The sequence below is a fragment of the Erwinia sp. V90_4 genome (genome assembly GCF_029967685.1).
Lineage (GTDB): Bacteria > Pseudomonadota > Gammaproteobacteria > Enterobacterales > Enterobacteriaceae > Erwinia > Erwinia aphidicola.
On record NZ_JASCAQ010000055.1, the window covers coordinates 1 to 57,266 of the forward strand.

Annotated in this window: 52 protein-coding genes and 1 tRNA gene; 43 read left to right on the plus strand and 10 right to left on the minus strand. The window is 57.9% G+C overall.

Annotated elements, in window-relative coordinates; translation table 11 throughout:
* Nucleotides 1–133: 133 nt before the first annotated feature.
* Entirely contained in the window at nucleotides 134–1,012 is an 879-nt protein-coding gene (gene cynR, locus QLG07_RS15780; RefSeq protein WP_133624873.1) for a transcriptional regulator CynR, read from the minus strand.
* Between the two features lie 110 nt (nucleotides 1,013–1,122).
* Here cynR and QLG07_RS15785 point away from each other — a divergent pair, with 110 nt between their 5' ends.
* On the plus strand, nucleotides 1,123–1,590 hold the full coding sequence (locus QLG07_RS15785; RefSeq protein WP_048917409.1) for a nucleoside deaminase: 468 nt from the start codon (nucleotides 1,123–1,125) through the stop codon (nucleotides 1,588–1,590).
* Between the two features lie 188 nt (nucleotides 1,591–1,778).
* A tRNA-Gly gene (locus tag QLG07_RS15790) sits at nucleotides 1,779–1,854 on the plus strand.
* 314 nt (nucleotides 1,855–2,168) lie between these two features.
* On the opposite strand, the gene queG is transcribed toward QLG07_RS15790, so the two are convergent.
* A complete protein-coding gene (gene queG / locus QLG07_RS15795) occupies nucleotides 2,169–3,308 on the minus strand; it encodes a tRNA epoxyqueuosine(34) reductase QueG (RefSeq protein ID WP_048917408.1) in 1,140 nt (379 codons plus the stop codon).
* Here queG and nnr point away from each other — a divergent pair.
* The 15 genes from nnr to QLG07_RS15870 all read left to right on the plus strand — a co-directional run bounded on the left by nnr (nucleotide 3,307) and on the right by QLG07_RS15870 (nucleotide 21,449).
* Nucleotides 3,307–4,830, plus strand: coding sequence for a bifunctional ADP-dependent NAD(P)H-hydrate dehydratase/NAD(P)H-hydrate epimerase (gene nnr, locus QLG07_RS15800; RefSeq protein ID WP_282469633.1), 1,524 nt, complete (start codon nucleotides 3,307–3,309; stop codon nucleotides 4,828–4,830). The two genes, queG and nnr, sit on opposite strands and share 2 nt — an antisense overlap.
* Nucleotides 4,827–5,303 carry a tRNA (adenosine(37)-N6)-threonylcarbamoyltransferase complex ATPase subunit type 1 TsaE gene (gene tsaE / locus QLG07_RS15805; RefSeq protein WP_282469634.1) on the plus strand — a complete coding sequence of 159 codons (477 nt, stop codon included), beginning with the start codon at nucleotides 4,827–4,829 and terminating at the stop codon, nucleotides 5,301–5,303. Before nnr ends, tsaE begins: the two co-directional genes overlap by 4 nt.
* Nucleotides 5,303–6,976: an N-acetylmuramoyl-L-alanine amidase AmiB gene (amiB, locus tag QLG07_RS15810; RefSeq protein ID WP_282469663.1), complete on the plus strand. Its 1,674-nt coding sequence runs from the start codon at nucleotides 5,303–5,305 to the stop codon at nucleotides 6,974–6,976. Before tsaE ends, amiB begins: the two co-directional genes overlap by 1 nt.
* Before the next feature lie 80 nt (nucleotides 6,977–7,056).
* Nucleotides 7,057–8,901 (plus strand): DNA mismatch repair endonuclease MutL, encoded by a 1,845-nt coding sequence (gene mutL, locus QLG07_RS15815; RefSeq protein WP_282469635.1) that lies wholly within the window; start codon nucleotides 7,057–7,059, stop codon nucleotides 8,899–8,901.
* Nucleotides 8,894–9,844 (plus strand): tRNA (adenosine(37)-N6)-dimethylallyltransferase MiaA, encoded by a 951-nt coding sequence (gene miaA, locus QLG07_RS15820; RefSeq protein WP_048917403.1) that lies wholly within the window; start codon nucleotides 8,894–8,896, stop codon nucleotides 9,842–9,844. The genes mutL and miaA overlap by 8 nt, the downstream gene beginning before the upstream one ends.
* Nucleotides 9,845–9,945: 101 nt before the next feature.
* Entirely contained in the window at nucleotides 9,946–10,257 is a 312-nt protein-coding gene (gene hfq, locus QLG07_RS15825; RefSeq protein WP_048917402.1) for an RNA chaperone Hfq, read from the plus strand.
* Between the two features lie 244 nt (nucleotides 10,258–10,501).
* Nucleotides 10,502–11,782, plus strand: a complete 1,281-nt coding sequence (gene hflX / locus QLG07_RS15830) for a ribosome rescue GTPase HflX (protein ID WP_099753547.1) — start codon at nucleotides 10,502–10,504, stop codon at nucleotides 11,780–11,782.
* 68 nt (nucleotides 11,783–11,850) lie between these two features.
* Nucleotides 11,851–13,113: an FtsH protease activity modulator HflK gene (gene hflK, locus QLG07_RS15835; protein ID WP_048917400.1), complete on the plus strand. Its 1,263-nt coding sequence runs from the start codon at nucleotides 11,851–11,853 to the stop codon at nucleotides 13,111–13,113.
* A 3-nt stretch (nucleotides 13,114–13,116) separates the two neighbouring features.
* Nucleotides 13,117–14,121, plus strand: coding sequence for a protease modulator HflC (gene hflC, locus QLG07_RS15840; protein ID WP_048917399.1), 1,005 nt, complete (start codon nucleotides 13,117–13,119; stop codon nucleotides 14,119–14,121).
* A gap of 81 nt (nucleotides 14,122–14,202) precedes the next feature.
* Nucleotides 14,203–14,403 (plus strand): DUF2065 domain-containing protein, encoded by a 201-nt coding sequence (locus QLG07_RS15845; RefSeq protein WP_048917398.1) that lies wholly within the window; start codon nucleotides 14,203–14,205, stop codon nucleotides 14,401–14,403.
* Nucleotides 14,404–14,525: 122 nt separating this feature from the next.
* Nucleotides 14,526–15,824 (plus strand): adenylosuccinate synthase, encoded by a 1,299-nt coding sequence (locus QLG07_RS15850; RefSeq protein WP_048917431.1) that lies wholly within the window; start codon nucleotides 14,526–14,528, stop codon nucleotides 15,822–15,824.
* A 177-nt stretch (nucleotides 15,825–16,001) separates the two neighbouring features.
* On the plus strand, nucleotides 16,002–16,445 hold the full coding sequence (gene nsrR / locus QLG07_RS15855; RefSeq protein ID WP_048917397.1) for a nitric oxide-sensing transcriptional repressor NsrR: 444 nt from the start codon (nucleotides 16,002–16,004) through the stop codon (nucleotides 16,443–16,445).
* 16 nt (nucleotides 16,446–16,461) lie between these two features.
* Nucleotides 16,462–18,900, plus strand: coding sequence for a ribonuclease R (gene rnr / locus QLG07_RS15860; protein WP_048917396.1), 2,439 nt, complete (start codon nucleotides 16,462–16,464; stop codon nucleotides 18,898–18,900).
* A gap of 95 nt (nucleotides 18,901–18,995) precedes the next feature.
* Complete coding sequence (gene rlmB, locus QLG07_RS15865) at nucleotides 18,996–19,733, plus strand: 23S rRNA (guanosine(2251)-2'-O)-methyltransferase RlmB (protein ID WP_048917395.1); 738 nt, start codon at nucleotides 18,996–18,998, stop codon at nucleotides 19,731–19,733.
* An 84-nt stretch (nucleotides 19,734–19,817) separates the two neighbouring features.
* Nucleotides 19,818–21,449, plus strand: a complete 1,632-nt coding sequence (locus QLG07_RS15870) for an isovaleryl-CoA dehydrogenase (protein WP_282469636.1) — start codon at nucleotides 19,818–19,820, stop codon at nucleotides 21,447–21,449.
* Here the strand turns inward: QLG07_RS15870 and bsmA are convergent.
* Both bsmA and QLG07_RS15880 read right to left on the minus strand, forming a co-directional pair.
* Nucleotides 21,423–21,749 carry a biofilm peroxide resistance protein BsmA gene (gene bsmA, locus QLG07_RS15875; protein ID WP_191149579.1) on the minus strand — a complete coding sequence of 109 codons (327 nt, stop codon included), beginning with the start codon at nucleotides 21,747–21,749 and terminating at the stop codon, nucleotides 21,423–21,425. The genes QLG07_RS15870 and bsmA overlap by 27 nt on opposite strands.
* 46 nt (nucleotides 21,750–21,795) lie before the next feature.
* Nucleotides 21,796–23,730, minus strand: coding sequence for a methyl-accepting chemotaxis protein (locus QLG07_RS15880; protein WP_282469637.1), 1,935 nt, complete (start codon nucleotides 23,728–23,730; stop codon nucleotides 21,796–21,798).
* Nucleotides 23,731–23,804: 74 nt separating this feature from the next.
* Here QLG07_RS15880 and yjfP point away from each other — a divergent pair, with 74 nt between their 5' ends.
* The 5 genes from yjfP (at nucleotide 23,805) to rplI (ending at nucleotide 26,227) form a co-directional block, all read left to right on the plus strand.
* Nucleotides 23,805–24,554 (plus strand): esterase, encoded by a 750-nt coding sequence (gene yjfP, locus QLG07_RS15885; protein ID WP_282469638.1) that lies wholly within the window; start codon nucleotides 23,805–23,807, stop codon nucleotides 24,552–24,554.
* 229 nt (nucleotides 24,555–24,783) lie between these two features.
* On the plus strand, nucleotides 24,784–25,179 hold the full coding sequence (gene rpsF, locus QLG07_RS15890; protein ID WP_034891402.1) for a 30S ribosomal protein S6: 396 nt from the start codon (nucleotides 24,784–24,786) through the stop codon (nucleotides 25,177–25,179).
* Nucleotides 25,180–25,185: 6 nt separating this feature from the next.
* Entirely contained in the window at nucleotides 25,186–25,503 is a 318-nt protein-coding gene (gene priB, locus QLG07_RS15895) for a primosomal replication protein N (protein ID WP_048917429.1), read from the plus strand.
* A gap of 4 nt (nucleotides 25,504–25,507) precedes the next feature.
* Nucleotides 25,508–25,735 carry a 30S ribosomal protein S18 gene (rpsR, locus tag QLG07_RS15900; protein ID WP_002210155.1) on the plus strand — a complete coding sequence of 76 codons (228 nt, stop codon included), beginning with the start codon at nucleotides 25,508–25,510 and terminating at the stop codon, nucleotides 25,733–25,735.
* Between the two features lie 39 nt (nucleotides 25,736–25,774).
* A complete protein-coding gene (gene rplI / locus QLG07_RS15905; protein ID WP_048917391.1) occupies nucleotides 25,775–26,227 on the plus strand; it encodes a 50S ribosomal protein L9 in 453 nt (150 codons plus the stop codon).
* Between the two features lie 54 nt (nucleotides 26,228–26,281).
* On the opposite strand, the gene QLG07_RS15910 is transcribed toward rplI, so the two are convergent.
* Complete coding sequence (locus QLG07_RS15910) at nucleotides 26,282–26,860, minus strand: LysM-like peptidoglycan-binding domain-containing protein (RefSeq protein WP_282469664.1); 579 nt, start codon at nucleotides 26,858–26,860, stop codon at nucleotides 26,282–26,284.
* A gap of 325 nt (nucleotides 26,861–27,185) precedes the next feature.
* Here QLG07_RS15910 and fklB point away from each other — a divergent pair, with 325 nt between their 5' ends.
* Together fklB and cysQ are read left to right on the plus strand one after the other, a co-directional pair.
* On the plus strand, nucleotides 27,186–27,806 hold the full coding sequence (fklB, locus tag QLG07_RS15915; protein WP_048917390.1) for an FKBP-type peptidyl-prolyl cis-trans isomerase: 621 nt from the start codon (nucleotides 27,186–27,188) through the stop codon (nucleotides 27,804–27,806).
* A gap of 179 nt (nucleotides 27,807–27,985) precedes the next feature.
* The gene (cysQ, locus tag QLG07_RS15920) at nucleotides 27,986–28,726 is read left to right on the plus strand and encodes a 3'(2'),5'-bisphosphate nucleotidase CysQ (protein WP_282469639.1); all 741 of its coding nucleotides are present in this window, start codon (nucleotides 27,986–27,988) and stop codon (nucleotides 28,724–28,726) included.
* A 76-nt stretch (nucleotides 28,727–28,802) separates the two neighbouring features.
* On the opposite strand, the gene QLG07_RS15925 is transcribed toward cysQ, so the two are convergent.
* Complete coding sequence (locus tag QLG07_RS15925) at nucleotides 28,803–29,360, minus strand: YtfJ family protein (protein WP_282469640.1); 558 nt, start codon at nucleotides 29,358–29,360, stop codon at nucleotides 28,803–28,805.
* A 319-nt stretch (nucleotides 29,361–29,679) separates the two neighbouring features.
* Between QLG07_RS15925 and QLG07_RS15930 the strand changes: the two genes are divergently transcribed.
* Nucleotides 29,680–29,886, plus strand: a complete 207-nt coding sequence (locus QLG07_RS15930) for a DUF1107 domain-containing protein (protein ID WP_048917387.1) — start codon at nucleotides 29,680–29,682, stop codon at nucleotides 29,884–29,886.
* 95 nt (nucleotides 29,887–29,981) lie between these two features.
* Here the strand turns inward: QLG07_RS15930 and QLG07_RS15935 are convergent, their stop codons facing one another.
* The gene (locus QLG07_RS15935) at nucleotides 29,982–31,316 is read right to left on the minus strand and encodes a hemolysin family protein (protein ID WP_048917386.1); all 1,335 of its coding nucleotides are present in this window, start codon (nucleotides 31,314–31,316) and stop codon (nucleotides 29,982–29,984) included.
* A 521-nt stretch (nucleotides 31,317–31,837) separates the two neighbouring features.
* Between QLG07_RS15935 and QLG07_RS15940 the strand changes: the two genes are divergently transcribed.
* The 9 genes from QLG07_RS15940 (at nucleotide 31,838) to QLG07_RS15980 (ending at nucleotide 44,188) form a co-directional block, all read left to right on the plus strand.
* Entirely contained in the window at nucleotides 31,838–33,577 is a 1,740-nt protein-coding gene (locus QLG07_RS15940) for an autotransporter assembly complex family protein (RefSeq protein WP_048917385.1), read from the plus strand.
* Nucleotides 33,574–37,347, plus strand: coding sequence for a translocation/assembly module TamB domain-containing protein (locus tag QLG07_RS15945; protein ID WP_282469641.1), 3,774 nt, complete (start codon nucleotides 33,574–33,576; stop codon nucleotides 37,345–37,347). The genes QLG07_RS15940 and QLG07_RS15945 overlap by 4 nt, the downstream gene beginning before the upstream one ends.
* A 2-nt stretch (nucleotides 37,348–37,349) precedes the next feature.
* Entirely contained in the window at nucleotides 37,350–37,697 is a 348-nt protein-coding gene (locus QLG07_RS15950; protein ID WP_282469642.1) for a gamma-glutamylcyclotransferase, read from the plus strand.
* Between the two features lie 584 nt (nucleotides 37,698–38,281).
* Complete coding sequence (locus QLG07_RS15955; protein WP_282469643.1) at nucleotides 38,282–38,935, plus strand: DUF1120 domain-containing protein; 654 nt, start codon at nucleotides 38,282–38,284, stop codon at nucleotides 38,933–38,935.
* Between the two features lie 92 nt (nucleotides 38,936–39,027).
* A complete protein-coding gene (locus QLG07_RS15960) occupies nucleotides 39,028–39,732 on the plus strand; it encodes a fimbria/pilus chaperone family protein (protein ID WP_282469644.1) in 705 nt (234 codons plus the stop codon).
* Between the two features lie 5 nt (nucleotides 39,733–39,737).
* The gene (locus QLG07_RS15965) at nucleotides 39,738–42,215 is read left to right on the plus strand and encodes a fimbria/pilus outer membrane usher protein (protein WP_282469645.1); all 2,478 of its coding nucleotides are present in this window, start codon (nucleotides 39,738–39,740) and stop codon (nucleotides 42,213–42,215) included.
* 34 nt (nucleotides 42,216–42,249) lie between these two features.
* Nucleotides 42,250–42,891, plus strand: coding sequence for a DUF1120 domain-containing protein (locus QLG07_RS15970; RefSeq protein ID WP_282469646.1), 642 nt, complete (start codon nucleotides 42,250–42,252; stop codon nucleotides 42,889–42,891).
* Between the two features lie 24 nt (nucleotides 42,892–42,915).
* Nucleotides 42,916–43,644, plus strand: a complete 729-nt coding sequence (locus tag QLG07_RS15975) for a fimbria/pilus chaperone family protein (protein ID WP_282469647.1) — start codon at nucleotides 42,916–42,918, stop codon at nucleotides 43,642–43,644.
* The gene (locus QLG07_RS15980) at nucleotides 43,637–44,188 is read left to right on the plus strand and encodes a hypothetical protein (RefSeq protein WP_282469648.1); all 552 of its coding nucleotides are present in this window, start codon (nucleotides 43,637–43,639) and stop codon (nucleotides 44,186–44,188) included. The genes QLG07_RS15975 and QLG07_RS15980 overlap by 8 nt, the downstream gene beginning before the upstream one ends.
* Nucleotides 44,189–44,294: 106 nt before the next feature.
* Here QLG07_RS15980 and ppa read toward each other — a convergent pair whose 3' ends face one another.
* On the minus strand, nucleotides 44,295–44,822 hold the full coding sequence (gene ppa, locus QLG07_RS15985) for an inorganic diphosphatase (protein WP_048917376.1): 528 nt from the start codon (nucleotides 44,820–44,822) through the stop codon (nucleotides 44,295–44,297).
* Between the two features lie 467 nt (nucleotides 44,823–45,289).
* On the opposite strand from ppa, the gene QLG07_RS15990 reads away from it, so the two are divergent.
* From QLG07_RS15990 to QLG07_RS16015, 6 genes are all read left to right on the plus strand, one after another.
* Nucleotides 45,290–45,958 carry a DUF1120 domain-containing protein gene (locus QLG07_RS15990; RefSeq protein ID WP_282469649.1) on the plus strand — a complete coding sequence of 223 codons (669 nt, stop codon included), beginning with the start codon at nucleotides 45,290–45,292 and terminating at the stop codon, nucleotides 45,956–45,958.
* Between the two features lie 29 nt (nucleotides 45,959–45,987).
* Entirely contained in the window at nucleotides 45,988–46,656 is a 669-nt protein-coding gene (locus tag QLG07_RS15995) for a DUF1120 domain-containing protein (protein ID WP_282469650.1), read from the plus strand.
* Nucleotides 46,657–46,810: 154 nt separating this feature from the next.
* Nucleotides 46,811–47,506: a fimbria/pilus chaperone family protein gene (locus tag QLG07_RS16000; RefSeq protein WP_282469651.1), complete on the plus strand. Its 696-nt coding sequence runs from the start codon at nucleotides 46,811–46,813 to the stop codon at nucleotides 47,504–47,506.
* The gene (locus QLG07_RS16005; protein WP_282469652.1) at nucleotides 47,506–49,920 is read left to right on the plus strand and encodes a fimbria/pilus outer membrane usher protein; all 2,415 of its coding nucleotides are present in this window, start codon (nucleotides 47,506–47,508) and stop codon (nucleotides 49,918–49,920) included. The genes QLG07_RS16000 and QLG07_RS16005 overlap by 1 nt, the downstream gene beginning before the upstream one ends.
* Nucleotides 49,892–50,437 carry a hypothetical protein gene (locus tag QLG07_RS16010; protein ID WP_187498747.1) on the plus strand — a complete coding sequence of 182 codons (546 nt, stop codon included), beginning with the start codon at nucleotides 49,892–49,894 and terminating at the stop codon, nucleotides 50,435–50,437. Before QLG07_RS16005 ends, QLG07_RS16010 begins: the two co-directional genes overlap by 29 nt.
* Before the next feature lie 96 nt (nucleotides 50,438–50,533).
* Nucleotides 50,534–52,099 carry a methyl-accepting chemotaxis protein gene (locus QLG07_RS16015; RefSeq protein ID WP_282469653.1) on the plus strand — a complete coding sequence of 522 codons (1,566 nt, stop codon included), beginning with the start codon at nucleotides 50,534–50,536 and terminating at the stop codon, nucleotides 52,097–52,099.
* A 64-nt stretch (nucleotides 52,100–52,163) separates the two neighbouring features.
* Here QLG07_RS16015 and fbp read toward each other — a convergent pair whose 3' ends face one another.
* A complete protein-coding gene (gene fbp / locus QLG07_RS16020) occupies nucleotides 52,164–53,168 on the minus strand; it encodes a class 1 fructose-bisphosphatase (protein WP_048917370.1) in 1,005 nt (334 codons plus the stop codon).
* 167 nt (nucleotides 53,169–53,335) lie between these two features.
* Between fbp and mpl the strand changes: the two genes are divergently transcribed.
* Complete coding sequence (mpl, locus tag QLG07_RS16025; RefSeq protein WP_282469654.1) at nucleotides 53,336–54,688, plus strand: UDP-N-acetylmuramate:L-alanyl-gamma-D-glutamyl-meso-diaminopimelate ligase; 1,353 nt, start codon at nucleotides 53,336–53,338, stop codon at nucleotides 54,686–54,688.
* A 77-nt stretch (nucleotides 54,689–54,765) separates the two neighbouring features.
* On the opposite strand, the gene yjgA is transcribed toward mpl, so the two are convergent.
* Nucleotides 54,766–55,311, minus strand: coding sequence for a ribosome biogenesis factor YjgA (yjgA, locus tag QLG07_RS16030; RefSeq protein ID WP_282469655.1), 546 nt, complete (start codon nucleotides 55,309–55,311; stop codon nucleotides 54,766–54,768).
* 150 nt (nucleotides 55,312–55,461) lie between these two features.
* On the opposite strand from yjgA, the gene pmbA reads away from it, so the two are divergent.
* Both pmbA and cybC read left to right on the plus strand, forming a co-directional pair.
* Complete coding sequence (pmbA, locus tag QLG07_RS16035) at nucleotides 55,462–56,802, plus strand: metalloprotease PmbA (protein ID WP_048917367.1); 1,341 nt, start codon at nucleotides 55,462–55,464, stop codon at nucleotides 56,800–56,802.
* A 77-nt stretch (nucleotides 56,803–56,879) separates the two neighbouring features.
* Nucleotides 56,880–57,266 (plus strand): cytochrome b562, encoded by a 387-nt coding sequence (gene cybC / locus QLG07_RS16040; RefSeq protein ID WP_048917366.1) that lies wholly within the window; start codon nucleotides 56,880–56,882, stop codon nucleotides 57,264–57,266.

Consider the following 57,266-nt stretch of genomic DNA (forward strand, 5'->3'; position numbering starts at 1 on the left):
ACGACCTTGCCAAGGTCGGGGTCGCGAGTTCGAGTCTCGTTTCCCGCTCCAAATTCAGTTTGCAGATCCCGGTCTGTAAGCAATTAAAGAAAGAGCCGCAAGGCTCTTTTTTTATGCCTGTTTTTCGCGCGGCTTAGCTGGCAAAGCTCAGTCTGGCGAGGTCGATAAACGCCCGTGCCGCCGCCGTCTGGTAGCCCCCTTTTCTTTGCAGCAGCACCGCCGTTCTCTCCAGCAGAGAAGGGGAGAGTGCAACCGCCTTCAGCTCCCCGTTTTCCCGTGCAATCTTCGCCGGTAACAGCGTGGCCAGCTGCGTGCGCCGCACGATCTCCACCACCGCACTGACCGAACTGGCTTCCATCTGCACCTTTGGCCGCAGCTGGTGCTGGCGGCAGTAATAGTCAATCTGTTCGCGGGTGGCATATTCGGGCGTCAGCAGCACCAGATGCAGGTCGTTAAGCGCGCTCAGCCCGATTTGGCTCTCAATGGCCAGCGGATGATGGCGGGCAACGACCAGCGCCAGCGTCTCGCTCAGCAGCGGCTGGGCGTCGATATCCGCCTGCACGCCGTCGGCAAACCCCAGCGCCAGGTCCAGCCGGTCAGCCAGTAGATCCTGCTGCATCTGCTCCTGCGGCATCTCGCGGATCGCCAGCGTAATCGACGGATACTGCTGATGAAAGCGTGCCACCAGCGGACCAAGCAGGTAGCCGGTAAACGTCGGGTTGATGGCGATGCGTAACGCGCCTCGGCTGAGGTTGTCGACGTCGTGGATAGCCCGTTCGCCTGCCGACAGCTCGCGCAGCGCCTGCTGCGCATAGCGGGCATACACTTCACCGGCATCGGTCAGGCGTACTGTGCGGCCGGAGCGGTCAAACAGTATCGCCCCGAGCGTCTCCTCCAGCTGTTTAATCTGCTGGGACAGGGCGGGCTGGGAGACGTAGAGCGCGCTGGCAGCACGGGTAAAACTGCCGTGCTCGGCCACGGCCAAAAAATAGTGAATATGGCGCAACAGCATACCGCTTCCTATAACTTCAGCTTATAGCGTTGATTATAAATGCGACTTTTACATTATACCAATGCCCGCTTAACCTCAGTGCTGTCACTACTGCTAATGAGGAGAAGATCATGGATTTTGTACAACGCACCGTTGACCTGGCGCTGAAAAACGTTGAAGAGGGCGGGCGCCCGTTTGCCACGGTGATTGTGCGCAATGGCGAAGTGATTGCGGAAAGCGCCAATCAAGTTGCGCAGACCAGCGATCCGACCGCGCATGCGGAGATCCTCGCAATTCGTGAAGCCTGCACTAAGCTGGGCACGGAAAACCTGACCGACTGCGAAATTTATATTCTCGCCAGCCCGTGCCCGATGTGCCTGGGTTCGCTCTACTACTGCAGCCCGAAAAAAGTGGTCTATCTCACCACGCGCGAAGACTACGCGCCATTCTACCAGGATGACCGCAAGTACTTTGAGCTGGATACCTTCTATGCTGAGTACAGCAAGCCGATTGCCCAGCGCCGCCTGCCGATGGTTCAGCAGAAGAGTGGCGAGGCAATTAAGGTTTATCAGCGCTGGCAACAGCTGAACTCTCAGTAACCAGTCAGCTGGCAGGCGCAGTGCGTGCTGTTGCATTTGTGAGCAACATGAATTTTTTTTGACGCAACGCTTGCCAGCACCATTAAACAGGTACATAATGGCGACCTCTCCTCAGAAAGAGAGGGTTAAAAATCAGTATAATCAATAACTTACAGGTTTTTAGCGCAGTAAAGCAGCACCACTCCTAAGCGGGAATAGCTCAGTTGGTAGAGCACGACCTTGCCAAGGTCGGGGTCGCGAGTTCGAGTCTCGTTTCCCGCTCCAAATAAAATTTTTTCTCATTTAGCCCCATACTTATCCACAGCGCCAGACGCCGTGCGCTCGCTCATTTACCCTCTCTGAAATAATTTTCTAAACAGACTTATCCACAGCTTCTGTTGCCGCACGCTTATCAGCTGAAATGAGCAAAATCTTACATGACTTGTGTAACTCATTGATTTTAAGTTTATTGTGATTATTTCAAAATGTTATCTGGATCGCTTGTGCTTTCTGTGACGCTTGAATGACAACGAGTTTTTATTTTTATTCACAGCATGTGGAAAAGATTTCGCGTCGGTAATATTCAGCGTGTTGTGCATTTAAGCATCACGGGGTAAGCCTTTCTCCACCACCCGCACCAGGCGTTTTTGCTGGCTGCTCTGCACTTCAATCGTATTTTCATCTCTGCGCGCCAGCTGGCAGGCTATCGCCCAGTGAATATGCTCATCCAGCATGCTGTTTTCACCCAGCCGCGCTTGCAGCGCTGACAGGTGGGCTTGGTCCCACGGGGCATTCCCCAGCGCCACCGCAATATTGCGCAGCCAGCGCAGATGACCAATGCGGCGGATAGCCGACCCTTCCGTCACGCGCAGGAATTTTGCTTCATCCCAGGCAAACAGATCGGTCAGCGGCGGAGCGTGCAGTACCGCACGTGGGCTAAAATCATCCTCATCGGTAAGCTGGCCGTAGCGGTTCCACGGGCAGATCAGCTGGCAGTCGTCACAGCCGTAAATACGGTTACCAATCAGCGGTCGAAACTCTTCCGGGATTGCGCCTTCTAACTCAATGGTGAGATAGGAGATGCAGCGGCGGGCATCGACGGTGTAGGGTTCAACAATGGCGCCGGTTGGGCAGGTAGTGATACAGGCGACGCAGCGCCCGCAGTTCTCCTCAACCGGCTGATCCACCGGCAGCGGCAGATTGATCAGCAGCTCGCCGAGGAAAAACCAGGAGCCGGCTTCACGATTGAGGATCAGCGAATGTTTGCCGGTCCAGCCCAGCCCGGCTTTCGCCGCCAGCGGGCGCTCCAGCAGCGGGGCGGAGTCAACAAAGGGGCGGAACTCAGCCTGTTCGCAGTGCTCACGGATCATATCGCCAAGCTTTTTCAGGCGGTTGCGTAATACTTTGTGATAGTCACGCCCCAGCGCATAGCGACTAACATATCCGAGACGCGGATTTTTTAGCGTGCTGGCAAAGGCTGCTTTGGCAGGCAGGTAGTTCATCCGCACGCTGATCACCCGCAGCGTGCCGGGCAGCAGTTCATGGGGACGGGCGCGCATCATACCGTGACGCGCCATCCAGTCCATCTCACCGTGATATTGCTTATCCAGCCAGGCCTGCAGCCGCGGCTCTTCGAGCGTCAGGTCGGTATCACAAATACCCACCTGCTGAAAGCCGAGCGCCAGCCCCCACTGTTTAATATCCAGGGCGAGTTGATTGAAATCGAGAGGATGCGACATGAATAACCTGAACCAGCAGAAAGACTCTGACAGTTTACCCTATTCTGTCTGGCCTGTAGAGGCGTTAGCCCGGCTGGAGCGCGAAGGGGCCGATGCACTCGGCCTCACGCTGTTCGAACTGATGCAGCGCGCCGGCGAAGCGGCATTTGCGCAGCTGCGCCAGCGCTACCCTGCGGCTCAGCACTGGCTGGTGCTGTGCGGGCATGGCAATAACGGCGGCGATGGCTATATCGTGGCGCGGCTGGCGCAGTCCGCCGGGCTGACGGTGACGGTGATCGCCGTCGAGGGCAGCAAGGCGCTGCCGGAAGAGGCGCAGCAGGCGCGCGATGGCTGGCTGGCGGCGGGCGGCGCGATCCACGATGCGGCGATCGCCTGGCCGGAAAAGGTGGAGGTGATTGTCGATGCGCTGCTGGGTACCGGCCTAAACCGGGCTGTGCAAGCGCCGTATGACCAGCTGATTGAGCAGGCTAATCGCCATTCAGCGCCGATTTTTGCCGTTGATGTGCCCTCGGGGTTAGTGGCTGCTAACGGCACAGCGCCCGGCAGCGTGATAAATGCCGACCATACCTTAACGTTTATTGCCCTTAAGCCGGGATTACTGACCGGCAAGGCGCGTGACCATGTCGGGCAGCTGCACTGTCATGCGCTGAGTCTGGATAGCTGGCTGGACACCCAGCCCGCGCCGCTGGCCCGTTATGATGCCACCAGCCTGACGCAGTGGCTGCAGCCGCGTCGGCCCACCTCGCACAAGGGCGATCACGGCAAGCTGCTGGTGATTGGCGGTGACCACGGCACGGCGGGAGCCATCCGCATGACCGCCGAGGCCGCGCTGCGAAGTGGAGCTGGCTTAGTGCGAGTACTTACTCACAAAGATAACCTTGGCCCGCTGCTGACCGCCCGGCCAGAACTGATGGTGCAGGAACTGAGCGCGGCCGCAATGGATGACGGTCTGGAGTGGGCCGATGTCATCGTGATTGGCCCCGGTCTGGGACAGAATGCCTGGGGCAAAAAAGCCCTGAACAAAGTAGAAAACTGCCAGAAACCGATGCTTTGGGACGCTGACGCGCTTAACCTGCTGGCAATCAGCCCCGATAAACGTCAAAATCGAATCATTACGCCGCACCCCGGTGAAGCGGCCCGCTTACTTAACTGTAAAGTCAGTGAAATTGAGAGTGACCGCTTACTTGCTGCAAGGCGCCTGGCGAAGCGTTATGGCGGTGTCGTGGTGTTAAAAGGTGCCGGAACGTTAATCGCCGACGCCGGCGGCAGCATGGCGATAGCGGATGTGGGTAATGCCGGTATGGCCAGCGGGGGCATGGGAGATGTGTTATCTGGTATCATCGGCAGTCTGGCAGGGCAAAAGCTCTCACTGTACGATGCCGCCTGCGCAGGATGCGTAGCGCACGGAGCGGCGGCCGAAGCGGTGGCAAAACGTCAGGGTACACGCGGGATGTTAGCCACCGATCTGTTTTCCGAGCTGTATCTGTTTGTCAATCCTGAGATGTCGAATACAAAAGAATGATGACCTGTGAAATTGCGTTGCCCGATGAGGCAGCAACCCTCGCACTGGGTGCCCGCCTGGCCCGCGCCTGTGAAGGCGCGGCGACCCTCTATCTTTATGGCGACCTGGGTGCGGGTAAAACCACCTTTAGCCGCGGATTTTTGCAGGCGCTGGGGCATCAGGGCAATGTTAAAAGCCCGACCTATACGCTGGTGGAGCCTTATGAACTGCCCGATCGCCGCGTCTATCATTTTGACCTTTATCGCCTCTCCGACCCGGAAGAGCTGGAGTTTATGGGCATTCGTGATTACTTCGGCGCGGACAGCTTGTGCCTGGTCGAATGGCCGCAGCAGGGCGCGGGCGTCTTACCCGAGCCCGACCTGGAGCTGCACCTCAGCTATGTCGGCCACGCACGCCAGGCCCAACTGCGCGCCTGCTCGCCCGCGGGCGAAACCATGCTGCAGCGCGTTGCTGCTGAGCAGGGTGAGGCATGATGCTGCGTTTTAAATCCTGGTGCCTGCTGGCCCTGTTCTGCTGCTCGTTTAGCGCGCTCTCCGCCAATCTTTCCGATATCAAAGTCTCGAACGGCAGTAATCAGGCGGAGGTGACGCTCAGCTTTAGCTCACAGCCGATCTACGCTTTCTTCCCGCTGCATAATCCGGAGCGCGTGGTGCTCGACATCCGCCAGAGTGCGGTGGTGCAGGGATTACCGCTGACCTTCAGCGGTGAGAATATCGTGAAGCGCATCCGCTCCAGCAACGCGCAGGACAGCCAGAGCATCCGCCTGGTGTTTGAACTGACCCAGCGCGGCAAAACGCGGGCGGTCACCAAGCGCAGCGGCAGCAATTACAACGTGGTGTTCACCATTTCCGGCACGCAGCCGGCGCAAACGGCCAGCCGCAGTGCGCCGGTCAGCAGCGCTACCGCCTCACGCCCGGTCAGCAGCACTCCGCCTAAAAGCCCATTCGATGCCAACCCGGTGACGGCAGTGAGCAGCGGTAATCAGGTGGCACGGCCGCGCAGCGCTGCCAGCAGTAATGACACGGTGATTGTGGCGATCGATGCCGGGCACGGTGGTCAGGATCCGGGCGCGATTGGCGGCGGCGGGCTGAAAGAGAAGAATGTGACCATCGCCATTGCCCGCAAGCTGAAGGCATTGCTGAATGCCGACCCGATGTTTAAAGGGGTGATGACGCGCGATGGCGACTACTTTATCTCGGTGATGGGCCGTTCGGACGTGGCGCGTAAGCAGAACGCCAACCTGCTGGTCTCGATTCACGCCGATGCCGCGCCAAACCGCAGCGCCTCCGGTGCATCGGTATGGGTGCTGTCGAACCGCCGCGCCAATAGTGAAATGGCAGGCTGGTTAGAGCAGCATGAGAAACAGTCTGAACTGCTTGGCGGGGCCGGAGATCTGCTGGCAAATAGCCAGGCGGATCCCTACCTCAGCCAGGCGGTGCTCGACCTGCAGTTCGGCCACTCGCAGCGGGTGGGATATGATGTCGCGGTAAAAGTGATTGCTCAGCTGCAGCGCGTGGGCGCACTGCACAAGCGCCGACCGGAACATGCCAGCCTGGGCGTTCTGCGCTCGCCGGATATTCCTTCCCTGCTGGTGGAAACCGGCTTTATCAGTAATCCTTCGGAGGAGCGACTGCTAGGCAGTAGCGCATACCAGCAGAAGATTGCCGAGTCGATTTATAAAGGCTTACGCAACTACTTCCTGGCGCACCCGCTGCAATCAATCCCAAAGGAGGAAAACCGTCCGTTGCAGTCCGCAGCGGCGGTTGAGGTAGAAGCTAACCCGGCCCCGGCAGGCACAGAGTACAGCGGCCCGACGCAGCGCCACGTGGTGAAACGCGGTGAGACGCTGTCCGGTATCGCCGCGAACTACGGCGTCAGCATGGCGACGCTGCGTGCGATGAACACCCTGAAAAGAGACGTGGTGTGGGTCGGACAGCGGCTGAAAGTGCCGGCAGGCAGCAGCACTGCGGCGACGGCCAGCGTGGCCAGAAGTAAAAAACCGCTGCGCCATAAAGTGGTGCGCGGTGACTCGCTCACGGCGATTGCGGCCAAATACGGCGTCAGCCCGCAGGCGATCCAGCAGGCGAACAAAATGAAGTCGCAGAATGTGATGCTGGGCCAGACGCTGAAGATCCCGACGTCATAATCACGGGCGGGTAACGTAGGGGTCAGGCATGCCTGACCCGATTTCTGACCCGATTTCTGGCCCCTTTCGAAGGATACATCATGCCCATCCAGGTATTACCGCCACAGCTTGCTAACCAGATTGCCGCCGGAGAGGTGGTTGAACGCCCGGCTTCGGTAGTCAAAGAGCTGGTGGAAAATAGCCTGGATGCCGGTGCCACGCGCATCGACATTGATATCGAGAAGGGCGGCGCCAGGCTGATCCGCATTCGCGATAACGGTTGTGGCATAGGTAAAGACGAGCTGGCAATGGCCTTAGCGCGCCACGCCACCAGTAAAATTACCACGCTGGATGACCTTGAAGCGATTATCAGCCTCGGATTTCGTGGTGAAGCGCTGGCCAGTATCAGTTCGGTTTCACGCCTGACGCTGACCTCGCGCACCGAGGCGCAAAGTGAAGCCTGGCAGGCCTATGCTGAAGGGCGCGATCAGAGCGTCACGGTGAAACCGGCCGCGCACCCGGTCGGCACTACCCTGGAAGTGCTGGACCTGTTCTATAACACCCCGGCGCGGCGTAAATTTATGCGCACCGAGAAAACCGAATTTACCCATATTGATGAAGTGATCCGCCGTATTGCGCTGGCACGCTTTGATGTGGCGATCTCCCTCAGCCACAATGGCAAACTGATGCGCCAGTACCGCGGCGTCAGCGATAACAGCCAGCGCGAGCGCCGTTTAGGGGCGATCTGCGGCACCGCTTTCCTGACCCATGCACTCAAAATTGCGTGGCAGCACGGCGAGCTGAGCCTGCACGGCTGGGTCGCCGACCCGGTCGGGTCGAAAGCGCTGCCTGAGCTGCAATATTGCTACGTCAACGGGCGTATGATGCGTGACCGCCTGATCAATCATGCCATCCGCCAGGCCTATCAGGATAAGCTCGGCGATCGGCATCAGCCCGCTTATGTACTCTATCTCGAGATCGATCCGCACCAGGTGGATGTCAACGTGCATCCGGCGAAACACGAAGTGCGCTTCCATCAGTCGCGGCTGGTGCACGACTTTATCTATCAGGGCGTGGTCAGCGCGCTACAGGAAACCGGTGCGGAAAGCCTGCCCGACGTGACCGATTCCGCGCCCGCTGAACGCTGGCAGCCGGAAAACCGCCAGGCGGCTGGCGGCAATCACTTCGCCACGCCGGCAGCGGCAGCGGCGCCGCGCCCGGCGGCAACGTCGGGTGGCGGAGGGGGAGGCAGCAGCAGGCAGCCGCCGCTGCCTCCGACCTATCAGCAACGGGAAGGCGCGGTGTATCAGCAGCTGCTGAAAACCCCAGCGCCCGCCCGCAGCGAAGAGCCTGCTGCGCAGTCGGTAAAAGAGCCACCGCTCGGCGCCCACGTTCACAGCTTTGGCCGCGTGCTGACGGTGGTAGAGCAGCAGTATGCGCTGGTCGAAGGGAAGAGAGGGCTGGCGCTGGTGGCGTTAGCGGTGGCGGAGCGCTGGTTAAAGCAGGCGCAGCTCGACCCTGGCAACGAGGCGTTAAAACCGCAGCCGCTGCTGATTCCGGTCCGGCTGAAGCTGGAGAAGGCGGAACGAGAGGCGGGTAGCAGCAGCGCGGCTTTATTAAACCAGATGGGTATCGACCTGCAGTTTGACGGCCATCATGTGATGCTGCGCGCCGTGCCTTTACCATTACGCCAACAAAATTTACAAAACTTGATTCCAGAAATGTTAGGGTATTTGGCCCGGCAGCAGGATGTTTCAGTCAGCCAGACGGCGCAGTGGTTAGCGCGCCAGGCGGTCTCTGAACATCAGCACTGGAATCACTCGCAGGCGATCTCCCTGCTGGCTGAAGTCGAACGACTCTGCCCGCAACTGGTGAAATCGCCACCTTCTGGATTACTGCAAGATGTCGATCTTGCGACGGCGATGAATGCCCTGAAGCATGAGTGAACAATCCACGGCTGGCCTGCCTAAGGCAATATTTTTGATGGGGCCGACGGCCTCCGGTAAAACCGCACTGGCGATTGCATTACGTCAGGCGTTACCGGTTGAGCTAATCAGTGTTGATTCGGCGCTGATCTACCGCGGAATGGATATTGGCACCGCCAAGCCTTCTGCCGAAGAACTGGCGCTTGCGCCCCATCGTTTGCTGGACATCCGCGACCCGGCTGAAACCTATTCAGCCGCTGAGTTTCGTCGCGATGCGCTGGCTGAAATGGCGGAAATTACCCAACGTGGGAATATTCCGTTGCTTGTTGGTGGCACCATGCTTTACTACAAGGCGTTGCTGGAAGGATTGTCGCCGTTGCCCTCGGCGGATCCAGAGGTACGTCAGCGTATAGAGCAGATGGCGAGTGAAGAGGGCTGGGAAGCACTTCACCGTCAGTTATGTGATGTAGATCCCGTTGCTGGACGTCGTATTCATCCGAATGATCCCCAGAGACTCTCGCGAGCACTGGAAGTTTTTTTTATTTCGGGTAAAACTTTAACGGAACTGACAAAAACATCGGGCGAAGCTCTGCCGTATGATGTTGCCCAGTTCGCCATCGCACCCGCGAGCCGCGAGCTGATCCATCAACGAATTGAGCAGCGCTTTCATCAGATGCTGGCGTCAGGATTTGAAGCGGAGGCTCGGGCGCTCTTTGCACGAGGTGATTTGCATACGGACATGCCTTCCATTCGTTGTGTTGGTTATCGCCAGATGTGGTCATTTTTATCCGGTGAAATTGATTACGATGACATGGTTTATCGGGGGATTTGCGCAACCCGGCAGTTAGCTAAGCGCCAGATAACCTGGTTACGCGGCTGGAAGGACGTTCACTGGCTTGACAGCGAACAGCCTGAAGCGGCGTACTCCCAAGTGTTACAGGTTCTTAGTGCGAAGCATGGGTGATTGTGTACAATTGGTCTGTTTTCTTGCGCAAATTTTTACGTCGTATTTCGAACCGCAGGGTTCTTAAGTTACAAACAACAAGCATATAAGGAAAAGATAGAATGGCTAAGGGGCAATCATTGCAAGATCCGTTCTTGAACGCACTGCGTCGCGAACGTGTTCCGGTTTCGATTTATTTGGTAAACGGTATCAAACTTCAGGGCCAGATCGAGTCGTTTGACCAATTTGTTATTCTTTTGAAAAACACGGTTAGCCAGATGGTGTATAAGCACGCGATCTCTACCGTTGTTCCGTCCCGTCCGGTCTCCCACCACAGTAACAACACGGGTGGCGGAAGCAGCAACTATCATCATAGTGGCAGTAACCAGGGGGCGTCTTCTCAGCCTTCACAAGACAGTGAAGATGCTGAATAAGTAGCGTGGCTGTCCCTCCACGACGGGGAGTCTTTGGCATTCAGGTTCCCCGTCCTGGCGATGATACTCGAATAATGAACAAGAATTAAACAAGAGAACTATCGCTGAATTCCTCATCTCACCCCGGTTGGGTGGGATCATAAAAACGCCGTCTGGCAAGCTGGACGCGCATTTTGAATCTGGTATTAACGCTGTATGGCCCCAACGCGTAGCAGGTTTAACAAGGTACTGAGAGGTTTTAAGTTTGTTTGACCGTTATGATGCCGGTGAGCAGGCCGTACTGGTTCACATCTATTTCTCGCAAGACAGAGATACGGAAGATTTGCAGGAGTTCGAAACCCTGGTCTCTTCTGCTGGCGTAGAAGCGCTGCGCGTTGTCACTGGCAGCCGCAAAGCGCCACACCCCAAATATTTTGTCGGTGAAGGAAAAGCTGTCGAAATCGCCGAAGCGGTAAAAGAGAGCGGTGCCACCGTGGTGCTGTTCGATCACGCCCTGAGTCCGGCGCAGGAGCGCAATCTTGAAGCGCTGTGCGAGTGCCGCGTTATTGACCGCACCGGGCTGATCCTCGATATTTTTGCCCAGCGTGCGCGCACCCATGAAGGTAAATTACAGGTTGAGCTGGCGCAGCTGCGCCATCTGGCCACGCGGCTGGTTCGCGGCTGGACGCACCTTGAGCGCCAGAAAGGCGGTATCGGTTTACGCGGGCCGGGTGAAACCCAGCTGGAGACCGACCGCCGCTTGCTGCGTAATCGCATTACTCTGATCCTCTCCCGCCTTGAGCGCGTCTCGAAACAGCGCGAGCAGGGCAGGCAGGCTCGCAACAAGGCCGATGTGCCGACCGTGTCGCTGGTGGGTTACACCAACGCCGGTAAATCCACACTGTTTAACCGCCTGACCACGTCTGAGGTTTACGTGGCCGACCAGCTGTTTGCTACCCTCGATCCGACTCTGCGCCGCGTTGATGTGGTGGATGTGGGCGAAGTGGTGCTGGCCGATACCGTAGGCTTTATTCGCCACCTGCCGCACGACCTGGTGGCCGCGTTTAAAGCCACGCTGCAGGAAACCCGCGAGGCCGCGCTGCTGCTGCACGTGATTGACGCAGCGGACGTGCGGGTCGATGAGAACATCGAAGCGGTAAACGAAGTGCTGGAAGAGATTGAATCCGATGAAATCCCCAGCCTGCTGGTGATGAATAAAATCGATATGCTTGACGGTTTCGTCCCGCGTATCGACCGTGATGAAGAGAACCTGCCAATCCGGGTCTGGCTCTCCGCCCAAAGTGGAGAGGGCATCCCGCTGCTGTTCCAGGCGCTGACCGAGCGCCTGGCCGGTGAGATTGCGCAGTATGATTTACGTCTACCGCCGGCTGCAGGGCGGCTGCGTAGCCGTTTTTACCAGTTGCAGGCGATAGAAAAAGAGTGGAATGAAGAGGACGGTAGCGTGGGATTACACGTGCGCATGCCGATCGTCGACTGGCGCCGACTGTGCAAACAGGAACCGACGCTGGTGGATTACATTGTTTGACTGATGTTGCCTGACACGCGTATCCCGGCTTGGGATACCACCGCACACACAATTAATGGAGTATAAACATGGCGTGGAATCAGCCCGGGAATAACGGACAGGACCGCGACCCGTGGGGAAGCAGCAATAATCAAGGCGGCAACTCTGGGGGAAATAAAGGAGGGCGCGATAAGGGGCCTCCTGATTTAGATGATATCTTCCGTAAGCTGAGCAATAAGCTTGGTGGACTGGGCGGTGGCAAAAAAAGCGGCGGTGACGGGTCAGGTAACGGCAGCGCACCGCGCAAGCCGGGCAGCGGCGGGCGTCTGGTTGGCATCGTGGCCGTGGCCGTGGTGGTGATCTGGGCCGGTAGCGGTTTCTACACCATCAAAGAAGCCGAGCGCGGCGTGGTGACACGCTTCGGTAAGTTTAGCCATCTGGTCGAGCCAGGTCTGAACTGGAAACCGACCTTTGTCGATCAGGTACGTGCGGTGAACGTGGAGGCGGTGCGCGAGCTCTCTGCTTCCGGCACCATGCTAACCTCGGATGAGAACGTGGTGCGCGTTGAGATGAACGTGCAGTACCGCATCACCAATCCGGAACGCTACCTGTACGCGGTGACCAGCGCCGATGACAGCCTGCGTCAGGCAACCGACAGCGCCCTGCGTGGCGTGATTGGTCGCTCGACCATGGACCGAATTCTGACCGAAGGGCGTACCGTGGTGCGTAGCGAAACCCAGCGCGAGCTGGAAGAGACGATTCGCCCTTACGATATGGGTATTACCCTGCTGGACGTTAACTTCCAGACGGCGCGCCCACCGGAAGACGTTAAAGCGTCATTCGATGATGCCATTGCCGCACGTGAGAACCGTGAGCAGGCGGTACGTGAAGCCGAAGCCTACGCCAACGATAAGCTGCCGCGCGCCCGTGGTGATGCGCAGGGTATCCTTGAGCAGGCTCGTGCCTACAAGTCCCGCGTGACGCTGGAAGCCCAGGGTGAAGTCGACAGCTTTGCGCGTATCCTGCCGGAATACAAAGCCGCACCGCAGATCACCCGCGAGCGTCTGTATATCGAAACCATGGAACGTGTTCTGTCACACACGCGTAAGGTACTGGTTAACGATAAAGGCAACAGCCTGATGGTGCTGCCTCTCGATCAGCTGATGCGCGGCCAGAGTGGCGCGGCATCCGGCAATAACCAGAGCGGAAGCAGCAGCCTGCTGCGTCTGCCACCCGCTTCAGGCAGCAGCGAGCGCGCCAGCAGCAGTTCGTCGTTCAGTCCGGACGACATCATGGATCAGCGCCGGGTGAATGCTCAGCGTAACGATAGCCAGCGCGAAGGGAGAGAGTAATCGATGCGTAAGCCATTAATCGTACTATTGATTGTTGTGCTGGTGGTGCTGTACGCGTCACTGTTTGTGGTGCAGGAAGGCCAGCGCGGCATTGTGATGCGCTTCGGTAAAGTTCTGCGCGATGATGAAAATAAACCGCTGGTGTATGCGCCAGGCCTGCACTTCAAGATCCCATTCCTGGAATCTGTGAAGTCACTTGATGCGCGTATCCAGACCATGGACAACCAGGCCGACCGCTTCGTCACCAAAGAGAAGAAAGACCTGATTGTTGACTCCTATATCAAATGGCGCGTCAGCGACTTCAGCCGTTATTACCTCGCCACCGGCGGCGGTGATATTTCTCAGGCCGAAGTGCTGCTGAAACGTAAGTTCAGCGACCGTCTGCGTTCTGAGATTGGGCGTCTGGACGTGAAAGATATCGTCACCGATTCCCGTGGCCGTCTGACCACCGATGTGCGCGATGCGCTGAACACCGGTAGTGCGGGTGCGGATGATGAAGTGGCTACGCCAGCAGCAGACGATGCGATTGCCTCTGTGGCTAAGCGCGTTGAGAGCGAGACCAACAGCAACGAACCGGCTATCAACCCGAACAGTATGGCGGCGTTGGGTATCCAGGTGGTTGACGTGCGCATCAAGCAGATCAACCTGCCAACTGAAGTGTCTGATGCGATCTATGCGCGTATGCGTGCCGAGCGTGAATCCGTTGCCCGTAGCCAGCGTGCTCAGGGTGCGGAAGAAGCCGCCAAAGTGCGTGCTCAGGCCGACTACGAAGTTGAACGTACGCTGGCAGAAGCCCGCCGTCAGGCTCTGATCACGCAGGGTGAAGGTGATGCCGAAGCGGCCAAGCTGTTTGCTGATGCTTTCAGTCAGGACCCGGATTTCTACGCCTTTATGCGTAGCCTGCGTGCTTACGACAACAGCTTCAAGAGCAATCAGGATGTGATGGTGCTGAGCCCGGATAGCGACTTCTTCCGCTTTATGAAAAGTCCGTCTTCCTCCACGCGCTAATAATCTGCTATAACGTGCGAAGGGCCGGTTCTCCGGCCCTTTTTTTATGGGATTTTCCAGGCGAGGCGGCGAGTAACAATAATGAATACAACTGTATGGATGGCGTTAGGGCTGGTGCTGGTGTTCGAGGGGTTAGGCCCGGTGCTCTATCCGCAGCTGTGGCGGCGGATGATTCTGGCAATGGCAAACATGCCCGATGGACTGCTGCGCCGGGTTGGCGGTGGGCTGGTGGTGGCAGGCGCAGTAATCTACTACATGCTCAGCCGCGCGAACGGGGCATAGGCTTAACGCTGCGGGTGATGTAGCGCACTTTGGCAAAAAAGTCCGCAATCGTATGCTAAAACAGCTGAAAGACTAAAATGACGATGGTAGAATCCTTTTTTAAGCAATCGGTGATTTTGAAAATGGGTAAGAACGTCGTCGTACTGGGCACCCAATGGGGTGACGAAGGTAAAGGTAAGATTGTTGACCTTCTGACAGAACGCGCTAAATACGTAGTGCGCTATCAGGGTGGCCATAACGCTGGCCACACGCTAGTCATCAACGGTGAGAAAACCGTCCTCCACTTAATTCCATCTGGCATCCTGCGTGAAAACGTCACCAGCATCATCGGCAACGGTGTTGTTCTGTCGCCTGCCGCGCTGATGAAAGAGATGAAAGGTCTGGAAGATCGTGGCTTCCCGGTACGCGAACGTCTGTTCATTTCAGAAGCCTGCCCGCTGATCCTTGAATATCACGTTGCCCTTGATGTGGCACGTGAGAAAGCCCGTGGCGCGAAAGCGATCGGCACCACCGGTCGGGGTATCGGCCCGGCCTACGAAGATAAAGTTGCCCGTCGCGGCCTGCGTGTTAGCGACCTGTTCAACAAAGAAACCTTCGCGGCGAAGCTGAAAGAAGTGATGGATTACCATAACTTCCAGCTGGTGAACTTCTACAAAGAAGAGGCGGTCGACTTCGACAAAGTGCTGGCGGATACTCTGGCGATTGCCGATATCCTGACGGGCATGGTGGTTGACGTTTCTGAACTGCTGGACGGCGCGCGTAAGCGTGGCGACCTGATCATGTTCGAAGGCGCGCAGGGTACGCTGCTGGATATCGACCACGGTACCTATCCGTACGTGACCTCTTCCAACACCACCGCAGGCGGCGTGGCAACCGGTTCGGGTATTGGTCCGCGCTACGTTGATTACGTGCTGGGCATTGTCAAAGCCTACTCCACTCGCGTTGGTGCCGGTCCATTCCCTACCGAGCTGTTCGACGAAACCGGTGAGTTCCTGTGCAAGCAGGGTAACGAGTTTGGCGCCACCACTGGCCGTCGTCGTCGCACCGGCTGGCTGGATGCGGTTGCCGTGCGCCGCGCGGTGCAGATCAACTCCCTTTCTGGCTTCTGCATGACCAAACTGGACGTGCTGGATGGCCTGAAAGAGGTAAAAATCTGCGTAGCCTACCGCATGCCGGATGGCCGCGAAGTGACCACCACCCCGCTGGCAGCAGAGGGTTGGGAAGGCATTGAGCCAATCTACGAATCCATGCCGGGCTGGTCTGAGACCACCTTCGGGGTGAAAACGCTGGATGGCCTGCCGCAGGCAGCGCGCAACTACATCAAGCGCATTGAAGAAGTGACCGGAGTGCCGATTGATATTATCTCTACCGGCCCGGACCGCAGTGAAACCATGATTCTGCGCGACCCGTTTGACGCATAATCCAGGCCGGGCATTGCCCGGCCAGCTTTTATCCAGCACCGGTTATCCGCCGTTCCCCTCTGCTGTCATGATAAATAAAATGGCCCCAAGCGCTGAGGCTGGTTTATTATCATTGCTAATCACACCCATTCTTAAGCGGACGATCGCAACAACCGCGGTGAACTCTCTGAGGTTTTCTTGCAGCTGACCAGTTTTACAGATTATGGTTTACGTGCGCTGATCTATCTCGCCACGCTTCCGGCAGGCCAGATGACCAGTATCAGCGAAGTCACGGACACTTATGGCGTGTCGCGTAATCATATGGTCAAAATTATCAATCAACTTAGTCGTGCTGGCTATGTTGCTGCCGTGCGCGGTAAGAATGGCGGTATCCGACTGGGTAGGCCTGCTGAAGAAATAGTGATAGGTCAGGTGGTGCGCGATATGGAACCGCTACAGCTGGTGAACTGCCACAGCGATTTCTGCCACATCACCTCTGCCTGCCGCCTGAAAAAAGCGCTGCATGACGCCGTCCAGAGTTTTCTGCGTGAACTGGACCAATACACCCTGGCCGATCTGGTTGAAGACAACCATCCGCTCTACAAAATTTTGCTGAATGAACGACCTTCATTCAGTAGCTGACAACGGAGGAACCTCGATGTCACACGATCCCTTTCAGGAACGAGAAGCTGAAAAGTACGAAAACCCCATTCCAAGCCGCGAGTTCATTCTTGCCCATCTGGACAAACGCGAAAAGCCGGCCAGCCGTGAAGAGCTGGCGCAAGAGTTAGATATCAGCGGCGAAGAGCAGATCGAAGCGCTGCGCCGCCGCCTGCGCGCCATGGAGCGCGATGGCCAGCTGGTCTTTACCCGCCGCCAGTGCTACGCGCTGCCAGAGCGCCTTGATCTGCTGAAAGGCAAGGTTATCGGCCACCGCGACGGCTTCGGCTTCCTGCGCATTGAAGGTAGCAAAGACGATCTCTACCTCTCTGCCGAGCAGATGAAAATGTGCATGCACGGGGATATGATCCTCGCGCAGGCGATGGGCGCCGACCGTAAAGGCCGCCGCGAAGCCCGCGTAGTGCGCGTGGTTGAACCGCGTAACGCACAGATTGTTGGCCGTTACTTCACCGACTCCGGCGTTGGCTTTGTCGTCCCGGATGACAGCCGCCTGAGCTTCGACATCCTGATCCCGGCTGAAGAGCTGATGGGTGCGCGCATGGGCTTTGTGGTGGTGGTGGAGCTGACTCAGCGCCCAACCCGCCGCAGTAAAGCCGTCGGTAAAGTGGTGGAAGTGCTCGGCGATAACATGGGCACCAGCATGGCGGTCGATATGGCGCTGCGCACCCATGATATTCCACACGAATGGCCGGAAGCGCTGGAAAAACAGATTGCTCACCTTAGCGAAGAAGTGCCGGAAGAGGCGAAACAGGGCCGCGTTGACCTGCGCGATCTGCCGCTGGTCACTATTGATGGCGAAGACGCCCGCGACTTCGATGATGCGGTATTCTGCGAGCGTAAGCGCGGCGGCGGCTGGCGCCTGTGGGTAGCGATTGCTGACGTCAGCTACTACGTGCGCCCGGGTACCCCGCTGGATGACGAAGCGGTGAATCGCGGTACCTCGGTTTACTTCCCTTCCCAGGTGGTGCCGATGCTGCCGGAAGTGCTGTCAAATGGCCTCTGCTCGCTGAACCCGGAAGTTGACCGTCTGTGTATGGTGTGTGAGATGACTATCTCCTCCACTGGCAAGCTGACCGGCTACAAACACTACGAAGCGGTGATGAACTCCTTCGCCCGCCTGACCTATAACAAGGTGTGGAACATTCTGCAGGGGCATCAGGAACTGCGCGAGCAGTACCAGCCGCTGGTGAAAGATCTGGAAGAGCTGCACCGCATGTATCTGGCGCTGGAAAAAGCGCGCGAGCAGCGTGGCGGTATCTCCTTCGAGACCGAAGAAGCGAAATTTGTCTTCAACGCCGACCGCCGCATTGAGCGCGTCGAGCAGGTGTCGCGTAACGATGCGCACAAGCTGATTGAAGAGTGCATGATCCTCGCCAACATCGCTTCAGCCCGCTACGTTGAGAAAAATAACGAACCGGCGCTGTTCCGCGACCACGACCGTCCAGGTGATGAGAGCATCAAGAGCTTCCGCTCGGTGCTGAATGAGCTGGGCCTGACGCTGCCGGGCGGCGACAAACCGCAGCCGGTGGACTACTCCGCGCTGCTGAGCCAGATCGCCGGTCGTCAGGATCACGAAATGCTGCAAACCATGCTGCTGCGTTCAATGAAGCAGGCGGTATATGACCCGGAAAACCGTGGCCACTTCGGTCTGGCGCTGGCTTCTTACGCGCACTTCACCTCGCCGATCCGCCGCTACCCGGACCTGCTGCTGCACCGCGCCATCAAGTATCTGCTGGCGAAAGAGGCGGGCACCCTGCAGGGCAACACTACGCCAACCGGCGGCTACCATTACGAAATGCCGCAGATGCTGCAGCTCGGCCAGCACTGTTCGCTGACCGAACGCCGCGCCGATGAAGCCACGCGTGATGTTGCCGACTGGCTGAAGTGCGACTTTATGCAGGATCAGGTCGGGGAAACCTTTAGCGGCGTGATCTCCAGCGTCACCGGCTTCGGCTTCTTCGTGCGCCTGACCGATCTGTTCATCGATGGTCTGGTACACGTTTCGACGCTCGACAATGACTACTACCGCTTTGACGCCATCGGCCAGCGCCTGATCGGTGAATCCGGCGGTCGTACCTATCGCCTGGGCGATACTGTTGAAGTCCGCGTTGAGGCGGTGCATATGGATGAGCGTAAGATCGACTTCGCGCTGATCTCAAGCAGCCGTAAGCCGCGTGGCGAAGGCAAAACCGAGCGCGAGCGTGAAAAACGCGGTGCGGCGAAAAACAGCGGCAGCCGTCGTCGCGCACCGCGCAAGGGTGCCAACTTCGAGCCGGACAGCGCCTTCCGCCCGGCCAAAGGGGCAGAAAATACCCCTGCGGCAAACAAAGAGAAGAAACCGCGTAAGCCGTCGGATAAAACCCGTAAACCTGGCGCCACGCGCGCTAAGCGCGCGAAGAAGACCGACGACGCCTAATCGCATCCGGGCGACGCATGCGTCGCCCCTACGGCGTAGTGGTCAGGCATGCCTGAACCGCACCCGCATAAATCACGAACTACTGAGTTAATGAAATGAGTGAAATTGTTTTTGGTATCCACGCCGTGCAGGCGCTGCTCGACAGCGATCCGCAGCGTTTCCAGGAAGTATTTATCCTGAAAGGGCGTGAAGACCGCCGCTTGCAGACGCTGGTAAAAGCGCTGGAAGCACAGGGCATCGTTATCCAGGTTGCCAACAAGCAGATGCTGGACGCTAAATCTGAAGGTGCCGTGCATCAGGGCATCATCGCGCGCGTCAAGCCGGGCCGTCAGTATCAGGAAGGCGATCTGCCGGACCTGCTGGCCAGCCTGGATAACCCGTTTCTGCTGATCCTTGATGGCGTCACCGACCCGCATAACCTCGGGGCCTGCATGCGCAGCGCTGATGCTGCTGGCGTTCACGCCATCATCGTGCCTAAAGATCGCTCCGCGGCGCTTAACGCCACGGCGAAAAAAGTCGCCAGCGGCGCAGCAGAGCACGTGCCACTGATCCGCGTGACCAACCTGGCGCGCACGATGCGCGTGCTGCAGGAAGCCAACGTGTGGATCGTCGGAACGGCGGGCGAAGCTGACCATACTCTGTACCAGAGCAAAATGACCGGCCCGATGGCGCTGGTGATGGGCGCGGAAGGCGAAGGCATGCGCCGCCTGACGCGTGAGCACTGCGACGAACTGATCGGTATCCCAATGGCGGGTAGCGTTTCATCGCTGAACGTCTCCGTCGCCACCGGTGTTTGCCTGTTTGAAGCGGTGCGTCAGCGCAGCGTGAAGTAAATTGTCCGGGGCGTGACCTGCGCCCCAGCATTCTCCTCTGTCCGTCCTATCCTTTCCTCTGGCTTGTCAGAAAAGGATGCCGCAATGGACTGGAAAACTCATCGCGTTTTTAATCAGCCCCGACCGCTCAGCAACAGCAATCTGTTTCTCTCTGATACTGCCCTGCTTGAGGCCGTGCAGCGTGAAGGCGCTGGCTGGGACAGCGAGCGCCTGGCGTCCGTCGGTCAGCAGTTGGGTAGCGCCGAATCGCTCGAACTGGGGCGGCTGGCGAACCGTCATCCTCCTGAACTGCTGCGCTATGATGCCCGCGGCGAGCGGCTTGACGAACTGCGCTTTCACCCGGCATGGCACCTGTTGATGCAGGGGCTATGCGCCAACCGCGTACACAACCTCGCGTGGCAGCCGGATGCGCCAGCGGGCGCGTTCGTCGCGCGCGCCGCGCGTTTTCTGCTGCATGCGCAGGTAGAAGCCGGCACGCTGTGCCCGGTAACCATGACCTTCGGCGCCATTCCGCTGCTGCAAAAATCTCTGCCGCCACCTTATCAGCACTGGCTGCCCGGGCTGCTTTCCGACCGCTACGATCCCCATCTGCACGGCGGCGAACAAAAACGCGGGCTGCTGATCGGCATGGGGATGACGGAAAAGCAGGGTGGTACCGACGTGCTGAGCAACACCACGCGGGCAGAACCGCTGGCGCAGCGCGGGCCGGGCGAAGCCTACCGGCTGGTGGGGCACAAATGGTTCTTCTCGGTGCCGCAGAGCGATGCGCATCTGGTGCTGGCGCAGACGGCGGGCGGGCTCTCCTGCTTCTTTCTGCCGCGCCTGCTGCCGGATAACACGCGTAACGCGGTGCAGATCGAGCGCCTGAAGGACAAACTGGGTAACTGCTCCAACGCCAGCGGGGAAGTGGAGTTTCGCCACGCCAGCGGCTGGCTGATAGGCGAAGAGGGTGAGGGCGTGCGGCAGATCCTCAAAATGGGCGGCTACACCCGCTTTGACTGCGCGCTCGGCAGCCACGCCCTGATGCGCCGCGCCTTTTCCGTGGCGCTCTATCATGCACACCAGCGCCAGGTGCAGGGCAAAACCCTGATCGAACAGCCGCTGATGCGCCAGCAGCTGTGCGCGCAGGCGCTGCTGCTGGAAGGGCAAACTGCCGTGCTGATGCGGCTGGCGCGCGCCTGGTCCCAGCCCGCCACGGCCGGCGAGCGCAGCTATTGCCGCCTGCTGACGCCCGCCGCCAAGTTTGCCGTCTGCCAGCGCGGGCCGGGATTTGTCGCGCAGGCGATGGAGATCCTCGGCGGGATTGGCTACTGCGAGGAGAGTGAGCTACCACGGCTGTACCGTGAAATGCCGGTCAACAGCATCTGGGAGGGCTCGGGCAATGTGATGTGCCTCGACGTGCTGCGCGTGCTGGCGAAGCAGCCTGCGGTGCTGGAGCAGCTTGAGGCCGGTTTTGACGGTGTGAAAGGGCAGAGCCGCTACTTTGACCAGCGCTGGCGCCAGCTGCGGCAGGCACTGAAGCGCCCGCAGGAAGCGCAGGCGCGGCAGCTGGTCGAGCGTTTATTCACTCTGGCAACGGCGGAGCAGGTGCTGCGCCATCTCGACCCACCGCTGGCGGATGCGTGGTGCCACCAGCAGTTAGATCCGCAGTCAGGTTATCTGCTGACGGAAAAGGTCTGTCAGCGCCTGCTACTGCGTGCCAGCGGCGGCAGCTGACGGGCCGTAAAGAATGGCTGAGCCGTACCACATGCCCGGCGCCACGGTCTCACTGACCATCTGGATCAGATAGTAAGTGGCACCTGCGGCGTTGGCTTTCGCGGCCAGCTCACGCTCGGCGTCGTCCGGGGAGCCGCGCACCGTCGCGCTGATGGTGCCCAGGCGCGGCAGGGTGCCGCTCTGCGCACGGGTGATCTCCTGGGCCTGCGATGTTGCCGCAGGCGGCGGTTGTGGCGTGGTATTCAGCGCGCTGCAGCCCGTCAGCAGCAGCGCGACCAGCAGAGCAGGTATCTGGCGCATGATATTCATCTCATAACAGTCTGAATATCAGTGTACGCCACAATCATCACTTCACGCTAAACACCTTCACCAGCTCGCTCAGATGGTGCCCCTTGCGGCTCAGCTCCTGCGCGGTCAGCTCGGAGTGTGTCACCAGCTCGCTGTTCTGGTGGGTAGCCTGGCCGATCTGCGCCATCGCCAGATTGACGTGGCCGATCCCGGTCGTCTGCTCCTGCGATGCGATATTGATTTCGCTCATCAGCGTCTTCACCTGGCCGATGCTGGCAGTGATGTTATCCATCGCCCTGCGCGTCTGTTCGGACAGTTCATGCCCCTGCACCACTTTGCTCAGCGAGTTAGCAATCAGCCCCTCGATCTCTTTTGCCGCCTGTGCGCTGCGCTGTGCCAGCGAGCGAACTTCGGCCGCCACCACCGCGAAGCCTTTGCCGTTTTCCCCGGCGCGCGCCGCTTCAACCGCCGCATTGAGCGCCAGAATATTGGTCTGGAAGGCGATCGATTCAATCACCTGGGTAATATCGGCAATGCTCTGCGAGGCGGTTTTGATATCCGACATGGTGGCGACGGAGCGGCTAACGGTATTATCGCCGAGGCTGACGGCACTGGCCGCCTCACCCACCAGCTGCAGCGCCTGAGTAACGTTACCGGCGTTTTGCGCCACGGTGGCGCCGAGCTGTTCCATGCTGGCCGAGGTCTCTTCGACGCTGCTGGCCTGGCGCGTGATCTGCTCGCTGATATTGCCGCTGCTGGCGACAATCGCCTCGGTGCCGCTGGCGATTTCATCGGCCGCATGGCGCACCTGCGCCACCACCCGCTCCAGTCCCTCGCCGATACCGTTAATCGCCACGATCAGCTGGCCCACTTCATCCTGGCGCCGAGTGTTCAGCGTCGAGCGCAGATCGCCGGCGGCATACTGACGTGCCAGGGCGATCACCTGCTGCAGCGGCTGGCTCAGCCAGCGGCGTGTTACCCAGACAAACATCACGGCGAATACCAGGACCATCGCGCTGCCGATCAGCAGGAAAAGATTGCGCGTCTGCTGAACCGGGGCCAGCAGGCTGGCTTTATTGACCTGCGCCACCACCACCCAGTTCCACTCCGGCAGATACTGCCAGGCGAGGATCTGCGGCTCGCCGTGTTCATCCAGGGTTTCAAGCGTGCCTTGAGGCTGGTTAAGCAGCTGCTGCTGGGTCTCCTGCGGCAGCGTTGGCCGCTTCCCTTCCAGCGTCGGGTGGAAAAGATACTGGCCGTACTGTTTCCCTGCCGCGCGGTTCAGCACGAAGAACGAGCCGCTGTCGCCGAGATGTTTCGCCAGCACTTTCTGGCGGATGGCCGCGTACTGCTTGCTGATATCCACCCCGACGAACAGAATGGCAATCACCCGGCCCGCCTCATCGCGCACCGGCTGATACTGTGTGATATAGCGCTTGCCAAACAGCAGGGCCACGCCACGGAAGATCTCGCCCTTCTGCACCGGCTGCCAGGCGGGGCTACTGTGGTCCAGCAGGGTTCCGATCGCCCGATCGCCGTTCTCTTTGCGCAGCGAGGTTGAAACGCGCATAAACTCGTTATCGTGGGTCAGGGCAAAGATAGTGGCAATCGCCCCGGTGCGATCCTGGAAGTCATCCACCAGCACCTGGTCGAGGTTGAGGGTGCGCAGCCCGGCGCGCAGCGTTGGCGTGGGTTGCCCCCCGACGACAATCTGCTGGGATTCATCCAGCGTAAAACGCTTTGGCAGGAAGCTCTGGAACAGCCCGGTGTAATTACTTACCTCTTCAGCCAGCGTGGTGTTGAACATGCCCGCCATATCGCCGATGCCGTTAACCTGGTTTTCCATATCGCTCAGGGTCAGCGTATGAACCTGCTTCGCGGCGCTGTGGCTGAGCGCCAGGGTTAACATCAGGAACAGGACCGCCACGCCAAGCGAGGTCAGTACCGAAAGTTTGACGCCCAGACTCCATGTCTTGAGAGAGAGACGCTTCATTGTTGTGCCTTAATTAGGTTAGGGTGTTACACGGATTAACGGCATGGCGCGGATAAAGTTTATGAGGAAAGGTGATGATCGAGCTGAAGAGTGAAAGTTTCTCCGGGATTGAGTGCCTGCATGCCTTCCCTGCCGGCCAGCGCGATGCGCCACTGCCCAGCGTGATTTTCTATCACGGCTTCACCTCGTCAAAGGAGGTTTACGCCTATTTCGCCGTCGCGCTGGCTCAGGCCGGGTTTCGTGCGGTGCTGCCGGACGCTGACCTGCATGGTGCGCGCTACAGCGGCGACAGCGAACTGCGCCTGACGCGTTTCTGGGAGATCCTGCGTAGCAATATTGACGAGCTGCCCGCAATCGAACAGGCGCTGCGCGCGCGCCAGCTGGTGGACGCTGAGCGGCTGGCGGTGGCCGGGGCATCCATGGGCGGCATGACGGCGCTGGGGGCGATGGCGCGCTATCCGCAGCTGCGCGCGGCGGCGAGCATGATGGGCTCCGGCTATTTCAGCCAGCTGGCCCGGACGCTGTTTCCGCCGCGAGTGGCGCGCACGCAGGAGGAGAAAGAACAGCTGGCCGAGCGGCTGGCACCGCTGGCGCAGTATGATGTCGGCCACCAGCTGGAAAAGCTGGCCAATCGCCCGCTGCTGCTGTGGCACGGGGAAGCCGATGAGGTAGTGCCCGCCGCAGAAAGTGCGCGGCTGGAAAAAGCCCTGCGTGACAGCGGGCAGGACGGCAACCTGATGTATCTTACCGAGTCCGGCGTGGGCCACCGCATCACCCCGCCGGCGCTGACCGCCTTTACCGCCTTTTTTCAGCATCATTTATAAGCCGTAGGGGCGGACCCTCTTTTTCGGTCCGCCCGAAATCAACGTACCCGCGCCAATATTTACCTTGTGTTTATCCCTCCTCGCCAGTATGATTACGCGTCAATTTTTCAGCCGCATTCTCAGGTTGTGACCCGGAGTTTACTCTGGTCACGGCTTATAACGTTCCTTGCTTCCATGGGCCGCGGCTGACCCTGACAGGAGGCTGAATAATCCGTAAGGAGCAAATTCGATGCGTCATTACGAAATCGTATTTATGGTTCATCCTGACCAAAGCGAACAGGTTCCTGGCATGATCGAGCGTTACTCTGCAACCATCACTGGTGCAGAAGGTACGATCCACCGCCTGGAAGACTGGGGCCGCCGTCAGCTGGCTTACCCGATCAACAAACTGCACAAAGCTCACTACGTTCTGCTGAACGTGGAAGCGCCGCAGGAAGCGATCGATGAGCTGGAAACTAACTTCCGCTTCAACGACGCCGTTATCCGCAGCATGGTTATGCGCGTTAAGCACGCGGTAACTGAAGCATCTCCGATGGTTAAAGCTAAAGATGAGCGTCGTGATCGTCGCGAAGATTTTGCTAACGAAACCTCTGATGATGCAGATGCTGGGGATTCTGAAGAGTAATTGTCCGTGACGGCCAATCGTCTGACGCTGTCTGGCACCGTGTGCAAGACGCCGATACGAAAAGTGAGCCCGTCAGGAATTCCACACTGCCAGTTCGTGCTTGAGCACCGTTCAGAGCAGGTGGAAGCCGGTTTTAACCGGCAAGCCTGGTGTCGGATGCCGGTGATTATCAGCGGCAAAGCCCATCAGGCCATTACTCAAAGTATAACGGTCGGTACGCAGGTGACGGTTCAGGGATTTATTAGCTGCCATCAAGGGCGCAATGGCCTGAACAAGATCGTACTGCATGCCGAGCAGATTGAATTGATAGATACTGGAGACTAGCCTAATGGCACGTTATTTCCGTCGTCGCAAGTTCTGCCGTTTCACCGCGGAAGGCGTTGTAGAGATTGATTACAAAGACATCGCTACGCTGAAAAACTATATCACTGAAAGTGGTAAAATTGTCCCGAGCCGTATTACCGGTACTCGTGCAAAATACCAGCGTCAGCTGGCTCGCTGCATCAAGCGCGCTCGCTACCTGTCCCTGCTGCCATACACTGATCGTCATCAGTAATCGGCCGCCGTCTATTAACGACTTAAAGAGGATAAGGTAATGCAAGTTATTCTGCTTGATAAAGTAGCAAACCTGGGCAGCCTGGGTGACCAGGTTAACGTTAAAGCGGGCTACGCTCGTAACTTCCTGGTACCACAGGGCAAAGCTGTTCCTGCTACCAAGAAAAACGTTGAGTTCTTCGAAGCACGTCGTGCAGAACTGGAAGCCAAACTGGCTGACGTCCTGTCTGCAGCTAATGCACGCGCTGAGAAAATCAATGCACTGGGCACCGTGACCATCGCGTCTAAATCAGGCGACGAAGGTAAACTGTTCGGTTCCATCGGTACCCGCGACATCGCTGATGCAGTTACTGCAGCTGGCGTTGAAGTGGCTAAGAGCGAAGTTCGTCTGCCGAACGGCGTTCTGCGTGTGACCGGTGAGCATGAAGTGGACTTCCAGGTTCACAGCGAAGTCTTCGCTAAGCTGATCGTTAACATCGTTGCTGAAGCTTAATCGCTGACGTTAGCGTTGTTCAAAGCGCCGCCCCCTGGGGCGGCGTTTTTGTTTCTATTGCGCTTTTAAGAATGTTCCATCGGGCTGGCGGGTAAACAGTATTTCCCCGTTGCCGCTGTCCAGCGTCAACCCTGTCACCACTCCCTGCGCATCCTGACGAATCTTCACCGTCTGCCCGGCATGTAATGTGCTGAGCGGTTTATCGTTGCCCTCAACCCGCGCCATCGCAAACACATCATTGACCGGCAGATTATTGTCACGGAACAGCTGCGCCAGCGTCTGGCCGGAGGCAATCAGGTATTCATGCCACTCGCCCTGGCTGTCCGACTGGGCGGTGCTGGTTTGCGCGGGCGGCGCAGTGGGTGTTGTTGCTGGCGGAGGGCTATCGGTAATTTCCGCCTGTAACGGCACTTCAGTGCCGGCGTCGCCGCTCTGCATGGGCGTGACCGGCTGCACCGCACGCTGTTGCGGGGTTGACGGCCACAGGAAGGCCAGCAGGACAACCAGCGCGGCGGCAATAATGCCGCGGCGATGAGGCGCTGGCAGCGGGTTCATCCAGCTTATCTGGTCCGGCAAATGCCAGATTTGATGAAGCCACGACGATAAACGTGATGTTGGCGATGCGACTGGCATTGCTTCTTCCTCCTGGCGCGACACTCGCGCAATCAGTGAGCGGTTTGCCAGCCAGTTTTTGACCTGGCTGACTAACTGCGGCTGGCCTTTCCTTCGCCTGCGGGCAATCTGGCCCATTTATACCTCTAATACACTGTAGCTTAGCCGGTTGCTGGTGGCGTGTTTTTATCGGTACAGGCCAGCAAGGGGTTTTGGGGCTAATAATCGGAACTGATATTGTTTCCGTTTCACGGCGAAAAGTCACCAGTGGAAGATGGGATTTTACGCCCGTTGTCTGCGCTGTTATGCTTCGTCTTCGGTTTTATCAATGATGAAAGGAAAATCCATGACAACCCCTTCTTTTGACAGCGTTGAAGCGCAAGCAAGTTACGGTATCGGTTTACAGGTCGGTCAGCAGCTGCAGGAATCTGGTCTGCAGGGTTTACAGCCAGAAGCACTGCTGGCAGGCCTGCGCGACGCGCTGGAAGGGAATGCCCCGTCCGTTCCTGTTGATGTGGTTCACCGCGCGCTGCGTGAAGTTCACGAGCGTGCAGAAGCCGTGCGTCAGGAGCGCCAACAGGCCATGGCAGTAGAAGGTCAGAAGTTCCTGGAAGACAACGCCAAGCGTGACGGCGTCAGCAGCACCGAGACCGGTTTACAGTTCAGCGTGCTGACTCAGGGTGAGGGCGCAATCCCATCCCGTCAGGACCGCGTACGCGTCCACTATACCGGTAAACTGATCGACGGCAGCGTGTTCGACAGCTCCGTACAGCGTGGCGAGCCGGCTGAATTCCCGGTTAGCGGCGTGATCCCAGGCTGGATCGAAGCGCTGACCCTGATGCCGGTTGGCTCTAAATGGGAACTGGTGATCCCACACAACCTCGCCTACGGCGAGCGCGGTGCGGGTGCTTCCATCCCACCATTCAGCACCCTGGTGTTTGAAGTCGAACTGCTGGAAATCCTGTAAGTTCTTCGCGGGCCGGGCATCGCGCCCGGCCCCTGAGCCTGCCTGCGAAAACACCGCCACAACCCGCCTTTTCCCCGCCCCTTAACTCTGTGATTTATCATAAAATACCAGGAAATCGTGTCCCTGCGCGTCAGGTGCGTTATGCTGTTGAAAACACCAGAACAGTCAGGAGGTGGGAAGTGTTAGACCAAATTTGTCAGCTGGCGCGTGATGCCGGTGATGCCATTATGCGAGTGTACGACGGCCAGGCGCCGCTGGATGTCGCCCATAAATCCGATGATTCCCCGGTTACGGCAGCAGACATTGCCGCGCACAAGGTGATCGTTGCTGGCCTGCAGGCGCTGACGCCGGCGATCCCGGTGCTGTCAGAGGAAGATCCTGCCGGCTGGGAAGTGCGTCAGCACTGGCAGAAATACTGGCTGGTTGACCCGCTTGATGGCACCAAAGAGTTTATTAAGCGTAACGGCGAGTTCACGGTGAACATCGCGTTGATTGAGGGCGGCAAGCCGGTGCTCGGCGTGGTTTATGCGCCGGTATTACACGTGCTCTATTCCGCCGATAATGGCAAAGCCTGGAAAGAAGAGGGCGGGCATAAGGTGCAGATCCAGGTACAGAACGCGCATCCGCCGCTGGTGGTGGTGAGCCGCTCCCATTCCGATAGCGAGCTGGAAGATTATCTCAGCCAGCTGGGCGAGCATCAGACCACCGCGATTGGCTCATCGCTGAAGTTTTGCCTGGTGGCGGAAGGCAAAGCGCAGCTCTACCCGCGCTTTGGGCCAACCAATATCTGGGACACCGGTGCGGGCCACGCGGTGGCGCTGGCAGCGGGCGCCCACGTGCACGACTGGCAGGGAAAAACGCTGGATTACACCCCGCGTGAGTCGTTCCTCAACCCCGGTTTCCGCGTCTCAATATATTGATGTTTGCCGCGCCGGGCCCATGCTATCTGGATTTCTGTAGGGGCGGACCTTGTTTTTCGGTCCGCCCTGGTCATCATTAGTGCAGTAACTCTTGCAACAATGTCATCACCTGCTTCACCTCATCCTGCGTCAGCGCACCCTCTTTGGCGAACCGCACCTTACCCTGCTTATCCAGCACGATAATCGCTGAGCCGCCGCTCTCCAGCTGCCAGGCTTTACGTGCCGCACCGTTGCTATCGACAATGAACTGCGACCATGGGAACTGCTGCTTGTTGCTGTGAATGCTGCTGCGCACGAACATCCCGGTGCCGGGAATGGCATCATCGGTGTTCACCACCGTGGTTGTCTGGTAGCGGTCGTGCGGCAGTTTTGCCGCTTTGATCGCCTCAATCAGCGCCGCGTTCTGCTCTTTAGCGGAAGATCGCCCGGCAATATGCTGTATCACTCGCACTTTCCCGGTCAGCTGCGCGCTGTTCCAGTTTTTATAGCTAAACTTATCCTGCTGCAGCACCAGTTCACCCTTGTCGGCAATCCCGACCGGCGCAACGCGTTCCCCCATGTTGAAGTTGTGCGCAGCGACGGTAAAAGGGATAAAAAGGCAAAGCGTAGCTGCCAGTTGGCGGGCTGTTGTCATGATGGCTCCCGAGTTTCGATGTGATCCGACCAGTTAGTCATGGTTCTGCAATAATAAGCGCGGATGATGCTGCTGTCGCATCGAAACAACATCTTTGCAACAGATCGCACAAAACCCTATGTATTGAAGGTTTACACTGCGCAGGTACGTTCAGGTAACAGAGAGTTCTGTCATGATGTGTAAAAACAGTAAAAAAAATCGCTTTTAGGAACATCGGCAACGAATGTTGTTCTATATTGTAGTCACTTTGCGCTTCACCACTTCGTACCGTGCTTGGTCACGATGAAGCGTACGCTATACGTTCAGGAGTAAAAACAGAATGAAGATCTTCCAGCGATATAATCCATTTCAGGTCGCTAAATACGTCAAAACGTTGTTCCGGGGAAGGTTGTATATCAAGGATGTGGGCGCGTTTGAGTTCGATAAGGGCAAGATCCTTATTCCCCGCGTCAAGGATAAACAGCATTACAGCGTGATGTCAGAAGTTAACCGTCAGGTTCTGCGCCTGCAGACTGAGTTTAACTGATAAAAAAGATTCAGGGTCAGGCATGCCTGACCCCGACAAGTAGGGTCGAGGCATGCCTCGACCGCAAACCACCCTTACACCATTCTCAATGCATTCTACGAAACCGCACTCTCTTCAGGATCTTTCGGCAGCGCCGGCGTAGTCGGGCGTGCATCAATGCGTGTCACCAGCAGCTGGTCGATGCGGTAACTGTCGATGTCGACAACTTCAAACTTAAAGCCGTGGAACTTCACGAAGTCGGTGCGCTTTGGAATTTTGCGCAGCATAAACATCATAAAGCCGCCGATGGTTTCATAGTTGCCGGACTGCGGGAACTCGTCGATATGCAGCACGCGCATCACGTCATCAATTGGCGTTCCGCCCTCTACCAGCCATGAGTTCTCGTCGCGCGCGACAATTTGCTCTTCCATTCCCTGGCCGACCAGGTCGCCCATCAGCGTGGTCATCACGTCGTTGAGGGTGATAATGCCCACCACCAGCGCGTATTCATTCATGATCACCGCGAAGTCTTCACCCGCCGCTTTAAAACTTTCCAGCGCTTCAGAGAGCGTCAGCGTGTCCGGCACAATCAGCGCCGAGCGGATCTGCACGCCGCTGTTCAGCGCCATGCTCTGATTACCCAGCACGCGCAGCAGCAGCTCTTTCGAGTCGACGTAACCGATAATATGGTCAATATCTTCGTTGCACACCAGGAACTTGGAGTGCGGGAAGCGGGCGATCTTCTCTTTCAGGCTGCCCTCATCTTCGTGCAGGTCAAACCACACCACGTTTTCGCGGGAGGTCATCGATGAAGGCACGGTGCGCGACTCCAGCTCGAACACGTTCTCGATCAGCTCATGCTCCTGCTTGCGCAGCACGCCAGCCAGCGCGCCCGCCTCCACCACCGCATAGATATCGTCGGAAGTGATGTCGTCTTTGCGCACCAGCGGGATTTTAAACAGGCGGAAGATGATGTTAGCCCCACCGTTAAAGAACCACACCAGCGGGCGGAACAGAAACAGGCAGAAACGCATCGGGTTGATGATCTTCAGCGCCACGGTTTCCGGCGCGATCATGCCAAGGCGTTTAGGGAACAGGTCGGCAAACAGAATAAACAGGCTGGTGACCACGGTGAAGGAGCAGATAAAGCTAATGCGCTCCGCCATCTCCGGCTCGAAGAAGCGTTCAAACAGCGAGCGGAAAGCGGGGGAGAACGCGGCATCGCCGACAATACCACCAAGAATGGCGACGGCGTTCAGGCCAATCTGCACCACGGTAAAGAACATGCCGGGGGTTTCCTGCATCTTCATTACGCGCTGCGCGTTGATGTTACCTTCGTCCGCCAGCAGCTTAAGTTTAATTTTGCGGGCAGCCGCCAGAGAAATTTCTGACAGAGAGAAAAATGAGCTGATGGCAATCAGCAGTACGATGACAAGCAAGCTGTCTAACATAGAACATCCATTATTTGGCTCGGCTCTGTGGCGGTGAGAATAGGCTCGCGGTCAGAGTGGGCCGGGTTAATCACTTGTCATTTTTGGCCTGGGCAGCGCGCAGGATGATGTCGAATCGGGTCGATCAGGGCTATCCGTGCCAAAAATGTCTGCGATTCGGCAAGTGCGCCGGAGCAGAAGGGTAATCAGGGCGCGGTGCGCCCTGTCGGCAGATTATAACTGTGCCGGCGAGCGCTTACAATTACGGCAGTTGCGGGAGTGGATTGCGCGCGGAGAAAAAGTGCGGCGACTTGTCCGATCGCCATAGCGCGTTACACTCCTTTTACCCGCAATCGCGATACTGTGTTGTAACGTACCGTGACTTTGCACACAATAGGCACAAAATTTGTCTTAGGTTTAGATGCTACTTAGCCACAGTGATTCATGCAGGGTTGAAAGCTGTTGCAGCACAATGGTCGCATAATGGGATTATCAGGTTAAGCCCGGTGGATTGCGGGCTGGCAATAAAAACGGGAGTAAGCGTGCCAAGAGTTCATGTGGTTTGCATGTCTTGCCTGCTGATCGTTGCGCCTGCCGTAGAGGCAGCGAACGTTCGTTTGCAGGTGACAGGGTTATCAGGGGAGTTACAGAAGAATGTCAGGGCGCGTTTATCCACCATCACTAATGATGAAGTGACCTCCGATGGCCGCTTCCGCTCGCGGGTGAGCGAAGCGGTGAAAGAGGGCCTGAAGGCGCTGGGATACTACGAACCTGAGATCGACTTCGAACTGCAACCTCCTCCTCCTGGCGGAAAGCGTCCGCTGCTGCTGGCAAAAGTCACCCCTGGTGAGCCGGTAAAACTGGCGGGGGAAACCGTGATCCTGCGCGGCGGCGCCCGCACAGACGAAGACTATCAAAAGCTGGTGAAAAGCGGAAAACCGCCGCTGGGGACGGTGCTCAACCACAGCGACTATGAAAAATTCAAAAGCTCGCTGAGCAATCTGGCGCTGCGCAAAGGCTACTTTGACGGCGACTACCGTAAAAGCCAGCTGGGGGTATCGGTAGAGCGGCGTGAAGCCTTCTGGGACCTCGACTATGACAGCGGCCAGCGCTATCGCTTTGGCGACGTCAGCTTCTCCGGTTCGCAAATCCGCGAAGACTATCTGCAAAACCTGGTGCCGTTTAAACAAGGCGATTACTACAACTCCCGCGACCTGGCCGAACTGAATCGCCGCCTGTCGGCGACCGGCTGGTTTAACTCGGTGGTGGTGGCCCCCGAGTTTGATAAGGCGCGCGACAGCAAAGTGTTGCCGCTGCATGGCGTGGTGTCGCCGCGCACCGAAAACACCATTGAGACCGGTGTAGGTTACTCGACCGACGTGGGCCCACGCGTCAAAGCGACGTGGAAAAAGCCGTGGGTCAACGATCGTGGCCACAGCTTCAGCACCAGCGCCAATATTTCTGCCCCCGAGCAGCAGCTGGACTTCAGCTATAAAATGCCGCTGCGCAAAAGCCCCCTCGAGCAGTACTACCTGCTGCAGGGCGGGTTGAAGCGCACCGATCTCAACGACACCAAAGCCGACTCCAGCACGCTGGCTGCCTCGCGCTACTGGGACAGTTCCAGCGGCTGGCAGCGGGCGATTAATCTGCGCTGGAGCCTCGACCACTTTACCCAGGGCAGCGTCACAAACACCACGATGCTGATCTACCCTGGCGTCAGCGTTAACCGCACCCGCTCGCGCGGTGGGCTGATGCCAACCTGGGGTGATTCCCAGCGCTACTCGCTGGATGTCTCCGATACCACCTGGGGCTCCGATATCGACTTCGCCGTGATGCAGGCGCAGAACGTCTGGATCCGCACGCTGGAAGATAAACACCGCTTTGTGGTGCGCGGCAACCTCGGCTGGATAGAAACCAACAACTTCAGCAAGGTCCCACCCGATCTGCGCTTCTTCGCCGGGGGCGATCGCAGCATTCGTGGCTATAAGTACAAGGGTATTTCGCCGCGCGATGACGAAGGCAAGCTGACCGGTGCCTCCAAACTGGCGACCGGCTCGCTGGAGTATCAATACAACGTGTCAGGCAAATGGTGGGGGGCGGTGTTTGTCGATTCGGGCGAAGCCGTCAACGACATCAAGCAGAGTAATTTCAAAACCGGCGCGGGCTTTGGCGTGCGCTGGCAGTCGCCGGTTGGGCCAATCAAGCTGGACATTGCCCGGCCAATTGGCGACCAGGACGATCGCGATATTCAGTTTTACATTGGACTGGGGCCTGAACTATGAAGTGGTGGAAAAAGGGCCTGATTGGCATTGTGATTTTTGTGGTACTGCTGCTGGGCGGCGTTGCCTTTTTACTCGGCACCACCACCGGTCTGCATCTGGTGCTGAACGGCGCTGCGCGCTGGGTGCCGGGGCTCGATATCCAGCAGGTGGACGGCGGCTGGCGTAATCTCACCGTCAAAGGGCTGAAGTATGAGATGCCGGGCGTCACGGTTAACGCCGGGGAGTTCCATCTTGCGCTCAAGCTAAGCTGCCTGAAAGAGAGCGCGTTCTGCGTCAACGACCTGTCGCTGAAGGACGTCAATGTGGTGGTGGACAGCAAAAAAATGGCCCCGGCCGCCACGCCACCGGTTGAGGAAGAGAGCAGCAGCGGGGAGATCAGCACCCCCTATCCGCTCACTCTCAGCAGGCTGGCACTGCATAACATCAATCTGAAAATTGATGATACCGCCATTTCTCTCGCCGACTTCACCAGCGGAATGCACTGGCAGGCGCGCAGCCTGACGCTGACCCCGACCCATATTCAGGGGCTGCTGATCGCGCTGCCGAAAGCGGCAAAAGTCGCCAACGAGCAGGTGGTCCAGCCAAAAGTGCAGGATCCTCAGCCGGATGAAAAGCCGCTGGGTGAAACCCTGAAGGCGCTGTTTGCTAAACCACTGCTGCCGGACCTGCCGGAATTCACGATGCCGCTGGATGTCGAGGTGCAGCAGATCCTCGGCGAGCAGCTGCGCATTACCGGCGATACCGATATTGCGGTCAACCGCCTGCTGCTGAAGGCGAAGAGCGATAACAGCCTGCTGCAGCTGCAAACCCTCGACATTGACTCACCGCAGGGGCAGCTTAACGCACAGGGGCAGGCCACGCTGAGCGGCAGCTGGCCGGTCAGCTTCAACCTTTACAGCGCGCTGAATATCGATCCCATCAAGGGCGAAAAAATCAAGATGACGCTGGACGGCGGGCTGCGCGATAGCCTCAAGCTGGCGCTGAATCTCTCCGGCCCGGTGCGCGCCCAGCTGGATGCGGATACGCAGCTGGCTGAAATCGGCCTGCCGCTGAATATGACGCTGCAAAGCCCGCAGCTGCGCTGGCCGCTGGATGGCGTGGCGCAGTATCAGGCGGATAACCTCAACTTCACCTTCAAAGGCAAAGCCACCGATTACGTGATGTCGCTGAAGGCGGCGTTACAGGGCCAGGGCATTCCTCCTGCCACCCTGACGCTGGACGGTAAAGGCAACGTTGAGCAGTTTGCGCTGGATAAGCTGCGGCTGGCGGCGCTACAGGGCAATGCTGACCTGAGCGCGCTGGTGGACTGGAGCAAGGCGGTCAGCTGGCACAGCGAACTGCTGCTGAGCGGCATCAATACCGCGAAGCAGTACCCGGACTGGCCAGCGAAGCTGGACGGCAAAATCACCACGCGCGGCAGCCTGTACGGCGGCAGCTGGCAGATGCGCGTGCCCGAGCTGAAGCTGAAAGGCAACGTCAGAAACAACGCGGTCAGCGCCGACGGTTCGCTGTACGGCAACAGCTACAACCAGTGGAATATTCCCGGCATCAAACTGGTGCTGGGGCGTAACAACGTTGATGTGAAAGGCTCACTCGGCGATAAGCTGAACCTTGATGCCAATATCGATGCGCAGCATCTCGACAATGCGCTGCCGGGGCTGGGCGGCGTAGCGAAAGGCACTCTCCGCGCCCGTGGCGACCTGAAAACCCCACAGCTGCTGGCCAACCTTACCGCCACCGGGCTGCGCTGGCAGGCGATGCGCATTGGCCGCATCAAGCTGGATGGCGACGTCAGCTCCGGCGAGCAGGTGCAGGGCAAACTGGCGCTGCGCGTCGAGCAGCTGAAGCAGGATGCGCTGGCGGTGGATCTGCTGACCCTTGATGCCAGCGGCACGGAGAAGCAGCATCAGCTCAAGCTCAATCTCAAAGGTGAACCGGTTTCCGGCCAGCTGGCGCTGAACGGCAGCTTTGACCGCGCCACCCAGCGCTGGCAGGGCAACCTTAACAACACCCGCTTTGATACCCCGGTTGGCGAGTGGCGCTTAACCCGCGCTATTGCGCTCGACTATCTCAACAGCGTCCAGACGGTGAAGATTGGCCCACACTGCTGGCAGAACCCGAACGCCGAGCTGTGCGTGCCGCAGACGGTGGAAGCGGGCCCTGCCGGCAAAGCGCGCGTGGTGCTGAATCGCTTTGACCTGGCGATGATCAAACCGTTTATGCCGGAAGCGACCCAGCTGCGCGGCGTGTTCAACGGCGATGCCGATGTCTCCTGGACTGCCGATGGCGCACTGCCGACCGGGCGCATCGCGCTGAAGGGCAGCGGGGTGAAAGTGGAGCAGGATGTGCAGGGCAACACGCTGCCGGTCGCCTTCGACACGCTGAACCTTAATGCGGCGCTGAAAAATGGCCGCGCGCAGCTCGACTGGCTGATCCGCATCGCGGGTAACGGCCAGCTTGACGGTAACGTGCAGATTGCCGACCCGCAGGGCAAGCGCACGCTCTCCGGCAATATCAATATTGCCAATTTGTCGCTGGCGATGCTCAACCCGGCGCTGATGCAGGGCGAGAAAATCGCCGGGGTGCTGAGCAGCAACCTGCGCCTTGGCGGCAATCTGCAGAAACCGCAGGTGTTCGGCCAGCTGGGGCTGCGCAATGTCGATGTCGACGGCAGCTTTATGCCGGTTGATCTGACGGCAGCCAATCTGAATATGGTGTTCAACGGCATGAGTTCGACGCTGGAGGGGCTGATCCAGACCTCACAAGGGCAGATAGCGCTGAACGGTGACGCCGACTGGAGCCAGCTGGATGCCTGGCGTGCGCGCGTGGCGGCCAAGGGCGATAAAGTGCGCGTCACCGTGCCGCCGATGGTGCGTATGGACGTGTCGCCGGACCTGGTGTTTGAAGCCACGCCGCAGCTGTTTAATCTCGATGGCCGCGTCGACATCCCGTGGGCGCGCATTACGGTGCAGGAGGTGCCGGAGAGCGCGGTTGGCGTCTCCTCCGACGAAGTGCTGCTGGATAAAGACCTCAAGCCGATTGCGCCGAAGTCCACCGCCATCCCGATCAACAGCAATCTGATCATCCATGTCGGCAACGATGTGCGCCTCAGCGCCTTTGGCCTGAAAGCGAAGCTCAACGGCGATCTTAAGCTGGTGCAGGATAAGCGTGGCCTCGGGCTGAACGGGCAGATCAACATTCCGTCCGGTCGCTTCCACGCCTACGGGCAGGACCTGCTGGTGCGCAAGGGCGAGCTGCAGTTCTCCGGCCCGCCGGACCAGCCTTACATCAATATGGAAGCGATCCGTAACCCGGAAGCCACCGAGGATGATGTCACCGCCGGGGTGCGCGTCACCGGGCTGGCGGATGAACCCAAGGTTGAGATCTTCTCCGACCCGGCGAAATCCCAGCAGGAGGCGCTCTCCTATCTGCTGCGCGGCCAGGGTTTAGGCGCCTCCGGCAGCGACAGTGACGCATTAACTTCAGCGCTGGTCGGATTGGGGGTTGCACAAAGTGGTCAGGTTGTGGGTAAAATCGGGGAGACCTTCGGCGTCAGCAATCTGGCGCTGGATACTGCAGGGGTTGGCGACAGCCAGCAGGTGCAGGTCAGCGGCTACGTGCTGCCGGGTCTACAGGTAAAATACGGTGTTGGCATATTTGATTCACTGGCGACGTTAACGCTGCGTTACCGCCTGATGCCCAAACTCTATTTGGAAGCGGTGTCTGGTATCGACCAGGCGCTGGACGTGCTCTATCAGTTTGAGTTTTAGCAATGCGAATAATCGTTTATGGCAGCCTGCGGCGCAAGCAGGGCAACAGTCACTGGATGACCAACGGGCAGTGGCTGGGCGATCATCAGATCGACGGCTACGCGCTCTATAACCTTGGGCTCTACCCGGGCGTGGTTCACGGTGAAGGTCAGGTCTACTGCGAAGTCTACCGCATCGACGCCTCCACGCTGGGCGAGCTGGATGCGTTGAGAACCAAAGGCGGAGAGTACAGGCGGGAGCTGGTGCCAACGCCGTATGGCAGCGCCTGGCTCTATGTGTATCAGCGTTCCGTCTCCGGCAGGCAGCATATCGCCAGCGGCGACTGGCTGCGGCGCGATGCGGCTGAATAACCCCCCAAAAAACACCGCTTTCGAGCGGTGTTTTTTTTTGCCTGTTATCTGAGCCTTTGTCTCTTCAGTAATACTGGGTGAGAAATCAGTGGGAAATAGGATTGTTCTGTTGCTGTTTTAAAGGGGATATAAACTGTGGGTGCAGTAGGGCAGATATCATTCATATCGCCTTACTAATAATGAGACCTTATTGCGATATTAAATGCTAATTAAAAAGCTTTTTTTTGTAGTATTTATTATTTTGGCGCCTGTCGAAGAGTGGTGTGTAGATTTAATGATTTGGCATGTTATTATACGCCCCGATTAACTTGGTAGGTATTATTTAACCTTATTTTTGGAATCGTATTTCCATTAACTTCCTTAAATAAGGGGGCTTTTGGTAAATGAAACACCTTAAATACATTTATAATCTTTTACAGCCTTTAGGTGTATTAAAGGTGTTCTGTTTCTGTTTTTTTGGAAAGGAATACGCCCGATGGTCAGCGCTAAGCAGCGGCTGTTGCTGAGCGGCTGATTATTTCCAGACCGACACTGCCGCAGTATCTGCGAGTAGTCAGGTCACTATAAAATAAAGGACTATTGCAATGAAAAAAATAACTGTACTTGTCGCATCAATCCTCGGCGTTATCGCTTCTGGCCAGGCTATGGCCAGCTCAACGGCAAATCTGCAGGTGACCGGCAAGCTTGTGCCCTCTGCCTGCGACATCACGGTGGGAGATGGTGGGCAGAGTATCGCCTTTGGTGATATTGACGTCGGTAAGCTTAACAAAGATAAACCCACCGAGCTGAAAGATATCGCGAAGAAAATTGCCATCACGGTGAGCTGCCCGGAAGCAGCCTTTACCGGTATCAAATTCTCCGATATGGCTGCGGCTAACAAGGACGCCCATGCATTCTCACTGGGTTATAAAAACAACGCAGAGCTGGGAACTTTCAAGCTGGTATTAGATGCTAAAGAAAGTAATATCGACGGCAAGCCTGCCGCTTCAATGCTCTTCCGTGGTGAGGATGGCCGCTTCGTTCAAAGGGCTGGGGCTGGAGAGGCCGTAATGGCAAATGGCGCCGTGAATAGTACGGCAGGTTTTGATATTAGTACGACGGAACAAACGCGTGATAAGGCGAAAGTTAAGCGTTTCGCTATGTCCGTTATTCCAACCATTAATGCCACTAGCTCGATTGGCAATGTGCAGGAAGCCGAACTGACTGGTCTCGCGACGGTGGATATCATCTACTTATAATTAATCATGCCACCGGAAGAACAGTTCAGCGCAGGCTGGTGGCTGTTGCGCCGGTGGCTGTATTACCCGCTTAAGCATCAAGGATGATTGTTATGCTCAAGATTTTTTTCCCTCAGTTATTTTCCCTCCCATTGCTGCTGTTTCTTCATTCTGCCTTTGCGGTGATGCAGCCGCAAACCTCCATGATCTTAATTGATGAGGAGAAGGGCGGCGGCAGTATTAATGTGACCAATACGGACGATCGGGAGGCACTGCTGTATGTCAAAGTCATCGATCTGGATGACGATAAACAGCCGCAGGTGGTGGTCACCCAGCCGGTGGTGCGCGTTGGTGCAGGGCAGACCCAGCGGGTGCGCTTTTTGCTGTCAAGCCAGCAGCCGTTAAGCGTGGAACACATTAAACGGGTGACGTTAGAAGGGCTTCCCCTGATATCAGAGCCTGGAAAAAATAAGGTGAATATCAACGTTCGCCAGAACCTTCCGCTGATAATTCGTCCGCGCACGCTGGTTGCCGAAGCCGACCCGTGGAAAGCACTGGCATGGTCGGTGGGCGGTGGAAAAATGACGGTTTACAACGCCACGGCTTACGTTATCAGGCTTGGGCAAGATATTGCGCTGCTTCCCGGCGGGCAAAAAGCCAAAATAACGAAAAGCTACCTGCTGCCGGGCGAGACGCTGCCTGTGGCGGTATCCGATGCCAAAGCCCTGGCCAATGTGAGCAAGGTGCGCTTTGAGACCCTTTCGCAGTTCGGTTTTGATACCGGCAAAGTTGACATGCCTGTTAGTCACGGCAGCTGATTATCATGTCGTCCCGTTCTCTGAGGCCGGCACCGCTCTGCGTTCTGGCGCTGCTGGCACTGCCGGCAGAAGTTCTGAGCGATGTGGCGCTGCCGCCGTTAAATAAAACACCGCCGGCGCTGGCTGAGCACCGTGAGCCGGACGAATTCCAGGGGGCTGCCGCAGACCAGGAGTCGCTGGCGGTAAAACTACTGAAAGCGCGCGGTATTGACCCCGCCCAGCTGGGCATACTGGATAACAACGCACGCTTTCCTGCTGGCGAAAATGTCCTCGATCTCAGCGTCAACGGTGAGTTTAAGGGCACCTTCAGCGTCACGGTGAGTGCCGACGGGGACCTCTGTTTTACCCCGCAGCTGATCGCGCAGCTGGGGTTAAAACCCGCGGAAAAGATGCCGCCGCAGGGCTGCTTTGCCTGGGTAAAGCACGACCCGCATATCACCACCCGCTCCGAGCCCGCCACGCTGTCAGCCAGTATTGTGGTACCGCAAAGCTGGCTAGCCCCTGCTGAGCGGGCGAACAGCAGCGAAACCGGGGGCGCCGGGGCGCTGCTTAACTACAGCTACTTTAATACCCTCAACGTCAGCCGCAGCGGCCGCAACCGCTACAGCTATCTGACGCTGGAGGATGGCCTCAATCTCGGCGGCTGGATGGTGCGCAGCTATCAGCAGCTGAGCCAGAGTAATGGGGTAAACAGTGCCAGCGTCAGCTCTCTCTATGCTGAGCGCGCCCTTGCACGCTGGCAGCAGCGGCTGCAGTTTGGCCAGATTAGCGTCAGCGATACGCTGTTTGCCGTCGGCGACATTAACGGGGTACAGCTGATCCCTGATAATGGCTTCGAACAGCAGGAGGAGAGCGGTGTCATGGTCGAGGGCATTGCCAGTACGCCGCAGGCGCGCGTCGAGGTGCGGCAGTATGGCGTGGTCATTTATAACACCCTGGTACCGGCTGGCCCGTTTCACCTGCGCAATATTCCGCTGACCAACCGCAACAGCGATCTTGACGTCAGCGTGCTGGAAACCGACGGTCGGCAGCAGCACTTCAGCGTGCCCGCCAGTCAGCTGATGGCGTCTAGCAGCGCTGCGCCACGCGGATTTTCGCTGGCGCTGGGTAAACTGCGTGACACCGGCAGTCAGGATCATGAAGTGCCGGCTATCTTCACCCTGAATAAGAGCTGGCAGCCGACGTCGCGCCTCTCGGCACAAAACGGCATCATGCTGGCGAAAAAGTATCAGTCGCTGGCAATGGCGGTCAGCGGCCAGCTGCTGCAGGGTTTTCAGCTGGCGGCGCAGATCATGGCGACCAACGACAGCTACAGCAAGGTGCGCAGCGGCCGGCTTTCATTGTCAGCCAGCTATCGGCTCTCCGACCTGCTGTCGCTCAGCGGCAGCGTGAGTAAGAGCACGCCGAACTATTTAACACTCAGTGAAGCCAGCAGCCGCTGGCGCAACGGCGTTGTCGACCTGGAAAACACCCAGTACTCGCTGTCGGCCAACCTGTCGCTACCGGTGCTGGGGAGTGTTTCCCTCAGCCACGCTGAAAGCACCCGCTTTGGCGCCGGGCGCGGTACCACGCGTTACAACATGCTGAGCTGGAGCAGAAATATCAGCAGGGCGCTGCTGTCGGCCAGCTATGCGCGCAGCAGCGGCGGCTCTGGCGATAAACAGCTGTCGGTTAACCTGACGCTGCCGCTGGGGCAGCAGCAGATCAGCAGTTATTACCGCAGCAGTGCCAGCTCCAGCCAGCTGGGTGCCCAGACGCAGGGGCCGCTTAACAAAAATATGAGCTACGCGCTGTCAACCGAGCGCGATCTGCAGCAGCGCACGCAGTCGGTGCAGGGCGGGGTTAATGCCAACCTGCACTACACCATGATGGGGTTCACCACCCAGCAGAGTGGCGGGGGATACAGCAGTTACTCACAGAGCGGCAGCGGGAGTATGGCGCTGATCGACCGCCATCTGCTGTTCTCATCTAATCCGATCGGCCAGACCTTTGGCCTGATTGCGCTGAATGAACCGCTGGCCAACGTTGAGATAAGCACCCCCGGCGGCACCAGCTGGACCGACTGGCGCGGGCTGGCACTGGCGCCCAACCTGCAGGCGTGGAGAGAGAGCGGGCTGGATTTGAACACCGAAACGCTGCCGAAGCGCAGCGATGTCAGCAACGGCCACCGTAGCGTCAACCTGGCGCGCGGGGCGGTCAAGCGCATCAACTTCTCCGTGCTGACCACGCGCCGGCTGCTGCTGACGCTGCAGCTCAGCGACGGAAAACCGCTGCCGCGCGGCAGCATGGTGAGAGATGAAAACAATAAGCTGTTAACTATGGCGATCGATGACGGCACCGTGTATCTCGAAAATTCGCCGGAAAAAGCCACGCTGCATATCGAAATAGCCGATAAACAGCAGCAGTGCAGCTTCTCCTATCAGCTTGAAGACGATAAGTCGCAGGATGCGCCTTTCCAGAAAATCAGCGGCGTCTGCGTCTGAATACCATCAACCAGGGAGGAACAGGATGAAAATAGTGAGCCGCACTTTACTGCTCAGCACGCTGATTAGCGCTTCAACCGCGCACGCCGATACGCAGCTCACGCTGCAGGTAAAAGGGGCGATCTCGCCACCCTCGTGCGATCTGACCATTGACCAGCAGGGGGTGCTTGACTGGCAGCAGATTAACAGCGCGTCGCTGTCGACCACCCACTCCACCACGCTGCCTGCGCGCACCACCCATCTTAACGTCAGCTGCGAAACCGCTACCCTGTTCGCGCTGCGCGCAAAGGATATTGCGGCCAGAGCGGCAGACGCAGGCAGCGCCGATGCGACGCTGTTCAGCCTCGGCACCACCCGCAGGGGCAAAGCGATTGGCAGTTATACCCTTCACAGCGCGGCCAGCAGCTGCCTGGTGGATGGGAAAAAGATGGCGGCACTGATAAGTTCCGACGACAGGGGTAAAACGTGGCAATCGTTGCAGGACGAGCTGAGCTGGACCACTCAGGGGGAGCAGCTGATCGCCTTTTCTGACGGCGTTAACCCGCAGCCGCTGCCGGCGAAAACGGCGGTCTTTACGCTGCGCGTTACCCCCTCGGTGGCCGCACGGCAGGCGCTGGATTTTGACGACAGCGTCACTCTGGCGGGCAGCACCACCTTCGACTTAGTCTATCTGTAGCGCAACTGACGGTAACCGCAATCCGTGAAACTCAGCCAATGCAATACGCTAATCCTCTGCCTGGCCGCTTTGCTGCGGGCGGGCGCAGCAGAAGCATCCATTATGCGCCCCGCCAGCTCGATGGTGCTGATCCAGGAGGCGGCGCAGGGCGGCAGCCTGAATGTAACCAACACCAGCGATGCGGACGCCCTGCTGTATATGAAGGTCTACGATCTGCCGGACGATCGGGGTCCGCAGCTGCTGGTCACGCAACCGGTGACCCGGCTGGCGGCTGGCGAGACGCAGCGCGTGCGCTTTCTACTCAATACCCGCGCAGCGCTGGCGCATGAGCACCTGAAAAGAGTGATCGTCGAGGGGATCCCGCTGGTGCCGATCGCCGCGGATCGCGTGGCGGTCAATCTGCGTCAGGATCTGCCGGTGATCATCCATCCGGCGGCCCTGCCCATGCTGGCGGATCCGTGGAAGATGCTGCGCTGCAGGACGATCAACGGCGATCTGCGCATCGAAAATAGCGGGCGCTACGTGGTTCGCCTGGCGCAGAGCATCACGCTGCTGCCGCAGCAGAAAACCGTGACGCTGGATAAAAGCTATCTGCTGCCCGGGGAGGTCATCACGCTGGCCGGGCAGGGAGGGGCAGAGGTGCGCCAGCTGGAAATTCAGAGCCTGTCAAAGTATGGCTATGTCGCCGGAAAGTTTCGCCTGCCCGTCAGTGGGGCAGCGCATGCGCAAACATCAGGGAGGAAGAGTGATTAAAAGAAAAATTCAGATGCGTCAGCTGGCAAGGCGCGCGCTGGCTGCTGCCCTGCTGCTCACTCCGCTGGGGGCCGCAGCAGCCTGTACTATCAGCAGCAGTACTTTACAGCTGGATTATGGTCAGCTGAATAAACGGATTATGCCAGACAGCGCCAGCCGGATTGAACTGCCGGTACGTGAAGTGCAGGTCCGCGTGGATTGCGATGCTCCCCGGGAGATGAAACTGGCATTTAGCGGCAGCAACGGCAGCAATCCGCAGCAGTTCTCTTTTGGCCGTGATGGAAATCTCGAGGTGGCTATTTCAGCGCTGGTGCTCGACAACTATGCCAGTCAGTTTATTGAACGATCGCCGTGGCTGCGCAGCGATGAAGCGCAAAGTAAGAGTACGGCAAAATTATTGCCGGGCAGTCAGATTATTATCAACCCGGCTGGGCAGCATCTCAGTTTCACCCTGAAACTGCATCCGATATTTAGCAGCAGTCTGTTCGCCATTCAGGATGATTATTTCCCTGAGAATGCGATTACGATATCGCTCGTCGATTAAAGCGTGGGGCTGTTTTTATTTTAACGAGATAGTGATAAAAGCGAAAAAAACACCGCCGCAGCGGTGTTTTTATTTAACGCGGAGGAGAGTTCCTCTCCTGCACGGATTATTTTGCTGCACGTTCGAAAGAAGAAACAATTTCAGCTTTAGCTGCTGCCACACCTTCCCAACCGTCAACTTTAACCCATTTCCCTTTTTCCAGCGCTTTGTACTGCTCGAAGAAGTGGGTGATCTGGCCGCGCAGCAGTTCTGGCAGGTCGTTCACATCCTGGATGTGCTCATACTCTTTGCTCAGCTTGCTGTGTGGAACGGCAACAACCTTGGCATCTTCACCCGACTCGTCGGTCATTTTCAGCACGCCTACCGGACGGCAGCGGATCACTGAACCTGGCTGCAGTGGGTACGGGGTTGGCACCAGCACGTCTACCGGGTCACCATCCAGGGAGAGGGTGTTGTTGATGTAACCGTAGTTGCACGGGTAGAACATCGCAGTCGCCATGAAGCGGTCTACGAACAGCGCGCCAGTCTCTTTGTCGACTTCGTATTTGATCGGAGAGGCATTCGCTGGGATCTCAATCACGACGTAGATATCATCTGGCAGGTCTTTGCCCGCAGGAACGTGGTTCAGGCTCATTTCGATTCCTTTAATTAGCGTAGTTAAGTGCCAGGTATTATAGCTATCTCACCCGGCAACGCACCCCCCTTTTTCCGGCTTTCAGAATAGACCTGAGCGCGGTGGCGCCGTGTTTGCGAGAAAAAACGCTGCCGCTGATGCGCTACAGGGATTAAAAAAGCTTAAGCGCTGCCGTTTTAAGCAGATTAATCGATTAATAATCTCCATTTTGTGCAAAAAAACGCCACGCTCAGCCCTCCATTTCCTCTGACCTTCAGCTTCCCTGTCTGCCCCGGTTACAGGGGAGTGTAATAGCGGTGAATGCCGCTCTAGCCAGCATTAATGACTGCTTTTCTTCTTTTAGCGAGAGATTAATTGATTAATAAAGTGACTTACCAGACAGGAAAACTATGATGGCTGCGAATCTTGTTGGGGTGATTGCGGTGTATTCCCACTGCCATAGCCCCCCTCAGTTACGGACTACAACAATGACACTGAAGATAAAAAAACTCTCCTGCGCTCTGGCTGTACTCTGCAGCGTGACAGTGAGCCAAAACGCGCTGGCAGCAGACAGCACCACGCTGGAAATTCGCGGAGTGATTAAACCTCCTTCGTGCAACATTGATTTTCAGGGCGGCGGCAGGCTGGACTGGGGCAAGATCCGCGCCTCAGAGTTGAAGCGCGATGAGCCGACCTGGCTGTCACAGAAAAGCACCAGCCTGAACGTCAGCTGTGCCTCCCCAACGCTGTTCTCCATTAAATCGAAGGATGTGGCGGAGCTGGCCGGCACGCCGCTAAATGGGGTGCCCGATCCGGCGCTACAGTTCAGCCTCGGTGCCACGCGAGAAAACAAACTGGTGGGGGTTTACCGCATCAGCACTATCCGCGATGCATCTCAACTGAACAGTAAACCCGATATTTTCTTCGTCAGCTCAGATGACCATGGCGCAAACTGGACCAAAATCAACACCATTGAGTGGAGTAACAGCGATACCCTGAATGCCTTCAGCGACAGCATAACGGCTACGCCGGTCGTCGCCTCAAACGTGATGCTGAATATCCAGGTCACCCCGGCTATCTCTCCGGCGGACGAGCTGGGCAAGCTGGAGAATATCCCGCTTAACGGCAACGCGACCTTTGACATTGTCTACCTCTGAAACAACGCCTGAATTAAAGAGTGATAAATATGAAAAAAATGACATTACCACTGGTCGCCGCCGCTGTGCTGGGGCTGGGATCTCTCAGTGCGGCGCAGGCAGCAACCCAGGCACGGCTGCAGGTCAGGGGGATTATCGAGCCACCCGCCTGCAACGTTGCGCTGGAAGGTGGCAGCGTACTTAACTGGGGGGATATTGATGCCGCCAACCTGCACGCCAACCGCGCAACCCAGCTGGAGAGTAAAAGCGTTAACCTCAAAGTTGCCTGTGAAGCCAGCGCGCTGGTGCTGGTGAAGCCAGCCGATATTGCTGAACTGGCGGGGCAAGTCAGCATTGATGGTAAAAACGACGCCAGCTATTTCAGTCTTGGCGCCACTTCAGAAGGAAAGATGATTGGCGCCTGGACGCTGAGTGCCGAGGCAAAAAACGCTCATGCCGATGACAGACAGGCGGTGATGCTGCTGGAGTCAGATACTGGCGGCAGCAGCTGGAGAGCCAGCAGTCAGGAAATTCAATGGAAGGCATCCGGCAATAGTCTGTATGGCTTAGCGCTGGACGGCGAAGCGTTGCCAGCCGCAACCAAAGAGCTGACCATGGGACTCTCGGCCACGCCCTATATTGCGTCCATTAACGACCTCGGGACCGCCGATGATATTACGCTCTCCGGCATGGCAACGTTTGATGTGGTCTATCTCTGACCTGACGTTATTTCCCCCCGCTTAATAGAGGCGTAATTAACGCCTTTATAGTCTGAATTACGCAGAGAAAAAAAGAGTTATCTTTGGCATGCCACGAACCCTGGTGGCATGTCCTTTTTCTCTATATTTTATTTTTAACGGAAAGTTTATTTATATGTTATTACGTTCTTTATTCTTATCACTGGCTGTTATTTCCCCCTTCGCGCAGTCATCAATTATGAAGCCTGAAACCTCAATGGTGCTAATTAATGAGGACGAAGGTGGTGGCAGTATTAATATAACCAACACCAGCGATACGGAAGCGCTGCTTTACGTAAAAGTTTACGACCTGCCGGATGATAAAGAGCCGCAGATACTGGTCACTCAACCCGTTAGCCGCATTGCTGCCGGTCAGACGCAGCGCGTGCGCTTTATTCTCAATCAGGATAAACCGCTGCAGCATCAGCACATGAAGCGGGTTATTTTCGAAGGGATACCGCCGCAGACTGCGAGCGGCGCCAACAGTATTGGCATGAATATTCGTCAGGATCTGCCGGTCATTATCCATCCGGCAGCGCTGGAGATGAGCGCTGACCCGTGGAAGGCGCTGAAATGGACCCAGCGTGGCACAACCCTGACCGTCACCAACCCCTCGGACATGGTGGTGCGCCTGGCACAGGAGATCGAACTGCTGCCGCTAAGAAGGAAACTGAAGCTCAGCAAAAGCTACATCCTGCCGGGGCAGTCGCTGAACGTGACCCTGCCGGAAAGCGCCGGCGTCCAGCCGGGCCGTCAGGTGCAAATCCAGACGCTCTCTAAATATGGCTATGTTGCCGGCAAGTTTAAACAGCCGGTCACGCTTGCCAGCTAATGAACAGGCCGTTACTTCTGCTGCTGACCTTCGCTGGCGCCCTGCATTCTGCCTGTGGCGCTGCAGACGATGGGACGCAGTCGGCCAGCGCTGCCGTCAGCTGGGACGCGGGGCGCCTGAAGCGCAGCGGTATCGACCCCAGCATGCTGCAGCTGCTTGAGCGCAACAACCGTTTCCCGGCAGGCGATAACCTGGTGGATATCAGCCTGAACGGCCAGATGGTGGGCGCCTTTCGGGTCCGCTTTGGCCCACAGGGGGCACTGTGCTTTACGCCTAAACTGTTTCAGCAGCTGGGCGTGAAAGAGGTGCGGCCTGGCGGCCCGGCAGGCGAGGATGGTGCCGCCTGTCATGACTGGGCCGACAGCGATCCTGACGTCAGCATTCGCTATCGTCCCTACCGTCTGACGGTCAGCCTGGTGGTGCCGCAGGATCGACTGCAGCAGGAGGATCCGGCGCTGCAGGGGGAAGAGGGCGGTGGCGCGGGCATGCTCAACTACGAATTCTATACCTCGCTGGCGCGCGCGCGCGGCTGGCAGGAGCGTTACAGCTGGCTGAACACCGAGAACGGCATCAATGTTAATAACTGGCTGGTGCGCAGTCGCCAGCAGTTTCAGAAAATGGATGGCAAAGTGGGCGGCGAAATCAGCTCGCTCTGGGCGCAGCGCTATCTGCAGCCGCTCAACAAACTGTTTCAGGCAGGGGTGGTGAATGTCAGCAATACGCCCTTCGCGCTGGGCGCCATCAACGGCGTACAGCTGATGCCGGACAACGGCCTGAATCCGGAAAAAGGTTCCGGTGTGACGGTAAACGGCTTTAGCGCGACGGCCCAGGCAAGAGTCGAAATCCGCCAGTATGGCATGGAGGTTTTTCGTACGCTGGTACCGGCAGGCGCCTTTACGCTGGACAATATTCCGGTGAGAAATCGCAATGCCGATCTTGAGGTAACGGTAACGGAAACCGATGGCCGCGTGCAGCAGTTCAGCGTACCGGCCAGCGGCTTCGGGCGCACGCTCACCTCCAGCGCGCAGGGCTACTCGCTGGCGATCGGCAAGATGCGCAATAGCGGCGGTGGCCATCAACCGCTGCTGGCGACGCTGTCGCAGCAGTGGCAGCCGGCAGAGTGGCTCGATCTGCAAAGCGGTATGTTGCTCTCCCGGCAGTATCATTCGCTGGCGCTGGCGGCTTCGTCCGCCCCGCTGCCCGCGCTAACGGTCATGTCGCAGCTGGTCGCGGTCAATGACAGCTACCGTCGCCACGTCAGCAGACAGCTGCGGCTGAACACGCGCTATCAGTTCTCTGACACCTTCTCTGCCAGCGTCGGGCTGACTAAAAGCAGCGGTGGTTTTCTCACGCCGGCTGAAGCGACGGATCGCCAGCGTACGACAGAAAAAGAGGGCTCTACCCAGTACAGCCTGATGTTGGCCTGGGCGCCCCCTAAACTGGGGCGATTCACCTACAGCCACGCGGTTTCTCAACGCTCACACGATGGCAAGCCATCGCGCTATCACACTCTGGGGTGGAGTAAGCGCGTGGCGTCTACGCTGGTAACGCTGCACGCTTCACACGGCAGTGACGGGCGAAGCAACGACCATCAGCTGTCGCTTAACCTGAGCTTCCCGCTCGGCGAACAGCGGCAAAACAGCTACTACCGCCGCAGCAATGACAGCGAACGTATTGGGCTGGAGAGCAGTGGCGAAGTCTCTGACAACAGTAGCTACCAGCTCTCGACCGAGCGCGACCTGACGGGAAGAGCCTCGTCGGTCTACGGCGCCCTGAACACCAATCTGCACTATACGTGGATGAACGCCACCGCAGGTTACGACAGCGCCGGGCAGCAAAATTACTCCCTTGGCCTTAACGGGGGCATGGCGCTGCATGAGGGAGGGCTGACCTTCACCGCCTCGCGCATTGGCGATACCTTCGGCGTGGTGGAGCTGAATGAGAAGCTGGCCGGGGTGGAGATCGTCTCGCCCGGCGGCACCAGCTGGACCGACTGGCGTGGGCGGGCGCTGGTACCGTCGATGACGCCGTGGCAGCGCAGCAGCATCGATGTGAATACCGAGAAGCTGCCAAAACATATTGATATCAGTAACGGTCACCGTGATGCCACGCTGGCGCGCGGCACGGTGAAAAAGTTTCGCTATGCCATGCTCACCAGCAATCGTCTGCTGTTCAACCTGACGCTGGCAAACGGTAAACCGCTGCCGCGCGGCAGCCGCGTCTGGGATCGAAAAAACAATTACATCACCAGCGCCATCGATGATGGCGTGGTCTGGCTCAGCAACGCCCCCGAACAGGTGCATCTTTTCGCCGAGACCGGCAGCGGCGAACAGCGCTGTGAATTTCATTACGACAGCAAAAACAGCAGATCGGAGAAACAACTGTATGAAAAAGTTATCGCGCAGTGCCTGTAACAGCCTGCTGATTCTGGCCATGCTGCTCTCTGCGGCGTCAGCAGAAGCAGCCTGTCATGTGACCAGCCACGGCGGGCGCATCGATTACGGCGAATTGAATCGCCACCTTATCCCCGGCTCGGCAGAAAAAATGAGCCTGACGCCGCGCGAGGTGCAGATCGGCATTGACTGCGATGCGCCACAAATCATCAGCGTGCGCTTCACCTCAGCGCAGGGCGCAGAAGCGGCCTTTGCCTTCGGGCAACAGGGTGAGATGCAGCTGCGGCTGCATGATGCCCGGCTCGACAGCCGCGCGGCCAGCTTCAATTTTCTGCCGTCAGGGGGAAGTCCGGAGCGCGCGCAGCCGCTGAGTGAGGTCTTCGCCGAGCCGGAAAGCCGCATTGTAATGCGTGAACCGGGTCAGCACCTGCGCTTTACGCTGTCGCTGCTGCCGCGCTTTGCGCCGGGGTTTTCCAGCGTGCGCGATCGGACGTCGTTATTGACTCAGATCAGGCTGGAGGTGTCAGAAGGCACATAACCCTGCGCGAAGGGTAAAGATTAACCGCGCAAGTGCCGATAATGATGACGATTTAACGCTCTTGAATAATCTGACTATCTTATCGGGACAACAATCATGCTGAAGAAGATTTCAATACGCTCGGGATTACTGGTGCTGCTCTCACTGATGACGCTATTGCTGCTGGTGGTCAGCATCATGGGGATTATCGCTATTCAGAAAGGAAATCGCTCGCTGGATGTTATCAATCGCATCCAGGGTATTGAACTCAATGCCTTATATATCACTAATGGCAACCTGCTGCGCACCCGCGCTACCGCCGCGCTGGCCATTCGCAAGCTTGAGGTTGGCTTGCCGGATGAAGCGGCCACCATCGCCACGCGTTCTGCCAGTTATGTGGCTATTTCACAGCAAGAGCTGAAACGATTCGTCGATGCCGGTACGGTGACGGCGCACGGTAAAACGCTGGCCGATGCGGTGGTCGCCACCTACAAGGATTACCTGGACGGCGGCATCACGCCGATGATGAACGCGCTGCAAAAGCAGAGCGCGGATGACTACTACGAGGTGCTGGAGGGCAACATCTCCCCGCTGGCCGGTAAGTTCTCCGATGCGGTCAATAATTTCGGCAGCTATGCCGATGAGGTGAGCGAGGCTCAGCTGGCGCAGGCGGCACGCAATCAGACGCTGATGACGGTGCTGATTCTGGTGGCGGGCGGCCTGACCCTGCTGCTGGTCGCGCTGGCGTGGATGGTGCTGCGTGAACTGCTGCTGAAGCCGCTGGATGGCGCGATTAAGCATCTGGAGCATGTCGCGGCAGGCGACCTCACCCAGCCGGTACCGGAAAGCGGCAATACCGAACTGGGCCGCCTCAATGCTGCGCTCGGCAGCATGCAGCAGTCACTGCAGCACTCGGTCAGCCTGGTGCGCGACGCCAGCATGCAGATTGACGTCGGCAGCCGCGAGCTGGCCTCTGGCAACCTTAACCTCTCGCAGCGCACTGAAGAGTCGGCCGCCTCGCTGGAGCAGACCGCCGCCAGCATGGAGCAGCTGACCGCCACCGTGAAGCAGAATGCGGATAATGCCCAGCAGGCGCACCAGCTGGCGCGCTCGGTCTCGGACACGGCCGATAAAGGCGCCGAAGTGGTGTGCTACGTGATGGAGAAAATGGCGGAGATCGCCAACAGCTCGCAGCGCATTGGCGACATCCTCGGCGTTATCGACGGTATCGCCTTCCAGACCAATATTCTGGCGCTGAATGCCTCGGTGGAAGCGGCGCGAGCGGGTGAGCAAGGGCGTGGTTTCGCCGTGGTCGCCAGCGAAGTGCGCAACCTCGCACAGCGCAGTGCCACCGCCGCTAAAGAGATCCGTACGCTGATTGCGGAGTCGCAGGTCCGCGTCAACGAAGGCAGCGACATGGCGACCAAAGCCGGGGAAACCATGGATGAGATCTCCAGCGAGGTGATGCGCGTGACCACCCTGATGAAAGAGATCTCCAGCGCGTCACAGGAGCAGAGCCGGGGCATCGAGCAGGTGAATCAGGCGGTGACGCAGATGGATGAAGTGGCACAGCAGAACGCCGCGCTGGTCGAAGAAGCCGCCGCTGCCACCCAGTCGCTGGAAGAGCAGTCGCAGCAGTTAGTGCAGACAATGGCGGTGTTTAAAGTCACTCACGTCGCCTAAATCGTAGGGGCGAGGCATGCCTCGCCCTGATCAACGCGGGTCGGGCATGCCCGACCCCTACGAATCAGTTGCCGTTATCCGGGAACTCACGCAGGAAGCGTTCAGTGTCGTCGACCATATGATCGTTACCGACGAAGAACGGTGAGCGCTCGTGCAGGCTTTGCGGCACCAGGTCAAGAATACGGTTTTTACCATCAGAGGCTTTACCGCCGGCCTGCTCCGCGAGGAACGCCATCGGATTGCACTCATACAGCAGGCGCAGCTTGCCTTTCGGGTGGCTGGCAGTGCTTGGGTACAGGTAGATGCCGCCTTTCAGCAGGTTGCGGTGGAAGTCCGCCACCAGCGATCCGATATAGCGTGAGGTGTAAGGACGGTGCGTCTCTTTATCCTCTTCCTGGCAGAATTTGAGGTACTTTTTCACACCCTGCGGGAAGCGGATATAGTTACCTTCGTTGATCGAGTAGGTGTAACCCTTCTCCGGGAAGGTCATACGCTCTGCGCTCAGGCAGAACACGCCCAGTGACGGGTCGTAAGTGAAGGCATGCACGCCACAGCCGGTGGTGTAAACCAGCATGGTGGAGGAGCCGTAAACCACGTACCCGGCCGCAACCTGCTGGCTGCCCGGCTGCAGGAAGTCTTCTTCGGTCACCGGCGTACCCGGTGGGGTAATACGGCGGTAGATGGAGAAGATGGTACCGACAGACACGTTAACGTCGATGTTGGAGGAGCCGTCGAGCGGATCCATCAGCACCACGTACTTGCCGTTTTCGACGCCTTCGAAGATCACAATCTCATCTTCTTCTTCAGAGGCGATACCGGCCACGATACCGCGCGCTTTCAGAGCCGCCTTCAGCTTTTCGTTGGCAAACAGATCGAGCTTCATCTGTTCTTCGCCCTGAATATTTTCAGCGCCGCTGGCGCCGAGAATATCGACCAGGCCAGCTTTGTTAATATCGCGGTGGATGATCTTCGCGCCCAGCTTGATCGCGGAGATTAACGCGGTCAGTTCGCCTGTCGCGTGCGGAAAGTCGTGTTGCTTCTCGACGATGAATTCGCCTAACGTTTTCATAACACAATCCCTGAATCTGCGGTTGAGTAGCAGCCTGCTTCACAAACTGCCAACGTATGCGTACGCAGTCTAGCCGATTGGGCGCTAAAGAACATAGGGCAAATCCGTTTCTTCCGCACGATGGGGACGGTACACTGTGCGGGAACTTTTTAAGCAACGGACCTTTTATGCGTATTCATATCCTCGGTATCTGTGGCACTTTCATGGGCGGTCTGGCGATGCTGGCACGCGAGCTTGGCCATGAAGTCACGGGCTCAGATGCTAACGTCTACCCGCCAATGAGCACGCTGCTGGAAAAGCAGGGTATTGATTTAATTCAGGGTTATGACGCCTCACAGCTCGATCCCGCCCCGGACCTGGTGATCATCGGCAACGCCATGACGCGTGGCAATCCGTGTGTGGAAGCAGTGCTGGAGCGCAATATTCCTTACCTCTCCGGCCCGCAGTGGCTGCACGATTACGTGCTGCGCGACCGCTGGGTGATTGCGGTGGCGGGAACCCACGGTAAAACCACCACCGCCGGCATGGCAGCGTGGATTTTACAGGCCTGCGGCTATCAGCCAGGGTTTGTGATTGGTGGGGTACCGGGGAATTTCGAGGTTTCAGCGAATTTAGGAAAAAGCCCATTCTTCGTGATCGAGGCCGACGAGTACGACTGTGCGTTCTTCGACAAGCGTTCCAAGTTCGTGCACTACTGTCCGCGCACCCTGATCCTCAACAACCTTGAGTTTGACCACGCCGATATCTTTGACGATCTGCGTGCGGTGCAGAAGCAGTTCCACCACCTGGTGCGCATCGTGCCGGGGCAGGGCAAGATCATCCTGCCGGAGCACGATGCCAATATTAAGCAGGTGATGGCGATGGGCTGCTGGAGCGAGCAGGAAACCGTGGGTGAAAACGGCCACTGGCAGGCGAAGAAGCTGTCGCCGGATGCGTCGCACTGGGAAGTGCTGCTGGACGGTGAGCGCGTAGCCGAGGTCAACTGGGCGCTGGTTGGCGAGCACAATATGCATAACGGCATGATGGCGATTGCTGCGGCACGCCATGTGGGCGTGAAGCCGGAAGATGCCGGGCGTGCGCTGAATGACTTTATCAACGCCCGCCGCCGCCTGGAGCTGCGCGGTGAGAGCAACGGCATCAACGTGTACGATGACTTTGCTCACCACCCGACCGCTATCCTCGCCACGCTCTCCGCGCTGCGTGGCAAAGTGGGCGGCACCGCGCGCATTCTGGCGGTGCTGGAACCGCGTTCAAACACCATGAAGATGGGTATCAGCAAGAACGATCTTGCCCCGTCGCTGGCGCGTGCGGATGAAGTGTTCCTGTTCCAGCCGCACCACATTCCGTGGCAGGTCTCTGAGGTTGCCGATGCCTGCATTCAGCCGGCGCAGTGGAGTGCGGATATTGATACGCTGGTCGAGATGATCGCCAAAAAAGCCCAGCCGGGGGATACCATCCTGGTGATGAGCAACGGCGGTTTTGGCGGGATCCATCAGAAGTTGCTGGACCGGTTAGCTTAGCGGGTATGGCGGGCCGATCGAAAAAAACGATCGGCCCCTACATCGGTGTCTGTAGGGGTCGGGCATGCCCGACCCGCTTATAATGCGGTGGCCAGCTCGCGCAGATACTGGAAAATCTGACGGTAGGCTTTTGGTGGCTTATTGGTCGCTTTCTCTTTCTGCGCGTTACGGATCATCGCACGCAGCTGCTGGCGGTCCGCATCCGGGTAGAGGTTAAGTACCTCCGGGATCACGTCATCACCCTGTTCCACCAGGCGGTCACGCAGTACTTCCAGCTTATGGAACAGCGCAACCTGCTGGTTGTGGCGGTTCTTCAGCTTGTCCAGCGCGGTACGGATCGGCTCTTCATCACGCGAGCGCAGCATCTTACCAATCAGCTGCATCTGGCGGCGGCGGCCCTCTTTCTTGATCTTCTGCGCCAGCTCAATCGCGGCACGCAGATCTTCATCCAGTGGGATCTTGTCCAGGGAGTTTTTCCCCAGTTCCACCAGTTCACCACCGAGGCGCTTCAGCTCTTCGGCGTCACGTTTAATCTCACTTTTACTGACCCAGATAATCTCTTCGTCTTCTTCTTCTTCGTTATCGGGTACTTCGTCGAGCCAGTCATCGGGCTGCTTGGTCATTGGTACGGCTCCTGAAAAAGAGGCTAATGCTATCAGGTTACGTGGCTACTGCGAAATTGTTCTCTGAGTCTGTTAGACTCAAATCATTCCTTATCACCTTGAGAGCTGCATTTAATGCAGGTATTTCTCAACTAATTATATGGCAGGCCGATGAAATTACTCTCCCAAGTTGCAGAACAGCGTAAAACCCTGGAGCAGGCGGTCTCAACAGCACTCGAGCTGGCGAAAGTCAGCAGCGATGGGGCAGAAGTCGCGGTAACCAAAACCACCGGCATCAGCGTCAGCACGCGTTACGGGGAAGTGGAAAACGTTGAATTCAACAGCGATGGTGCGCTCGGCATCACCGTTTACTATCAGAACCGTAAGGGCAGCGCCTCCTCTACCGATCTCAGCCCGGAGGCGATCAAACGCACCGTGCAGGCCGCGCTGGATATTGCACGCTACACCTCACCGGATCCCTTTGCCGGCGTGGCGGATCGCGAGCTGCTGGCGTTTGACGCACCGGATCTCGATCTGTTTCACCCAACGGAGATCGACGCCGATCGCGCTATCGAACTGGCTGCGCGTGCAGAACAGGCTGCGCTGCAGGCTGACTCGCGCATCACCAACACCGAAGGCGGCAGCTTTAACAGCCACGTCGGTATTAAAGTGTTCGGCAACAGCCACGGCATGCTGCAGGGCTACTGCTCCAGCCGTCATTCGCTCTCCAGCTGCGTGATTGCGGAAGCCAACGGCGATATGGAGCGTGACTACGCCTATACCATTGGCCGGGCGATGGAGGATTTGAAGTCGCCAGAGTCGGTCGGTGAAGAGTGCGCGCGTCGCACGCTGTCACGCCTGTCGCCGCGCAAGCTGTCGACGATGAAAGCGCCGGTGCTGTTTGCCGCGGAAGTGGCCACCGGGCTGTTTGGTCACCTGGTGGGGGCCATCAGCGGCGGCAGCGTCTACCGCAAATCCACCTTCCTGCTTGACTCCCTCGGCCAGCAGATCCTGCCGGAATGGCTGACGATTGAGGAGCATCCGCACCTGCTGAAAGGGCTGGCCTCAACGCCGTTTGACAGCGAAGGCGTGCGTACCGAGCGCCGCGACATCATTAAAGATGGTGTACTGCAGAACTGGCTGATGACCAGCTACTCGGCGCGCAAGCTGGGGCTGCAGAGCACCGGCCACGCGGGTGGCATCCATAACTGGCGCATTGCCGGGCAGGGCCACAGCTTTGATGACCTGCTCAAGCAGCTCGGCACCGGGCTGGTGGTCACGGAACTGATGGGCCAGGCGGTCAGTGCGCTGACCGGCGACTACTCGCGCGGCGCATCCGGTTTCTGGGTTGAGAATGGCGTAATCCAGTATCCGGTCAGTGAAATCACCATCGCCGGTAACCTGAAAGATATGTGGCGCAATATGGTGACCATCGGCAGCGATATTGAAACCCGCAGCAATATCCAGTGTGGATCCATTCTGTTACCAGAAATGAAGATTGCCGGGCAGTAATTTAGCGATTTAGGCGTATGCTTATCAGGCGGCTGCTCAGACAGTCGCCTTTTTTTATAATTAAAAGGACTGAAGCAATGCGTAAATTAATGTTTGCAATGTTGAGTGGTTCGCTGTTGTTATCCAGTTTCGCCGTGCTGTCGCAGGATCTGGAAGGCGATATGGATATGCTGAAAGGCGGCCTGCGTACGGTGCAGAAAACCGACGATAAAGCCGAAATGATTAAAGCGCTGACCGATATGAAGGGCGCAGCTGAAAACGCTAAAACCCAGACGCCGGATAAGCTTAAGGGCCAGTCGGCAGACAGCGCGCAGATCAAAGACTATCACGCCGGGCTGGATACCCTGATTGGACAGATCGATACCAGCCTCAAGCTGGCCAATGACGGGGACCTGAAAGGCGCGAAGGAAGAAGCGAAAAAAATGGCTGAAACCCGCGACGCCAATCACAAAAAGTTCCGCTAA

Bases quoted from the DNA above. Each gene is read 5' to 3' on its own strand.
- amiB (WP_282469663.1), top strand. From the start codon at position 5,303: ATGCTGCGTTTTAAATCCTGGTGCCTGCTGGCCCTGTTCTGCTGCTCG.
- QLG07_RS15960 (WP_282469644.1), top strand. From the start codon at position 39,028: ATGCTCAAGATTTTTTTCCCTCAGTTATTTTCCCTCCCATTGCTGCTG.
- cybC (WP_048917366.1), top strand. From the start codon at position 56,880: ATGCGTAAATTAATGTTTGCAATGTTGAGTGGTTCGCTGTTGTTATCC.
- rpsF (WP_034891402.1), top strand. From the start codon at position 24,784: ATGCGTCATTACGAAATCGTATTTATGGTTCATCCTGACCAAAGCGAA.
- QLG07_RS16010 (WP_187498747.1), top strand. From the start codon at position 49,892: ATGAAAAAGTTATCGCGCAGTGCCTGTAACAGCCTGCTGATTCTGGCC.
- QLG07_RS15945 (WP_282469641.1), top strand. From the start codon at position 33,574: ATGAAGTGGTGGAAAAAGGGCCTGATTGGCATTGTGATTTTTGTGGTA.
- hfq (WP_048917402.1), top strand. From the start codon at position 9,946: ATGGCTAAGGGGCAATCATTGCAAGATCCGTTCTTGAACGCACTGCGT.
- miaA (WP_048917403.1), top strand. From the start codon at position 8,894: ATGAGTGAACAATCCACGGCTGGCCTGCCTAAGGCAATATTTTTGATG.
- QLG07_RS15880 (WP_282469637.1), bottom strand. From the start codon at position 23,730: ATGAAGCGTCTCTCTCTCAAGACATGGAGTCTGGGCGTCAAACTTTCG.
- mpl (WP_282469654.1), top strand. From the start codon at position 53,336: ATGCGTATTCATATCCTCGGTATCTGTGGCACTTTCATGGGCGGTCTG.
- QLG07_RS15955 (WP_282469643.1), top strand. From the start codon at position 38,282: ATGAAAAAAATAACTGTACTTGTCGCATCAATCCTCGGCGTTATCGCT.
- QLG07_RS15910 (WP_282469664.1), bottom strand. From the start codon at position 26,860: ATGCCAGTCGCATCGCCAACATCACGTTTATCGTCGTGGCTTCATCAA.
- fklB (WP_048917390.1), top strand. From the start codon at position 27,186: ATGACAACCCCTTCTTTTGACAGCGTTGAAGCGCAAGCAAGTTACGGT.
- pmbA (WP_048917367.1), top strand. From the start codon at position 55,462: ATGAAATTACTCTCCCAAGTTGCAGAACAGCGTAAAACCCTGGAGCAG.
- QLG07_RS15850 (WP_048917431.1), top strand. From the start codon at position 14,526: ATGGGTAAGAACGTCGTCGTACTGGGCACCCAATGGGGTGACGAAGGT.
- QLG07_RS15870 (WP_282469636.1), top strand. From the start codon at position 19,818: ATGGACTGGAAAACTCATCGCGTTTTTAATCAGCCCCGACCGCTCAGC.
- QLG07_RS16000 (WP_282469651.1), top strand. From the start codon at position 46,811: ATGTTATTACGTTCTTTATTCTTATCACTGGCTGTTATTTCCCCCTTC.
- queG (WP_048917408.1), bottom strand. From the start codon at position 3,308: ATGTCGCATCCTCTCGATTTCAATCAACTCGCCCTGGATATTAAACAG.
- ppa (WP_048917376.1), bottom strand. From the start codon at position 44,822: ATGAGCCTGAACCACGTTCCTGCGGGCAAAGACCTGCCAGATGATATC.
- tsaE (WP_282469634.1), top strand. From the start codon at position 4,827: ATGATGACCTGTGAAATTGCGTTGCCCGATGAGGCAGCAACCCTCGCA.
- rpsR (WP_002210155.1), top strand. From the start codon at position 25,508: ATGGCACGTTATTTCCGTCGTCGCAAGTTCTGCCGTTTCACCGCGGAA.
- QLG07_RS16005 (WP_282469652.1), top strand. From the start codon at position 47,506: ATGAACAGGCCGTTACTTCTGCTGCTGACCTTCGCTGGCGCCCTGCAT.
- nnr (WP_282469633.1), top strand. From the start codon at position 3,307: ATGAATAACCTGAACCAGCAGAAAGACTCTGACAGTTTACCCTATTCT.
- QLG07_RS15995 (WP_282469650.1), top strand. From the start codon at position 45,988: ATGAAAAAAATGACATTACCACTGGTCGCCGCCGCTGTGCTGGGGCTG.
- QLG07_RS15930 (WP_048917387.1), top strand. From the start codon at position 29,680: ATGAAGATCTTCCAGCGATATAATCCATTTCAGGTCGCTAAATACGTC.
- rplI (WP_048917391.1), top strand. From the start codon at position 25,775: ATGCAAGTTATTCTGCTTGATAAAGTAGCAAACCTGGGCAGCCTGGGT.
- QLG07_RS15990 (WP_282469649.1), top strand. From the start codon at position 45,290: ATGACACTGAAGATAAAAAAACTCTCCTGCGCTCTGGCTGTACTCTGC.
- yjgA (WP_282469655.1), bottom strand. From the start codon at position 55,311: ATGACCAAGCAGCCCGATGACTGGCTCGACGAAGTACCCGATAACGAA.
- hflC (WP_048917399.1), top strand. From the start codon at position 13,117: ATGCGTAAGCCATTAATCGTACTATTGATTGTTGTGCTGGTGGTGCTG.
- rnr (WP_048917396.1), top strand. From the start codon at position 16,462: ATGTCACACGATCCCTTTCAGGAACGAGAAGCTGAAAAGTACGAAAAC.
- yjfP (WP_282469638.1), top strand. From the start codon at position 23,805: ATGATCGAGCTGAAGAGTGAAAGTTTCTCCGGGATTGAGTGCCTGCAT.
- QLG07_RS15965 (WP_282469645.1), top strand. From the start codon at position 39,738: ATGTCGTCCCGTTCTCTGAGGCCGGCACCGCTCTGCGTTCTGGCGCTG.
- QLG07_RS16015 (WP_282469653.1), top strand. From the start codon at position 50,534: ATGCTGAAGAAGATTTCAATACGCTCGGGATTACTGGTGCTGCTCTCA.
- QLG07_RS15845 (WP_048917398.1), top strand. From the start codon at position 14,203: ATGAATACAACTGTATGGATGGCGTTAGGGCTGGTGCTGGTGTTCGAG.
- bsmA (WP_191149579.1), bottom strand. From the start codon at position 21,749: ATGCGCCAGATACCTGCTCTGCTGGTCGCGCTGCTGCTGACGGGCTGC.
- hflK (WP_048917400.1), top strand. From the start codon at position 11,851: ATGGCGTGGAATCAGCCCGGGAATAACGGACAGGACCGCGACCCGTGG.
- rlmB (WP_048917395.1), top strand. From the start codon at position 18,996: ATGAGTGAAATTGTTTTTGGTATCCACGCCGTGCAGGCGCTGCTCGAC.
- mutL (WP_282469635.1), top strand. From the start codon at position 7,057: ATGCCCATCCAGGTATTACCGCCACAGCTTGCTAACCAGATTGCCGCC.
- fbp (WP_048917370.1), bottom strand. From the start codon at position 53,168: ATGAAAACGTTAGGCGAATTCATCGTCGAGAAGCAACACGACTTTCCG.
- QLG07_RS15925 (WP_282469640.1), bottom strand. From the start codon at position 29,360: ATGACAACAGCCCGCCAACTGGCAGCTACGCTTTGCCTTTTTATCCCT.
- QLG07_RS15950 (WP_282469642.1), top strand. From the start codon at position 37,350: ATGCGAATAATCGTTTATGGCAGCCTGCGGCGCAAGCAGGGCAACAGT.
- cynR (WP_133624873.1), bottom strand. From the start codon at position 1,012: ATGCTGTTGCGCCATATTCACTATTTTTTGGCCGTGGCCGAGCACGGC.
- QLG07_RS15935 (WP_048917386.1), bottom strand. From the start codon at position 31,316: ATGTTAGACAGCTTGCTTGTCATCGTACTGCTGATTGCCATCAGCTCA.
- QLG07_RS15785 (WP_048917409.1), top strand. From the start codon at position 1,123: ATGGATTTTGTACAACGCACCGTTGACCTGGCGCTGAAAAACGTTGAA.